This window comes from Streptomyces sp. NPDC059166, assembly GCF_042755185.1.
Taxonomy (GTDB): domain Bacteria; phylum Actinomycetota; class Actinomycetes; order Streptomycetales; family Streptomycetaceae; genus Streptomyces.
This window is the reverse complement of record NZ_JBHZCI010000017.1, coordinates 1-54,787: the sequence shown is the minus strand read 5'-3', so window position 1 is coordinate 54,787 and position 54,787 is coordinate 1. Positions and strand designations below refer to the sequence as shown.

54 protein-coding genes and 2 pseudogenes (1 of these 56 cut by a window edge) are annotated in these 54,787 nt (G+C 70.0%); 33 read left to right on the top strand and 23 right to left on the bottom strand.

Annotation, left to right across the window (positions count from 1 at the left end; translation table 11 throughout):
* Together ACFXOA_RS15235 and ACFXOA_RS15230 are read left to right on the top strand one after the other, a co-directional pair.
* Positions 1-1,390 carry the 3' portion of a cation acetate symporter gene (locus tag ACFXOA_RS15235; RefSeq protein ID WP_385027306.1) on the top strand. 101 nt of this gene lie to the left of the window's left edge, so 1,390 of the gene's 1,491 nt are visible here — the last part of the coding sequence; the start codon falls outside the window, past its left edge; the stop codon is at positions 1,388-1,390.
* The gene (locus ACFXOA_RS15230; protein WP_385027303.1) at positions 1,387-2,598 is read left to right on the top strand and encodes a sensor histidine kinase; all 1,212 of its coding nucleotides are present in this window, start codon (positions 1,387-1,389) and stop codon (positions 2,596-2,598) included. Before ACFXOA_RS15235 ends, ACFXOA_RS15230 begins: the two co-directional genes overlap by 4 nt.
* Positions 2,599-2,650: 52 nt before the next feature.
* Here ACFXOA_RS15230 and ACFXOA_RS15225 read toward each other — a convergent pair whose 3' ends face one another.
* Positions 2,651-3,166 (bottom strand): hypothetical protein, encoded by a 516-nt coding sequence (locus ACFXOA_RS15225; protein WP_385027300.1) that lies wholly within the window; start codon positions 3,164-3,166, stop codon positions 2,651-2,653.
* 111 nt (positions 3,167-3,277) lie between these two features.
* Between ACFXOA_RS15225 and ACFXOA_RS15220 the strand changes: the two genes are divergently transcribed.
* Positions 3,278-3,475 carry a zf-HC2 domain-containing protein gene (locus tag ACFXOA_RS15220; RefSeq protein WP_385027297.1) on the top strand — a complete coding sequence of 66 codons (198 nt, stop codon included), beginning with the start codon at positions 3,278-3,280 and terminating at the stop codon, positions 3,473-3,475.
* On the opposite strand, the gene ACFXOA_RS15215 is transcribed toward ACFXOA_RS15220, so the two are convergent.
* A complete protein-coding gene (locus ACFXOA_RS15215) occupies positions 3,409-3,978 on the bottom strand; it encodes a sigma-70 family RNA polymerase sigma factor (RefSeq protein ID WP_385027294.1) in 570 nt (189 codons plus the stop codon). The two genes, ACFXOA_RS15220 and ACFXOA_RS15215, sit on opposite strands and share 67 nt — an antisense overlap.
* Before the next feature lie 257 nt (positions 3,979-4,235).
* Here ACFXOA_RS15215 and ACFXOA_RS15210 point away from each other — a divergent pair, with 257 nt between their 5' ends.
* Positions 4,236-5,444, top strand: coding sequence for a CapA family protein (locus tag ACFXOA_RS15210; RefSeq protein ID WP_385027291.1), 1,209 nt, complete (start codon positions 4,236-4,238; stop codon positions 5,442-5,444).
* Between the two features lie 39 nt (positions 5,445-5,483).
* Here the strand turns inward: ACFXOA_RS15210 and ACFXOA_RS15205 are convergent, their stop codons facing one another.
* Complete coding sequence (locus ACFXOA_RS15205) at positions 5,484-5,945, bottom strand: universal stress protein (RefSeq protein WP_385027288.1); 462 nt, start codon at positions 5,943-5,945, stop codon at positions 5,484-5,486.
* 150 nt (positions 5,946-6,095) lie between these two features.
* Between ACFXOA_RS15205 and ACFXOA_RS15200 the strand changes: the two genes are divergently transcribed.
* Positions 6,096-6,941, top strand: a complete 846-nt coding sequence (locus tag ACFXOA_RS15200; RefSeq protein ID WP_385027286.1) for a polysaccharide deacetylase family protein — start codon at positions 6,096-6,098, stop codon at positions 6,939-6,941.
* A gap of 17 nt (positions 6,942-6,958) precedes the next feature.
* On the opposite strand, the gene ACFXOA_RS15195 is transcribed toward ACFXOA_RS15200, so the two are convergent.
* Positions 6,959-7,621 (bottom strand): class F sortase, encoded by a 663-nt coding sequence (locus ACFXOA_RS15195; protein WP_385027283.1) that lies wholly within the window; start codon positions 7,619-7,621, stop codon positions 6,959-6,961.
* 343 nt (positions 7,622-7,964) lie between these two features.
* Here ACFXOA_RS15195 and ACFXOA_RS15190 point away from each other — a divergent pair, with 343 nt between their 5' ends.
* Positions 7,965-8,624 (top strand): hypothetical protein, encoded by a 660-nt coding sequence (locus ACFXOA_RS15190; protein ID WP_385027508.1) that lies wholly within the window; start codon positions 7,965-7,967, stop codon positions 8,622-8,624.
* 97 nt (positions 8,625-8,721) lie between these two features.
* Here ACFXOA_RS15190 and ACFXOA_RS15185 read toward each other — a convergent pair whose 3' ends face one another.
* Together ACFXOA_RS15185 and ACFXOA_RS15180 are read right to left on the bottom strand one after the other, a co-directional pair.
* Positions 8,722-9,258, bottom strand: a complete 537-nt coding sequence (locus ACFXOA_RS15185; RefSeq protein WP_385027280.1) for a hypothetical protein — start codon at positions 9,256-9,258, stop codon at positions 8,722-8,724.
* Between the two features lie 222 nt (positions 9,259-9,480).
* Complete coding sequence (locus tag ACFXOA_RS15180) at positions 9,481-10,248, bottom strand: hypothetical protein (protein ID WP_385027278.1); 768 nt, start codon at positions 10,246-10,248, stop codon at positions 9,481-9,483.
* A gap of 1,142 nt (positions 10,249-11,390) precedes the next feature.
* Here ACFXOA_RS15180 and ACFXOA_RS15175 point away from each other — a divergent pair.
* Both ACFXOA_RS15175 and ACFXOA_RS15170 read left to right on the top strand, forming a co-directional pair.
* The gene (locus ACFXOA_RS15175; RefSeq protein WP_385027275.1) at positions 11,391-12,209 is read left to right on the top strand and encodes an SAM-dependent methyltransferase; all 819 of its coding nucleotides are present in this window, start codon (positions 11,391-11,393) and stop codon (positions 12,207-12,209) included.
* On the top strand, positions 12,206-14,380 hold the full coding sequence (locus ACFXOA_RS15170; protein ID WP_385027272.1) for a putative bifunctional diguanylate cyclase/phosphodiesterase: 2,175 nt from the start codon (positions 12,206-12,208) through the stop codon (positions 14,378-14,380). Before ACFXOA_RS15175 ends, ACFXOA_RS15170 begins: the two co-directional genes overlap by 4 nt.
* 10 nt (positions 14,381-14,390) lie before the next feature.
* On the opposite strand, the gene ACFXOA_RS15165 is transcribed toward ACFXOA_RS15170, so the two are convergent.
* Positions 14,391-15,323: a LysR family transcriptional regulator gene (locus ACFXOA_RS15165; protein WP_385027269.1), complete on the bottom strand. Its 933-nt coding sequence runs from the start codon at positions 15,321-15,323 to the stop codon at positions 14,391-14,393.
* Positions 15,324-15,419: 96 nt separating this feature from the next.
* Here ACFXOA_RS15165 and ACFXOA_RS15160 point away from each other — a divergent pair, with 96 nt between their 5' ends.
* The 3 genes from ACFXOA_RS15160 to ACFXOA_RS15150 are packed head-to-tail and all read left to right on the top strand — an operon-like array spanning position 15,420 to position 18,821.
* Positions 15,420-16,127 (top strand): succinate dehydrogenase, encoded by a 708-nt coding sequence (locus tag ACFXOA_RS15160; RefSeq protein ID WP_385027266.1) that lies wholly within the window; start codon positions 15,420-15,422, stop codon positions 16,125-16,127.
* A gap of 1 nt (position 16,128) precedes the next feature.
* Positions 16,129-18,078 carry a fumarate reductase/succinate dehydrogenase flavoprotein subunit gene (locus ACFXOA_RS15155; protein ID WP_385027263.1) on the top strand — a complete coding sequence of 650 codons (1,950 nt, stop codon included), beginning with the start codon at positions 16,129-16,131 and terminating at the stop codon, positions 18,076-18,078.
* The gene (locus ACFXOA_RS15150) at positions 18,075-18,821 is read left to right on the top strand and encodes a succinate dehydrogenase/fumarate reductase iron-sulfur subunit (RefSeq protein ID WP_385027260.1); all 747 of its coding nucleotides are present in this window, start codon (positions 18,075-18,077) and stop codon (positions 18,819-18,821) included. The genes ACFXOA_RS15155 and ACFXOA_RS15150 overlap by 4 nt, the downstream gene beginning before the upstream one ends.
* A gap of 114 nt (positions 18,822-18,935) precedes the next feature.
* On the opposite strand, the gene ACFXOA_RS15145 is transcribed toward ACFXOA_RS15150, so the two are convergent.
* The 3 genes from ACFXOA_RS15145 to ACFXOA_RS15135 all read right to left on the bottom strand — a co-directional run bounded on the left by ACFXOA_RS15145 (position 18,936) and on the right by ACFXOA_RS15135 (position 22,061).
* Positions 18,936-21,374: an ABC transporter gene (locus ACFXOA_RS15145; protein WP_385027257.1), complete on the bottom strand. Its 2,439-nt coding sequence runs from the start codon at positions 21,372-21,374 to the stop codon at positions 18,936-18,938.
* 94 nt (positions 21,375-21,468) lie between these two features.
* Positions 21,469-21,660, bottom strand: a complete 192-nt coding sequence (locus ACFXOA_RS15140) for a DUF6381 family protein (RefSeq protein WP_385027254.1) — start codon at positions 21,658-21,660, stop codon at positions 21,469-21,471.
* 185 nt (positions 21,661-21,845) lie between these two features.
* Positions 21,846-22,061: a dodecin gene (locus tag ACFXOA_RS15135; protein ID WP_362553039.1), complete on the bottom strand. Its 216-nt coding sequence runs from the start codon at positions 22,059-22,061 to the stop codon at positions 21,846-21,848.
* Between the two features lie 202 nt (positions 22,062-22,263).
* On the opposite strand from ACFXOA_RS15135, the gene ACFXOA_RS15130 reads away from it, so the two are divergent.
* From ACFXOA_RS15130 to ACFXOA_RS15120, 3 genes are all read left to right on the top strand, one after another.
* A complete protein-coding gene (locus ACFXOA_RS15130; RefSeq protein WP_385027250.1) occupies positions 22,264-23,517 on the top strand; it encodes an extracellular solute-binding protein in 1,254 nt (417 codons plus the stop codon).
* A 185-nt stretch (positions 23,518-23,702) separates the two neighbouring features.
* Positions 23,703-24,512, top strand: a complete 810-nt coding sequence (locus ACFXOA_RS15125) for a GNAT family N-acetyltransferase (RefSeq protein ID WP_385027247.1) — start codon at positions 23,703-23,705, stop codon at positions 24,510-24,512.
* Positions 24,509-25,348: a lysophospholipid acyltransferase family protein gene (locus tag ACFXOA_RS15120; protein WP_385027244.1), complete on the top strand. Its 840-nt coding sequence runs from the start codon at positions 24,509-24,511 to the stop codon at positions 25,346-25,348. Before ACFXOA_RS15125 ends, ACFXOA_RS15120 begins: the two co-directional genes overlap by 4 nt.
* Here the strand turns inward: ACFXOA_RS15120 and egtD are convergent.
* The 5 genes and pseudogenes from egtD to ACFXOA_RS15095 form a co-directional block, all read right to left on the bottom strand.
* A complete protein-coding gene (egtD, locus tag ACFXOA_RS15115) occupies positions 25,291-26,253 on the bottom strand; it encodes an L-histidine N(alpha)-methyltransferase (RefSeq protein ID WP_385027242.1) in 963 nt (320 codons plus the stop codon). The genes ACFXOA_RS15120 and egtD overlap by 58 nt on opposite strands.
* Positions 26,250-27,005 (bottom strand): ergothioneine biosynthesis protein EgtC, encoded by a 756-nt coding sequence (gene egtC, locus ACFXOA_RS15110; protein WP_385027239.1) that lies wholly within the window; start codon positions 27,003-27,005, stop codon positions 26,250-26,252. Before egtC ends, egtD begins: the two co-directional genes overlap by 4 nt.
* Positions 27,005-28,351: an ergothioneine biosynthesis protein EgtB gene (gene egtB / locus ACFXOA_RS15105; RefSeq protein WP_385027236.1), complete on the bottom strand. Its 1,347-nt coding sequence runs from the start codon at positions 28,349-28,351 to the stop codon at positions 27,005-27,007. Before egtB ends, egtC begins: the two co-directional genes overlap by 1 nt.
* On the bottom strand, positions 28,348-29,646 hold the full coding sequence (egtA, locus tag ACFXOA_RS15100) for an ergothioneine biosynthesis glutamate--cysteine ligase EgtA (protein ID WP_385027233.1): 1,299 nt from the start codon (positions 29,644-29,646) through the stop codon (positions 28,348-28,350). Before egtA ends, egtB begins: the two co-directional genes overlap by 4 nt.
* Positions 29,647-29,939: 293 nt before the next feature.
* Positions 29,940-30,373 (bottom strand): annotated as a pseudogene (locus ACFXOA_RS15095) (type II toxin-antitoxin system PemK/MazF family toxin).
* A 664-nt stretch (positions 30,374-31,037) separates the two neighbouring features.
* Between ACFXOA_RS15095 and ACFXOA_RS15090 the strand changes: the two are divergent.
* From ACFXOA_RS15090 to ACFXOA_RS15050, 9 genes are all read left to right on the top strand, one after another.
* Positions 31,038-31,250, top strand: coding sequence for a hypothetical protein (locus ACFXOA_RS15090; protein WP_385027230.1), 213 nt, complete (start codon positions 31,038-31,040; stop codon positions 31,248-31,250).
* 47 nt (positions 31,251-31,297) lie between these two features.
* The gene (locus ACFXOA_RS15085) at positions 31,298-33,595 is read left to right on the top strand and encodes a phage/plasmid primase, P4 family (RefSeq protein WP_385027227.1); all 2,298 of its coding nucleotides are present in this window, start codon (positions 31,298-31,300) and stop codon (positions 33,593-33,595) included.
* Positions 33,592-33,960 (top strand): hypothetical protein, encoded by a 369-nt coding sequence (locus ACFXOA_RS15080; protein ID WP_385027224.1) that lies wholly within the window; start codon positions 33,592-33,594, stop codon positions 33,958-33,960. The genes ACFXOA_RS15085 and ACFXOA_RS15080 overlap by 4 nt, the downstream gene beginning before the upstream one ends.
* Positions 33,960-34,511 carry a hypothetical protein gene (locus tag ACFXOA_RS15075; RefSeq protein ID WP_385027221.1) on the top strand — a complete coding sequence of 184 codons (552 nt, stop codon included), beginning with the start codon at positions 33,960-33,962 and terminating at the stop codon, positions 34,509-34,511. The genes ACFXOA_RS15080 and ACFXOA_RS15075 overlap by 1 nt, the downstream gene beginning before the upstream one ends.
* Before the next feature lie 128 nt (positions 34,512-34,639).
* Positions 34,640-35,167: a hypothetical protein gene (locus ACFXOA_RS15070; RefSeq protein WP_385027218.1), complete on the top strand. Its 528-nt coding sequence runs from the start codon at positions 34,640-34,642 to the stop codon at positions 35,165-35,167.
* 186 nt (positions 35,168-35,353) lie between these two features.
* Positions 35,354-35,722 carry a hypothetical protein gene (locus tag ACFXOA_RS15065; RefSeq protein ID WP_385027215.1) on the top strand — a complete coding sequence of 123 codons (369 nt, stop codon included), beginning with the start codon at positions 35,354-35,356 and terminating at the stop codon, positions 35,720-35,722.
* A 142-nt stretch (positions 35,723-35,864) separates the two neighbouring features.
* Positions 35,865-36,353 carry a hypothetical protein gene (locus ACFXOA_RS15060; protein WP_385027212.1) on the top strand — a complete coding sequence of 163 codons (489 nt, stop codon included), beginning with the start codon at positions 35,865-35,867 and terminating at the stop codon, positions 36,351-36,353.
* 70 nt (positions 36,354-36,423) lie between these two features.
* On the top strand, positions 36,424-36,990 hold the full coding sequence (locus ACFXOA_RS15055; RefSeq protein WP_385027209.1) for a hypothetical protein: 567 nt from the start codon (positions 36,424-36,426) through the stop codon (positions 36,988-36,990).
* A 63-nt stretch (positions 36,991-37,053) separates the two neighbouring features.
* Positions 37,054-38,265: a tyrosine-type recombinase/integrase gene (locus tag ACFXOA_RS15050; RefSeq protein ID WP_385027206.1), complete on the top strand. Its 1,212-nt coding sequence runs from the start codon at positions 37,054-37,056 to the stop codon at positions 38,263-38,265.
* Between the two features lie 250 nt (positions 38,266-38,515).
* Here the strand turns inward: ACFXOA_RS15050 and ACFXOA_RS15045 are convergent, their stop codons facing one another.
* The 5 genes from ACFXOA_RS15045 to ACFXOA_RS15025 all read right to left on the bottom strand — a co-directional run bounded on the left by ACFXOA_RS15045 (position 38,516) and on the right by ACFXOA_RS15025 (position 41,110).
* Positions 38,516-38,869 (bottom strand): hypothetical protein, encoded by a 354-nt coding sequence (locus ACFXOA_RS15045; protein ID WP_385027203.1) that lies wholly within the window; start codon positions 38,867-38,869, stop codon positions 38,516-38,518.
* Between the two features lie 8 nt (positions 38,870-38,877).
* A complete protein-coding gene (locus ACFXOA_RS15040; protein ID WP_385027200.1) occupies positions 38,878-39,093 on the bottom strand; it encodes a hypothetical protein in 216 nt (71 codons plus the stop codon).
* 43 nt (positions 39,094-39,136) lie between these two features.
* Positions 39,137-39,553 carry a hypothetical protein gene (locus ACFXOA_RS15035; RefSeq protein WP_385027197.1) on the bottom strand — a complete coding sequence of 139 codons (417 nt, stop codon included), beginning with the start codon at positions 39,551-39,553 and terminating at the stop codon, positions 39,137-39,139.
* Between the two features lie 369 nt (positions 39,554-39,922).
* Positions 39,923-40,606: a sigma factor-like helix-turn-helix DNA-binding protein gene (locus ACFXOA_RS15030; RefSeq protein WP_385027195.1), complete on the bottom strand. Its 684-nt coding sequence runs from the start codon at positions 40,604-40,606 to the stop codon at positions 39,923-39,925.
* A gap of 195 nt (positions 40,607-40,801) precedes the next feature.
* Positions 40,802-41,110, bottom strand: coding sequence for a hypothetical protein (locus tag ACFXOA_RS15025; protein ID WP_385027192.1), 309 nt, complete (start codon positions 41,108-41,110; stop codon positions 40,802-40,804).
* 81 nt (positions 41,111-41,191) lie between these two features.
* Here ACFXOA_RS15025 and ACFXOA_RS15020 point away from each other — a divergent pair, with 81 nt between their 5' ends.
* Complete coding sequence (locus ACFXOA_RS15020; protein WP_385027505.1) at positions 41,192-41,437, top strand: GntR family transcriptional regulator; 246 nt, start codon at positions 41,192-41,194, stop codon at positions 41,435-41,437.
* A gap of 92 nt (positions 41,438-41,529) precedes the next feature.
* Here ACFXOA_RS15020 and ACFXOA_RS15015 read toward each other — a convergent pair.
* Positions 41,530-41,739 (bottom strand): annotated as a pseudogene (locus ACFXOA_RS15015) (type II toxin-antitoxin system PemK/MazF family toxin); the annotation flags it as partial.
* Between the two features lie 192 nt (positions 41,740-41,931).
* Here ACFXOA_RS15015 and ACFXOA_RS15010 point away from each other — a divergent pair.
* Complete coding sequence (locus ACFXOA_RS15010) at positions 41,932-42,951, top strand: LacI family DNA-binding transcriptional regulator (protein ID WP_385027189.1); 1,020 nt, start codon at positions 41,932-41,934, stop codon at positions 42,949-42,951.
* Positions 42,952-43,011: 60 nt separating this feature from the next.
* Positions 43,012-43,434 carry a hypothetical protein gene (locus ACFXOA_RS15005; protein WP_385027186.1) on the top strand — a complete coding sequence of 141 codons (423 nt, stop codon included), beginning with the start codon at positions 43,012-43,014 and terminating at the stop codon, positions 43,432-43,434.
* Positions 43,435-43,521: 87 nt separating this feature from the next.
* On the opposite strand, the gene trxA is transcribed toward ACFXOA_RS15005, so the two are convergent.
* Positions 43,522-43,914, bottom strand: coding sequence for a thioredoxin (gene trxA, locus ACFXOA_RS15000; RefSeq protein ID WP_385027183.1), 393 nt, complete (start codon positions 43,912-43,914; stop codon positions 43,522-43,524).
* A gap of 115 nt (positions 43,915-44,029) precedes the next feature.
* Here trxA and ACFXOA_RS14995 point away from each other — a divergent pair, with 115 nt between their 5' ends.
* The 7 genes from ACFXOA_RS14995 (at position 44,030) to ACFXOA_RS14965 (ending at position 53,475) form a co-directional block, all read left to right on the top strand.
* Entirely contained in the window at positions 44,030-45,472 is a 1,443-nt protein-coding gene (locus tag ACFXOA_RS14995) for a dihydrolipoyl dehydrogenase family protein (protein ID WP_385027180.1), read from the top strand.
* A 380-nt stretch (positions 45,473-45,852) separates the two neighbouring features.
* Complete coding sequence (locus tag ACFXOA_RS14990) at positions 45,853-46,731, top strand: hypothetical protein (protein ID WP_385027177.1); 879 nt, start codon at positions 45,853-45,855, stop codon at positions 46,729-46,731.
* Between the two features lie 924 nt (positions 46,732-47,655).
* The gene (locus ACFXOA_RS14985) at positions 47,656-48,957 is read left to right on the top strand and encodes a glycoside hydrolase family 125 protein (protein ID WP_385027174.1); all 1,302 of its coding nucleotides are present in this window, start codon (positions 47,656-47,658) and stop codon (positions 48,955-48,957) included.
* A complete protein-coding gene (locus tag ACFXOA_RS14980) occupies positions 48,954-49,946 on the top strand; it encodes a carbohydrate ABC transporter permease (RefSeq protein WP_385027171.1) in 993 nt (330 codons plus the stop codon). Before ACFXOA_RS14985 ends, ACFXOA_RS14980 begins: the two co-directional genes overlap by 4 nt.
* Positions 49,943-50,869 carry a carbohydrate ABC transporter permease gene (locus ACFXOA_RS14975; protein WP_385027169.1) on the top strand — a complete coding sequence of 309 codons (927 nt, stop codon included), beginning with the start codon at positions 49,943-49,945 and terminating at the stop codon, positions 50,867-50,869. Before ACFXOA_RS14980 ends, ACFXOA_RS14975 begins: the two co-directional genes overlap by 4 nt.
* Before the next feature lie 61 nt (positions 50,870-50,930).
* Positions 50,931-52,220 carry an ABC transporter substrate-binding protein gene (locus tag ACFXOA_RS14970; protein ID WP_385027166.1) on the top strand — a complete coding sequence of 430 codons (1,290 nt, stop codon included), beginning with the start codon at positions 50,931-50,933 and terminating at the stop codon, positions 52,218-52,220.
* Positions 52,221-52,338: 118 nt separating this feature from the next.
* Entirely contained in the window at positions 52,339-53,475 is a 1,137-nt protein-coding gene (locus tag ACFXOA_RS14965; protein WP_385027163.1) for a glycoside hydrolase family 76 protein, read from the top strand.
* Here the strand turns inward: ACFXOA_RS14965 and ACFXOA_RS14960 are convergent.
* Positions 53,453-54,601, bottom strand: a complete 1,149-nt coding sequence (locus tag ACFXOA_RS14960) for a GntR family transcriptional regulator (protein ID WP_385027160.1) — start codon at positions 54,599-54,601, stop codon at positions 53,453-53,455. The genes ACFXOA_RS14965 and ACFXOA_RS14960 overlap by 23 nt on opposite strands.
* Positions 54,602-54,787: the final 186 nt, after the last annotated feature.

Genomic DNA, 54,787 nt, shown 5'->3' with positions numbered 1-54,787 from the left:
CTCCGACTTCTACGTCGCCTCGCGCACCGTGCGCCCGAGGCTCAATGCCGCGGCGATCAGCGGCGAGTACCTCTCCGCGGCCTCGTTCCTCGGCATCGCCGGACTGGTGCTCGTGCACGGGCCCGACATGCTCTGGTACCCGGTCGGCTACACCGCCGGGTACCTCGTACTGCTGGTGTTCGTCGCCGCCCCGCTGCGCCGCTCGGGGGCGTACACCCTGCCCGACTTCGCCGAAGGGCGTCTCGAATCGCGTCAGGTCCGCCGCCTGGTCAGCGTGTTCGTCGTCGGCGCGGGCTGGGTGTACCTGGTACCGCAGCTCCAGGGCGCGGGCCTCACCCTGAAGATCCTCACGGGTGCGCCCGGCTGGCTCGGGGACGTACTCGTGGCCTCCGTCGTGGTGGTCGCCGTCGCCGCGGGCGGCATGCGGTCGGTCACCTTCGTCCAGGTCTTCCAGTACTGGCTCAAGCTCACCGCGCTGCTCGTCCCCGCGATCTTCCTCGTGCTGGCGTGGCAGGGCGACGGCGCCCCCCGCGTCAGCTTCGCCGGCGAGGTCTCCGTCTTCCGCGCCGAGCATCCGCTCTACGCCACGTACGGCCTGATCGTGGCGACCTTCCTGGGAACCATGGGGCTGCCCCATGTGGTCGTCCGCTTCTACACCAGCCCCAACGGCCGCGACGCCCGCCGCACCACCGTGGCCGTCCTCGCCCTGGTGGGCCTCTTCTACCTGCTGCCCCCCGTCTACGGGGCACTGGGCCGCCTCTACGCACCCGAGCTCATGCACGGCGGCGACGCGGACGCCGCCGTACTGCTGCTGCCCGCCCGGGTGATCGGAGGCATCGGAGGCGACCTGCTCGGCGCACTCCTCGCCGGCGGTGCCTTCGCCGCGTTCCTCTCGACGTCCTCCGGGCTCACCATGGCCGTGGCGGGCGTGATCACCCAGGACGTCCTGCCCTCGCGGGGCGTGCGGCACTTCAGGCTGGCCACCCTGCTGGCCATCGCCGTGCCGCTGGCCGGCTCACTCGTCGTCAGCCGGGTGCCGGTGGCCGACGCGGTCGGGATGGCGTTCGCCGTCTCCGCCTCGTCGTTCTGTCCGCTGCTCGTCCTCGGTATCTGGTGGCGGCGGCTCACCCCGCCGGGAGCGATCGCCGGGCTCCTGCTCGGCGGTGGATCCGCCCTGCTGTCCGTGGCCGTCACGGTGAGCGGCGCCGTACGGCCCCCGGGCTGGCCGCATGCCCTGCTGGCCTGGCCCGCCGTGTGGTCCGTCCCCGTAGGATTCCTGGCGATGATCATCGTGTCCCTTGCCACGCCCGGACGGATCCCACCCGGAACCAACGCGGCGATGACCCGGTTCCATCTGCCCGAAGCGCTCACCGCGGGCCGCGGGCGATGACCGGCGCCGGGATCGCCGCCGTCGCCGTGCTCTGTCTGCTGCTCTCCGGCACGGGCTTCCTGCTCGGGCGTACCGTGCGCCCCAAGCGCACCAGTGATGTGGGCACGCCGGTCGAGCACGCCACCTTCGCCACCCTGCACACCGCCTCCCTCGCCGCCCCGCCGCTGCGGGCGGGCCTCACGGAGGAGAGCGCGCGCAGGTCGGCGCGCGGGCTGCGCTCCCTGCTGGGCACCGACGCGCTGTGCCTCACCGACCGGGACCGGGTCCTGGTGTGGGACGGCGAGGGGGAGCACCACGGCAGGGACGTGATGCACCACGTCGCGGGCGTGCTCTCCGGTGGGAGGGACGCGGCCTTCGACAGCGGCTGCGACGACCTCGACTGCCCGTTGCGCTGGGCGGTCGCCGTGCCGCTGACGGTCGATCACCGGGTCCTGGGAACACTCGTCGCCTACGCCCCCCGGGAGTCGGCGGTGCTGGCGAGGGCGGCGGGGGAGGTGGCCCGCTGGGTCTGCGTGCAGCTCGAACTCGCCGAACTCGACCGCTCCCGCACCCAGCTGATCGAGGCCGAGATCAAGGCGCTGAGAGCCCAGATCTCCCCCCACTTCATCTTCAACTCACTCGCCGCGATCGCCTCGTTCGTCAGGACGGACCCGGAGCGCGCGCGTGAACTCCTCCTCGAATTCGCCGACTTCACCCGCTACTCGTTCCGCAGGCACGGGGAGTTCACCACCCTCGCGGACGAACTCCACTCCATCGACCAGTACCTGGCGCTGGCGCGGGCCCGCTTCGGCGAACGGCTCTCGGTCACCCTGCAGGTCGCTCCCGAGGTGCTCCCGGTCTCGCTGCCCTTCCTCTGTCTGCAGCCGCTGGTCGAGAACGCGGTGAAGCACGGCCTGGAGGGCGCGGCCGTCCCCGTCGCCCGCGCGGGCGACGCACCCCTGCGCATCACCATCAGTGCCCTCGACGCGGGCGCCGAGGCGGAAGTCGTCATAGAGGACGACGGTTCCGGCATGGAGCCGGAACGCCTCCGGAGGATCCTGCGGGGGGAGGGGGGCGCCTCCGTGGGCATCGGGCTGCTGAACGTCGACGAACGCCTTCGCCAGGTGTACGGCGACGACTACGGTCTGGTCATCGAGACCGGTGTCGGAGCGGGTATGAGAATCACCGTCCGGCTCCCCAAGTACCGTGCCGGCGTGCACGGTTCGTGACCCACCGTGCCGCAGGGCGCGGACGCGGCCGGGGCCGGGGCGCGTGCGCGGCCTAGTACAGGTGGACGGCCAGGTGGCCGAGCGGCAGCCCGAGCTGCCACGCCGGCGTCCACACCTGCGCCTCGCCCTCACCGGTGTCCTCCTCGTCGGGCGGTGGCCACCCCTGCGGGCCGACCGCGTCCAGGTCCGCGGCGAGCATCTCGGTCTCCTCAAGCCACCGCCAGGCCGCCCGGGCGAGGACCAGGTCGGGATCGACGGCCCCGGGGGCCGCCGTGGGGCGCTCCAGAGCCTCCAGTCGCGCGCAGACCCACCGCCTCCAGGCGGCGCCGTAGGCGGTGAGCAGCCGGAGTTCGTCCACCCGGGCAGCCGGAAGGTCGTCGGCCACCGCGCCGTCGGAGAGGAAGATCGTGAGGGCGAGGGCGTCGCGACCCGCCCTGTACTCCAGGGTCGCCGGCTCCATCAGGTCGCCGGTGGCCAGCATCTCGTCGGCGATGAACTCGGAGTACATCCACGCCATCGGGACCAGCAGCTCGTCCCCGCCGGTTCCCTCGTGATGTTCGGGACGCATCCCGTCTCGCCTCTTTCGTCGACTCGGTTCGGGCCCTCACGCAGCATTGAACCGGGGAGACCCGCCCCGCGTGGGCAGAAGAGCAGGATCCGTCAGGAGATTCGAGGTGAGATGGCGGCCGACCAGGGCGACGACCCGCACGTACGCCCCCTGCTGGGCGCCTATGTCCTCGATGCCCTCGACGAGGAGGAGAGCGGTCCCGTGGCCCGGCACATCCAGCGCTGTCCCGTGTGCGCCGAGGCCTATGTCGAGGTCGCGGAGGCGGCGTCCCTGCTCGGGCTGCTCCAGGTGGACGACCTGCTCGAGTAGCCCGTCAGGGTGCGGTTCAGCACCCGCAGAGCGTAGTAGGAACGGGACTTGACGGTGCCGGCCGGTATGCCCAGCACCCGCGCGGTCTCACCCACGCTGAGCCCGCGGAAGTAGATCTGCACCAGCACAGCCCGGTGCTCCGGGCTGAGCGTGCGTACGGCGGCACGCACGTCGAGCGCGTGCACCGCCGCGTCAGCGGTGTCGCCCGGGGCGGGCGTGCTCTCGAGCACCGCGTCCCCGACCTCCGTCGGCCGGGCCTGGCGGGACCGGCGGGCGTCGATGGCCAGCCGCCGTGCGACGGTGAAGAGCCACGGGCGCATCGAGTCGTACGCCGCGTCGAACGCCTCGGGGTGCTGCCAGGCCCGGACCAGGGTCTCCTGCGCGAGGTCCTCCGCCCTCTGCCGGTCGCCGAAGGTCAGGCCCAGCAGGAAGTGGAGGAGTGCCGGCCCGTGGTCGCGCTGCAGTTCCGCGAGGACCCGCTCGTCGGTCGTCGCCGTCGTCATCGTGCACATCCTTTCCCTGAGAGGCCCCTGACGCCTCGCTCCCGCCTGGCGTATACGAACGCATCGGAGCACGGGGGAACAGGCGGTGCGCAGAGATGTGCGCCGAGCGGTCGCTCGGAGCGACGAGTGGTGCGGCGAACGGTCGCCGGGAGGCATTGCGGCCGATTCAGGTACTTGGAGTCCTTTGTCCTTGACTAGCCGATACGAATATAGGTGTAGTCGGATGGCCGAAATCATCCGAACCGGGAGTCGTACAGATGGCGAAGCGCATCCGACAGGGCACGGCGATCATGGTCGCGGGCCTGCTGGCCACCGCCGCGACGGCCTGCGCGGGCCAGCAGACCTCGACCCCCGGATTCGCCGGCCGGCACCTCCCCGCCGAGCGCGGTGCGCACGGGGCGGGCGCCGGGGCGGAGGGCGGCGCGCGGACCTTCACGCTGCTCGCGTCGGGCGGCATCCTCCCCGACACCTCGGCGATCGACAGGGCTGCCCTCGACGGCGGGGGCGCCGGCTACGACTTCCGGCCGATGCTCGAGGGCGCCGCCCCTGCCGTCTCCGAGGCCGACCTGGCGATCTGCCACCTGGACACGGTGATCGGACAACAGGGCGGCCCGTACACGGGACCGCCGTCCTACCGCACGCCGCCCGAGCTGGCGGCCGCCCTGCGTGACACCGGCTACGACTCCTGCTCCACCGCCTCCGACCACACCCTCGACGACGGCGCCCAGGGTGTACGGCGCACCCTGGACGCCCTGGACCGCGCGGGCGTCGCCCACTCGGGATCCGCGCGGTCCGCCGGGGAGGCGTCCCGCCCCGGCCTGCTCAAGGCCGGCAAGGGGGCGAATGCGGCGAAGGTCGCCCACCTCGCCTACACCTACGGCACCGGAGGCCCGATGCCCGCAGGGCAGCGCTGGGCCGCCGACGTGATCGACCGGGACCGGATCGTGGCGGACGCCAGGGCGGCCCGGAAGGCGGGCGCCGACGTGGTCGTCGTCTCCCTGCACTGGGGCAGCGAATGGCAGGACGCCCCCGACGCCGCCCAGACCGGCCTCGGCCGCGAACTCACCGCGTCACGAACCGGCGAACGCCCCGACATCGACCTGATCCTCGGCACGCACACCCACGTCCCGCAGGCGTACGAGAAGGTCAACGGGACCTGGGTCGTGTACGGCCTGGGTGACCAGGTCGCCGGAGCCGCCGGTCAGGACGAGCGGGCCCGGGCGAGCACGATGGGCCGGTTCACCTTCGAGGCACCGGCACGCCCGGGGGAGCGATGGGCCGTCGGCAAGGCCGAGTTCATCCCGCTGTGGTTCGACGCGCAGGCGGGGCGCGTCGTACGCCCGGACGCGAACACCGCCGCCGGTGGCGAGGCGGCGGCCGGGCGGACGCGAGAGATCCGCGACCGGATCCACCGTGCCGTACTGAGCCGGGGAGCGGGCCAGGACGGCCTCACGGCCGGACGCTGAGATCCGCCCGCCGCGGGCGGGACCTGAATCCGCCGGTCGTCACGGGACCACGGTGACCGGCCAGCGCCCCGCCTTCACGAGCCGGACGGCCACCGATCCGACGAAGCGGTGTCCAGCGGACTCCGACGCGCCCACCACCACCGCGTCCGCCTTCAGTTCGTCGGCGGCCGTGACGAGCCCGTTGTACGGATCGCCGTGGAACGTGTGGAACTCCCACCTCACGTTCCATATGTCCTTGAGCCGCTCGGTCGCCGTCCTGATCTCGTTCACCAGCCCCTCGGCGACCTCTCCGGTCGTCTCGGTGACCGGGGCTCCAAGGGCGGCACCGGCGGCCATCACCGGCTGTACGTAGACGAGGGCGAGCAAGGCGTTCTGCCGCCGGGCCAGACCGGCCGCATAGGCCGCGGCACGCATCGAGGACTCGGATCCGTCGATGCCCGCGACGATCACCTTGGGTCCGTCGGTGCCGCGCTCGAATCGATGGTGCCGCTGCTCTGTCACGGCCCGAGGGTATCTCCTCCCAGGTCAAGGGCCCTGGGCGCCTCCGGCGAGCGACGGATCTCCGCCGGACACTCCATCCATCGGGTGCAAAACGGCGCATCCCCGGTGTCGGCGGCCGTGGGGGAGGCGACTCCGTGCGAGCAGTTGGTCATGAAACATGATCAGATCTCGGTCGAACGCCGTGCGCTGCTGCGACTCGGCCTCGCCCTGGGAGCCGCCGGCGCCGTCCACCTGGTCGCGGCGGATCCGGCCGGGACGCCGGCCCGCCCGGGGGGCGAGCCCCCGGTCCCGGCAGCCGGCGCTCCGGCGAGAGTTCAGGCCGGCCCGGGCTCCTACCGGCTCCGCCCCATGACCGCGGACACTCCACCCCGATTCCGTCCCGCCCCACCGCCCGTCCGCACCCGGCCGTTCGAGGAGCTTCCCGAACTGGGGCGCGATGCCATGGTGCTGACGTTCGACGACGGCCCCGACCCCCGGTACACACCCCTGATCCTTGACACGCTGCGCGCCCATGACGTGCGGGCGATGTTCTTCGTCTGCGGCGAGATGGCGGCCGACAACCCCGGTCTCCTCAAGGAGATGGCGGACGACGGCCATGTGGTCGGCAATCACTCCTGGTCGCACCCGCTGATCCCGAAGCTCTCCCGGGCCGCTATCCGTGACGAACTGGGCAGCACCAGCGAGGTGATCGAGAAGACGCTCGGAGCCCCACCGCTGTGGTACCGGGCGCCCTACGGCGCGTGGAACCGCAACTCCTTCGAGATCGGAGCCGCGCTGGGGATGGAACCCATGGCCTGGACCGTCGACACGCTGGACTGGACGGAGCCCGGGACCGCCGCCATCGTCCGCCGGGTCGAGAAGGGGGCCGCGCCCGGGGTGGTGGTGCTGTCCCACGACGCGGGCGGCGACCGGTCCCAGAGCGTGGCAGCCCTGCGGCGCTACCTGCCGGTGCTACTCGAAAGGGGATTCAGACCGACGGTCCCGTACCGCAGCTGAGCGTGTCTCCCGTCCGGCTACCGGGTCTCGACCAGCCGGGCGAAGACCACCACGTTGCCGTCGTAGCCCTCGGCCTTGGTGTAGCCCCCTCCGCAGGTGATGACCCTGAGCTCGGCGTATCCGGTGTCGCCGTACACCCGGGCACCGGGGAAGTCGTTCTTGGCGAAGACCTCGACACCGTAGATCTCGAACACCGCGACCCGGTCGTCATAGCGCGAGACCTCGATCTGCTGCCCCTTGCTGAGCGAGCCCAGGCCGTAGAAGACCGCCGGGCCGGCCAGGTTGTCGACGTGGCCGACCATCACCGAGGTCCCTCGCTGGCCCGGGGCGATGCCGTTCTGGTACCAGCCGGCGAGGTTGGAGTCCTGGGCCGGCGGAGCCTCGATCCATCCGGCCGGGTCCAGGTTCACGTCCACGACGGGGGCGTCGACCTCGATCGACGGGATCTGGATGCGCGAGACCGGTGCGTAGGCGAGCGGCTGCACCGGCTCGCCGTCGACCGGAGCGGACACGGCCGAGTCGCGCGGGCCGGCCACGGAAGCCGCGGCGGCGGGCTGCGGAGGCCCCGGGGAAGTCTCCACACCGTTGCGCATGAGCGCGAGCCCGGTGAGCATCACCAGGGCGATGGCGCCCCACGGTGTACGTCTGCTCCGCTCGGCGCCCCACTGGTCCCGGCCCATGGTTCTCCCTTCGTCGCGACATCGTCACGCTAGGCGCGGGCCGGTGCGGCGGCGATCAGGGAGGAGCGAACGGGTGGCGCGGAATCGGCGCGGTCGACGTCCGTCGCCCCACGGAGTAATGAGCGGATAAAAGTTCTGACGGTCCGTGACCTGCGTGTCCGTCAGGTCGTGTGATGCGTGCGCGGCGTGTCGTGGTGCCGCGTGGAGCAGTTCCGGAGTGCGGCATCGGGAACCAATGGTGATGGTTCGTCATGGGACGCGTTCTCGTCGACGATCCCGGAGAGCAGACTCCGGGGCGCTTCCCGCTGGAGGTTCGAAGATGCGTGCTTCACGCGCTCTCGCGGTGACCGCGACCGCATTCGCGGCAGTCGGGCTCGCCGCACCGCTGGCCGCCGCAGGAGGCGGCCCCGGCAGCAACCCGAGCAACTTCCCCACCAACGTCACCGTCGACCCGTCCTCGGTCTTCCAGGGCGCCACCATGCAGATCAGCGCGGAGGGCTGCGGCCGGTCCGGCGGGCGGGTCTGGTCGAACGCCTTCCCGACCGTGAACCTGTCGCCGGGCCGGGTGGGTTACGCCACCGCTCGTATCCGGGACAACGCGACGCCCGGGCGGTACAGCCTGTCCGTGCGGTGCAACGACAGCGACAACAACTTCGGCGGGGACCGGGGTCAGGGCGGCAACGGTGGTGACCGGGGTCAGGGCGGCGACGGCGGCGACCGTGGTCAGGGCGGCCAGGGCGGCCAGGGCGGCCAGGGCGGCAACGGCGGCCAGGGTGGCAACGGCGGCAACGGCGGCAACGGCGGCCAGGGTGGAAACGGTGGCGACCCGGTCGCGACCGCCCGCTTCACCGTGCTCCCGTCCCGTGGTGCCCAGGGTGGCCTCGGCGGCTCCATGGGCCCCAGCTCCGTCGAGATGCAGGTCGGTGGCGGTCTCGTCGCGGCGGCGGCCGTCGGCGGCGCCGTCTTCGTGGTCCGTCGCCGGATGAACAATGCGGCGATCTGACGCGTCCGCCCTCCTGCCCGGCCCGATACGCCCGTCGCCCCGAGTCCTGGATTCAGGACCCGGGGCGACTGCCGTGCGTGCGTAAGGGACGCGAGGCTCAGTGCTGACGGCTTGGACGCCGCTTGCGAAGGAAATAGAAGGCACCGGCCGAGGCGAGAGCCACCATCGCGGATCCGGCCGCGATCTCCGCCGGGTCCAGGGTGTCGACGCTGCCGCCGAGGCCACCCAGCACGCCGCTGGGCGAGGCGGTGGAACTCGTCGTCGGGGCGGTCGTGGGCGAACTGGTGGCACCGCTCGTGATGGTCAGGTTCGCCGACCGGGTGGTGGTGCCGCAGCGGAAGGTCACCTCGTACACCGCGCCTCGTCGCGCGTCCCTGTCGACCGTGGCGGTCGCCGACCGCCCGCTGGGGATGGTCGTCGTGTCGAACACGCCCGAGAACGCGGTCGCATCGGTGGTGCACCCCATGGCGCCCAGGGTGACCTGGCCGCCCGGCGCCACCGTCGACGGAGTGATCGTCGGGGTGAACGAGGTGGACGTACCGCCGTTGAGGGAGTCGGCCGAAGCGGCCGGTGCCGTCAGGATGACGGCGGCGGCGCCCAGCAGGGCGACGGGTGCGACACGTATCGCGCGCATGTTGAATCCTCCGGGTCCCGAGGCGCAGCCGCGGAACCGGTATCCGCGAGGCAGGGGAGATGCACCTCGATGCCCGAAACGGTAGAAGTGGCAGATTTCGCCCGCGATCGGGGTCAGGCGAATGGGGCAGCCTTGTCCCCCGGCCGGCGGACCGGCGGCGGGCCGCCCGGAGGGCCGGCCAGGGGGTGCGGCCGGGCGGGCGGCCACCGCCGAAGCGGCCTCCTAACCTCCCGTCGCTTGGGGGAACAGGTCCAGGAAGGGTGCCGTGGTGGCCGAGATGCCCCGGCCGAAGGGGGCGTCGAAGTCCCAGATCAAGAACAGGAGGAAGGCGATCAGCACGCTGAAGAGGCCCGCCAGGAGCAGTTCGCGGAAGGTTCTGCGGATCTGCAGCGTGAAGATCATCCCGACGGTGACCAGGGCGCCGGTGATCAGGCCGAACCAGACGACGCCGGGCATCGTGGCGCCCGCGTTCTGCCCCCGGGACCCGCGGGCGTCGTCCACGGCCGCGACCTGGTCCACCAGGGGCTGGTAGGCCTGCCCCTCGTGATCCGTCCGGGGCACGTAGTCCGTGACGTCGGAGCGCACCTTGTCCAGCAGCTCGGTGCCCTTCTCGGTGAGCGCGCCGTGATCTGTCATGTACCTCCATTCGTCGTCCACGACATGGGCGACGTAGGCCTCCACATCGGTCCGGATGCGGTCACGGACCTCGGCCGGATACACCGAGGCCCGCGCGCTGACCTCGTGCAGCGCCTGGGCCTCCAGGCGTACCGACTCCTGGGCGGCGCTACGGCCCTCCCAGACGCCCGCGATCGCCAGGCCCAGCACGATCGCGTAGACCACGCCGATCATCATCGTCATGTACTCGATGACGTCGGGGGTCTCGGACGGGTCGTCGTCCTCGGGGATGCGGCGGTTGCTGATGACCGCGGTGGTCAGGACGACGGCGCAGGCGGACGCCATCGCAATGGTGAGAACAAGCCATTCCGACATGGGTTCCCTTCTTCGGTCAGCGGGAGGAACGCGGGCGCAGCACGGCCACGGCGAACACGGCGGGCGCGGTGATCAGAAGGGTCAGGGTGACGACCGACGGCCCGTTCCGGGGGGTCTTGCGGGGAGGTTTCCGGTAGGCGGGCAGGGCGACCGGCTCCGGAGCCGGTGGCGTGGGACGGACGCTGGGCGGGGGTGGTGCGGGTTCCGGTTCCGGCGGCGCAGGCGCAGGCGCCGGCGGTGGAGGTGGGGGAGGCGGCGGTGGTGGGGGAGGTGGAGGCGGTGGTGGTGGAGGCGGCGGTGGGGGAGGTGGGGGAGGTGGGGGAGGCGCGGGTTCTGGTTCGGGCTCGGCGACGACAGCCCCGCACCGTCCTTCGCCCGCCACCGCGATGGACGACCCGCCGTCCCCCCGCCCGATGGACGCGACAGCGCAGTCGTCGCCGGCCGCGGGCAGCGGGGCCGCGAGCAGCAGCAGGAGGGTGGCGGCCGTCAGCCGCCATACGCGTGATCCGTACACGCCGGGGAGCATGTTCCCCGCAGTCCACGCACACGCGGGCGGACGAGCCGATTCGCCTGATGGTGGGGATCTTCGGCCATTCGTGTTTGCACAGCCGTGAGAGGCTCCGCTCCTCACCCTCCACCAGTTCGACAAGGACACCGCCTGGCCTCCGAGTTCGAGTCGCGGCGGTGACCGCGCGGAGTTCTGACGGCCGCCCGCGTGCCGGCTCACCGTTTCGGGAGGTCCTCGGTGCGACCGGTGAAGTCGGCCCGCACGGGGGAGTGTCCGGAGAAGAGGTGGTGGTCGCCCCGGTGCGGCGGAAGGGCGTCGGAGTCATGGTGAGGGGATTCGTGCTTTCGGCCCTCCGGGCGGTATCCGCCGGAAGTTCGTCGGCGCTCGGTTCCGGCCTTTCGGGGGAGAAGGCAGAGCGGGGCCAACGGGCGGGGATCCCGGGCCACATGATTCCGTTCCGTCGCCGCATACATACGTTCAGCGACGGGCCGGGCGGTCGCGCCTCCGCTGTGTGACCAATAACGGATCTCTAATTTCCGTTTCCACTCGCTCTCTTGGCGGCCGATCAGTAGCCTCTGGTCCACACTGACCATGAACATGGCCGGACCGCCGTGGCGACTTGTTGGAGACATCGATGGAGCGTCCCGCCTGGGCACCGCAGGGGATTGACATCTCGGTGCCGAGCGTGTCTCGCATGTACGACTTCTATCTGGGCGGTTCGCACAATTTCGAGGTGGACAGGGAAGCGGCGCGCAAGGCCATGGAGTTCATGCCTGGCCTGCCCAAGGCCATGCAGGCGAATCGCGCCTTCATGCGGCGGGCCGTCCGGTACGCCACGGATTCGGGTGTGAAGCAGTTCCTGGACATAGGCTCCGGGATACCGACCTTCGGCAATGTCCACGAGGTCGCCCAGGCCGCCGATCCGGAGGCCCGCATCGCCTACGTCGACCACGACTCGGTCGCGGTCGCACACAGCCAGGCGGTGCTCGAGGGCAACGACCGGACGGTGATCGCGGCCGCGGACCTGCGCAAGCCCCGGGAGATCCTGGAGCACCCAGAGGTCAACGGTCTCCTCGATCTGGACGAGCCGGTCGCGCTGCTGCTGGTGGCGGTCCTGCACTTCGTGGAGGACGCCGACGAGCCGTACGCCGCGGTCGCCGAACTCCGTGACGCGCTCGCTCCGGGCAGCCTGCTGATCCTCACCCACGCCGCGTACGAGGGGATCCCGCTCAGCCAGGAGGACGCGGGCGGTGCGGTCGGTGTCTACCGGGACATCCGCAACCCCCTGATCATGCGTTCACGCGCCGAGATCGGCCGGTTCTTCGAGGGATTCGAGCTCGTCGAGCCCGGCCTCGTCGCCATGCCCCAGTGGCGCCCTGAGTCACCCGAGGCGCTCGCGCAGGAGGACCCGTTCGCCTACTCGGGCTTTGCCGGGGTTGGACGCAAGGCGTGAGCATTCCCGTCCAGCCGTCCGGCTCGCCGGACGCGGAACCCGACGGCCCGGAGGGCCGGCTCCGGAGATTCGCCACCATCTGGAGCCGGGCGATCTTTCCGTCGACAGCCACCTCCATGACCCGCCCGGAGTTCGAGGAACACCTGCTGCCGCTCGCCCGGGAGCTCAGCACGATGCTTCATGAGCGGGTTTTCGACGCCGGCCCCGCGCAACGGGTCGGAGCCGCACTGGTCGACGCCCACTGCACGGACCCGGACGCCCTGAGCTCCACGCTCGGCGTCGTCGACTCCTACCTCGTCCTGTACTGCGGGGGGAACGGCCCCGTGGAGCTGTCGACCGAGGACAGCCGGGCGAGGTGCGCGCGGATCCAGCACGCCCTCGCCGGAGGGTTCAGCCAGGCGCTGCGCGAACGCACCCTCATGGAACAGGAGGCGATCGCCCGCTCGGCGCTCACCGCCCGTACGCACGCGGAGCAGGCGCTGCACGCCACCGAGGCGCGCTTCCGGGCCGTGTTCAAGGACGCCGCGATCGGGATCGGGATCGCCGACCTCGACGGCAACATCCTGGAGATCAACGACACCCTCACCCGGATGTTCGGTGGTCTGGAGAACCACGTCCGCAGCCACAAGGTGAACGAGTGGGTGCACCCCGAGGACTCGCCGTACGTGTGGAAGTACTACGACGAACTCGTCCGCGGGGAACGCGAGCACTACAGCGTGGAGAAGCCGTACTACCGCAACGACGGCACGGTCCTGTGGACCAATCTCACCGTGTCGCTGCTGCGCGACGCCGAGGGGCGGCCCGAGTACCAGCTGGCCCTCATGGAGGACACCACCGAGCGCCGGCTGCTCAACCTCCGGCTGCGTTACGAGGCCACCCACGACGCGCTGACGGGCCTGCCCAACCGGACGCTGTTCTTCGAGCGGCTGGAGAAGGCCCTGGCCCCCAGGGAGGGCATGCGCTTCGGGCTCTGCTACCTCGACCTCGACGGATTCAAGGCCATCAACGACAGTCTGGGCCACGCTGCGGGGGACCGGCTCCTCGTCGAGGTCTCCGACCGGCTGCAGGGCTGTGCGACGGCGCCGGGCGAGATGGTCGCGCGGCTCGGCGGCGACGAGTTCGTCGCCCTCACGACCGGGCCGCACACCCAGGACGAGGTGCACGAGCTGGCAGGCCGCATCCTCTCCGCCCTGGCCACGCCCGTCCGTCTCGACGGGCGGGAGCTGACGGTGCGCGGATCCATCGGTGTCGTGGAGGGGCCGTCGGGCGAACGCACGGCGGCCGAGGTGCTGCGCAGCGCCGACATCACGATGTACCGGGCCAAGGCCGCCGGCGGGAACCGCTTCGCCCTCGCCGACGCCGAGGCCGACGCACGTGCCATCACCCGCCATGGGCTGACCACGGCTCTGCCCGCCGCGCTGGACCGGGGGGAGTTCTTCATCGAGTACCAGCCCCTCGTGCACCTCGGTGACGGGAGCGTCCACGGGGCCGAGGCACTGGTGCGCTGGTGCCATCCGCAGCACGGAGTCCTGGGCCCGGACCGGTTCATCCCGCTCGCCGAGCACACCGGACTCATCGTGCCCCTCGGCCGGTGGGTGCTGGAGGAGTCCGTCCGTCAGGCGAACTTCTGGCAGGAGCGGCACACCGACGGCGGCCCGCTGCGGATCAACGTCAACCTGTCGCCCACCCAGCTGCATCACCCGAGCCTGGTCGCCGAGACGGTCGACGTACTGGAGCGCTCGGGTCTCGAACCCGGAGCGCTCTGCCTCGAGGTGACGGAGTCCGCGCTCATCGGCGCCGACGACGATCTGCTCAAGCCGCTCAGGCAGCTGGCGGAGATGGGCGTCGACATCGCCCTGGACGACTTCGGGACCGGCTACTCGAACCTGGCCAATCTGCGGCGGCTGCCGGTGAGCGTGCTCAAGCTGGACCGTTCCTTCACCCAGGGCATGCAGCACCACCCGGCCGATCCGGTCGATCTGAAGATCGTCGAGGGCATCGTCTCGCTCGCCCACAGCCTCGATCTCGCGGTCACGGTGGAAGGTGTGGAGACCGGGGCCCAGGCCGAGCAGCTGCGTGCCCTGGGCTGTGACACGGCCCAGGGCTGGTACTACGCACGGCCGGGCGCCCCGGACATGATCCACTCCCTGCTGCTGGCCGACGCCGTCTGACGGGACGTCCTCAGCCGCCGGAGGGGCCTTGCCCGCCGGCGGCCGGGGACGCCGCGAGCGGCCCCGCTCCCAGGAGCATCCGCTGCAACTCGCGGGCTGCACGCGGGGGTTCCACATCGCTGCGGTGCGCGAGTGCGATGGTCCGCTTGAGTCCCGGGGCGGCGAGCCGGGACGTCCGCAGGTCCTGGCCCGCCCGTACGGCGACCATCCGGGGCACCACGGCGATCCCCAGACCGGCGCGTACGAAGCCCAGGACGGCGTCCATCTCACCGCCCTCCACGGTGAACGACGGTTCGAAGCCCTCCGCGCGGCAGGCCGCGACGGTGAGCTCGCGGAGGTCGTATCCGTGCCGGAACATCACCAGCGGCTCGGTCTCGAGATCCGCCACCCGCACGCTCCCCCTCCGCCCGGGCGCGGGACGGGAGGCCGCGGACACGACGACGAGGTCCTCGTGCAGCAGCTCCACGGTGGTCAGGGCCGGTGAGCCGGCGGGCAGCGGCAGGACGAGCAGCGCCAGGTCGAGGGCGCCCCGGGCCAGCTGCCGCACCAAGTCGTGCGAACCGCCCTCCTCGATCAGCAGCCGGATCCCGGGATGCGCCCCGTGGAAGGCCTTCAGCACGTCCGGCAGCAGGCCCGTGCAGACACTCGGAGTCGCTCCGAGCCTGATCCGGCCCCTGCGCAGCTGCACCAGTTCCTGCACCTCGTGCCGGGCGGTGTCGGCGTCCGCGAGGATCCTGCGGGCGAGCGGCAGCAGCGCCTCGCCCGCGTCGGTCAGGGTGATGTTCCCGCGCGCCCGGCTGAACAGCTCGGCGCCCAGCTCGTGCTCCAGGGCCTTGATCTGCTGGGAGAGGGACGGCTGCGAGACGTGCACCTCCTCGGCGGCCCGGGTGAAGTGCCTGGCCTCCGCCACGGCGACGAAATAGGCGAGCTGCTGGAAGTGCATGAAGCCGATCCTAGCGGCGATGATAGGCATCTCCTATGGAGATGAACAGTTCCATGTCTTGGACTGATGGTCGCCCTCGGCTCTAGCGTCGTGTCCATGGCATTGGCAACGCGGACGGACCGACGGCCGTCCATGACGCGTACGCTCTGGGGCTCGTCCGTCGGCAAAAAGGTGATCATGGCCGTCAGCGGCCTGATCATGCTCGGGTATCTGGTGGTCCACATGCTGGGCAACCTGAAGATCTTCTTCGGACCGGACGAGTTCAACCACTACGCGCACTGGCTCCGGACCATCGGCGAGCCCTTCCTGCACTACGAGTGGGCGCTGTGGATCATCCGTCTGGTGCTCGTCGCGGCCGTCGTCCTGCACGCCGTGTGCGCGTACCAGCTGAGCCGCCGCGACCTCAGGGCCCGCCCGACGGCATACGTCCACAAGAAGGCCCGCTCCAGCTACGCCACACGGACCATGCGCTACGGCGGCGTCATCCTCGGGCTGTTCATCGTCTGGCACATCCTGGACCTCACCACCGGCACCGTGCATCCGGGCGGATTCCAGTCCGGGCATCCGTACCAGAACGTGCTCGACACCTTCTCGACCTGGTACGGCAACGTGATCTACATCGCCGCCGTGCTCGCCCTGGGACTGCACGTCCGGCACGGGTTCTGGAGTGCGGCGCAGACCCTCGGAGCGGGCAGCGCGACCCGGGAGCGCGTCCTGAAGACGCTCGCCGGCGTCCTCGCAGTGGTACTGACGGCGGGCTTCGTCTCCGTACCCGTCGCCGTGATGACCGGAGTGGTGAGCTGACATGACCGACTACACGAACTACCGCACCGGTGCCCCGCTGGCCGACACCAAGGCCCCCGAAGGCCCGGTCGCCGACCGCTGGGACACCCGCCGCTTCCAGGCGAAGCTCGTCAACCCGGCCAACCGCCGCAAGCACACCGTCATCGTCGTCGGCACCGGTCTCGCCGGCGGCTCGGCCGGCGCCACCCTGGCCGAACAGGGCTACCACGTGGTCCAGTTCTGCTTCCAGGACTCCCCGAGGCGCGCCCACTCCGTCGCCGCACAGGGCGGCATCAACGCGGCGAAGAACTACCGCAACGACGGGGACTCGGTCCACCGGCTCTTCTACGACACGGTGAAGGGCGGCGACTTCCGGGCCCGCGAGTCCAACGTCCACCGACTGGCCCAGATCTCCGTCGAGATCATCGACCAGTGCGTCGCCCAGGGCGTGCCCTTCGCCCGCGAGTACGGAGGACTGCTGGACAACCGCTCCTTCGGCGGTGTCCAGGTCTCCCGCACCTTCTACGCCCGCGGCCAGACGGGCCAGCAGCTCCTGCTCGGCGCCTACCAGGCGCTCTCCCGCCAGATCGCGGCGGGCAACGTGGAGCTCCACTCCCGCACGGAGATGCTGGACCTGATCGTCGTCGACGGCAAGGCCCGTGGCATCGTGGCCCGCGACCTCGTCACGGGAAGGATCGACACCTACTTCGCCGACGCGGTCGTCCTGGCCAGCGGCGGCTACGGCAACGTCTTCTACCTGTCGACCAACGCCATGAACTCCAACGCCACCGCGATCTGGCGGGCCCACCGCCGCGGTGCCTGGTTCGCCAACCCCTGCTTCACCCAGATCCACCCCACCTGCATCCCGCGCACCGGCGACCACCAGTCGAAGCTGACGCTGATGAGCGAGTCGCTGCGCAACGACGGGCGGATCTGGGTCCCGAAGGCCAAGGGCGACGACCGTCCCGCCGACCGGATCCCCGAGGACGAGAGGGACTACTACCTCGAGCGGATCTATCCGGCCTTCGGCAACCTCGTCCCCCGCGACATCGCCTCCCGGGCCGCGAAGAACGTCTGCGACGAGGGCCGGGGCGTCGGCCCCGGCGGCCAGGGCGTCTACCTCGACTTCGCCGAGGCCATCGAGCGCATGGGCCGCGGAAAGGTGGAGGAGAAGTACGGCAACCTCTTCGACATGTACGCCCGGATCACCGCGGAGAACCCGTACGAGACCCCCATGCGGATCTACCCCGCGGTGCACTACACCATGGGCGGCCTCTGGGTCGACTACGACCTCCAGACCACGATCCCCGGCCTCTTCGCCATCGGTGAGGCCAACTTCTCCGACCACGGCGCCAACCGGCTCGGTGCCTCCGCGCTGATGCAGGGGCTCGCCGACGGTTACTTCGTCCTGCCGTCGACCATCAACGACTACCTCGCCCGCAACCCGCACAGCGAGGCGGTCGACGCGGACCACCCGGCGGTGGCCGAGGCCGTCGCCGAGACCGAGGACCGGCTCAACCTCCTCCTCTCCGTCGACGGGGACCGCACTCCGGACTCCTTCCACCGCGAGATCGGTGAACTCATGTGGGAGCACTGCGGGATGGCCCGCACCGAGGAGGGCCTGCGCAAGGCTCTCGACCGCATCCCGCGCATCCGTGAGGAGTTCTGGCGCCGCGTCAAGGTCCCTGGCACGGGCGAGGAGTTCAACCAGTCGCTGGAGAAGGCCAACCGGGTGATCGACTATCTCGAGCTCGCCGAGCTCATGTGCCTCGACGCCCTGCACCGCGCGGAATCCTGCGGCGGGCACTTCCGCGAGGAGTCGCAGACCCCGGACGGCGAGGCCGCCCGGCGGGACGAGGAGTTCTCCTACGCCGCCGCCTGGGAGTTCGGCGGGACCGGCGACGCCCCCGTCCTGCACAAGGAAGACCTCGTCTTCGAGTACGTCCACCCCACTCAGCGGAGCTACGCATGAAGCTCACCCTGCGCGTCTGGCGCCAGAAGAACGCCGAGGCGCCCGGCGCCATGGCCACCTACGAGATCGACGGGATCTCCCGGGACATGTCGTTCCTGGAGATGCTCGACACCCTCAACGAGGAGCTCATCCTCACCGGGGACGAGCCCGTCGCCTTCGACCACGACTGCCGCGAGGGCATCTGCGGCGCGTGCAGCCTCGTCATCAACGGCGACGCCCACGGCCCCGAACGCACCACCACCTGCCAGCTGCACATGCGGTCCTTCAGCGACGGCGACACCATCGACATCGAACCGTGGCGGGCCTCGGCCTTCCCGGTCGTCAAGGACCTCGTCGTCGACCGCTCCTCCTTCGACCGCATCATCCAGTCCGGCGGCTACATCTCGGCCCCCACCGGGACGGCCCCCGACGCGCACGCCACTCCGGTGCCCAAGCCGGACGCCGACTCGGCGTTCGAGCACGCCGAGTGCATCGGCTGCGGTGCGTGCGTCGCCGCCTGTCCCAACGGCTCGGCGATGCTGTTCACCTCCGCCAAGGTCAACCACCTCAATGTGCTGCCGCAGGGCGCCCCCGAGCGGGAGACCCGGGTCCTCGACATGGTCGCCACCATGGACGACGAGGGCTTCGGTGGCTGCACCCTCACCGGTGAGTGCGCCACGGCGTGTCCCAAGGGCATCCCGCTGCCGTCCATCACCGCGATGAACAAGGAGTGGCTGCGGGCCACCCGCAAGGTGCGCCGCTGACCCGGCCTGGTCGCCGTACGCCGTGGACCCGCCGGTTTCCGGGACCGGCGGGAACCACGGCGGACACGACGGACCGGTCGTGGTGGTCCCGGCCGGAGACCCGGGGCGGTGGGCTCAGCCAGCCGTCGTGCGGTCACCGAGGGCGGCGCGCAGGTACGGGGCCGTCACGCCGCCCTCCGCGCGGGCGAGCTCGGCGGGCGTGCCCGCGCCCACGATCCGGCCGCCCTCGTCGCCGCCTCCCGGGCCCAGGTCGATCACCCAGTCGGCCCCGGCGACCACCGACATGTCGTGCTCCACGACCACCACGCTGCCGCCGGCGTCCACCAGCTTGTGCAACTGCCGCATCAGCACCTCCACGTCGGCCGGATGCAGTCCCGTCGTCGGCTCGTCCAGCAGATACAGGGTGTGTCCCCGTCCGGCGCGCTGCAGCTCGGTGGCCAGCTTGATCCGCTGCGCCTCACCACCCGACAGCTCCGTCGCCGGCTGTCCCAGGCGCAGGTAGCCCAGCCCGACGTCGAGCAGGGCGCCGAGGCTGCGCTCCGCTGCCGGGGTGCCGGAGAAGAACCCCGACGCCGCCTCCACCGTCAGGTCCAGGACCTCCGCGATCGTGAGCCCGCGGAGCGTGACCTCCAGGGTCCGCGGGTTGTACCGGGCACCACGGCAGTCCGGGCAGGGCGCGTACGTGCTCGGCAGGAAGAGGAGCTCGACCGAGACGAACCCCTCGCCCTGACAGGTCTCGCACCGGCCACCGGCGACGTTGAACGAGAACCTGCCGGCCCGGTACCCGCGGGCACGTGCCGTCTCCGTCCGGGCGAAGAGCTTCCGCACGACGTCGAACAGCCCTGTGTACGTGGCCAGGTTGGAGCGGGGCGTACGCCCGATCGGCTTCTGGTCGACCTGCACCAGCCGGTCCACCGCCTCCAGACCCCCGGCCGACGCGCAGCCGCGCGCCCGCGGTGCGGCGGGAGTCTCGCCCGCCTCCGCCGTCCGCCGGTCGGCGAGCACGCCCGCCAGGACCTGGCCGACCAGGGTCGACTTCCCCGACCCCGAGACCCCGGTGACGGCCGTCAGTACGCCGAGAGGGAAGGCGGCGTCGACGTCCCGCACGTTGTGCAGATCCACTCCCCGCAGCGTGATCCAGCCCGATGCCGCACGCGGCCGGCGCACCGGCGGAGGATCCTCGTCGAAGAGGAAACGTCGGGTCGCCGACGCGGCCACCCCGGAGAGATCCGCGGGAGGGCCGCTGTACAGCACCCGGCCCCCGTGCTCGCCCGCCAGCGGACCCACGTCCACCAGCCAGTCCGCCCGGCGCACCACATCCATCTGGTGCTCCACCACGAACACCGTGTTGCCCGCCTCCTTGAGGCCGCCGAGCACCCCGAGCAGGGATTCGGTGTCCGCCGGGTGGAGCCCCGCCGACGGCTCGTCCAGGACGTAGACGACGCCGAACAGACCGGACCGCAGCTGCGTGGCGAGCCGCAGGCGCTGCAGCTCGCCGGAGGACAGGGTCGGCGCGGTCCGGTCGAGGCTGAGATAGCCCAGGCCCAGCTCGGTCACCGGCTCGATCCTGGCCAGGAGGTCGGCCGTGAGCACCCGGGCGGTGCCGCTCGCCCCGCCGGCCGCCAGCAGCACCTCGGTGAGGGCGGTCAGGGGGAGGGAGACGAGGTCGGCGATCGTACGGCCCGCGAAGGTGACCGCCAAGGCCTCCGCCCGCAACCGGCTGCCGTCGCACAACGGGCACGGCGCGCTGGTCAGGAACCGCTCGGCCCTGGCCCTGAGTGCCCGGCTCCGGGAATCCGCGAAGGTGTGCATCACATAGCGGTGCGCGCTCATGTACGTACCCTGGTAAGGGCGTTGGATCCGCCCCGCGTCGCGTACCGGATGGACCGTCACCACCGGCTGCTCGTCGGTGAAGAGGATCCACTCCCGCTCCCGGGGAGGCAGCTTCCGCCAGGGCCGCTCGATGTCGTACCCCAGGGCGTCCAGGACGTCGCGCAGGTTCTTTCCCTGCCAGGCCCCCGGCCACGCCGCGATCGCGCCGTCCCGGATCGACAACGAAGGGTCGGGCACGAGCAGTTCCTCGGTGGTGCGATGGATCAGACCCAGGCCGTGGCACTCGGGACAGGCTCCGGCCGCCGTGTTCGGCGAGAACGCGTCGGAGTCGAGCCGCTCGGCGCCCGGAGGGTAGGCGCCGGCGCGGGAGAAGAGCATCCTCAGGGAGTTGGAGAGCGTGGTCACGGTGCCCACGGACGAGCGTGAACCGGGTGCGGACCGCCGTTGTTCCAGCGAGACCGCGGGTGGGAGGCCGGTGATCTCGCCGACGTCCGGTGCGCCGACCTGATGGATCAGCCGCCGGGCGTAGGGGGCGACCGACTCGAAGTAACGCCGCTGGGCCTCCGCGTAGATCGTCCCGAAGGCCAGTGAGGACTTCCCCGAACCGGAGACGCCGGTGAAGACCGTGAGCGTGTCGCGCGGGATGTCGACGTCGGCGCCGCGCAGGTTGTGCTCGCGCGCGCCGCGCACCCTGACGTACGGATCATGGGGGGTGGACACGGTACGGCTCCGGTGGATCGCAGGGCGGACAGGCAGCTGCCGGTGATCCTCCCAGGACGGGCGAGGAGCACCGGCAGCGCGGGTGAGCCACGGGCTACACCATCGGGTCCATGCCGCGGTCGTCCATGGAGCTCTCCTTCTCGCCCTGCTCCCTCAGTCGCCGGGCCTTGTCCTGGAGCCTCTGCCGCTGCTCGGGATCGGTGGCACGCTCGGCGGCCTCGCTCAGTTCCTGCGCCTTGGCGCGGAGCTGCCCGGCACGGCCGCCTGACTCACCTGCAACGCTCATGATCACTCCTGTGTTCTGTGGGGAGCGGACCCCTTCAGCGAACCAGTGGCGCGGGCGGCCTGCATCTCCTGGACGCCTCCCGGGTGGGGGCGGGAACGACGACCGGACTCCACTGCCGCCGGACGTGACCGGCCGCGCCGGTTCCGACGCCGACGGGCGGCTCGTCCGCCGTCCGGCCGCGCCGTTCAGGACTTCTCGTCGAGCCGGAAGCCGACCTTGAGCCCCACCTGGTAGTGCGCGATCCGGCCGTTCTCGATGTGCCCGCGCACCTGGGTCATCTCGAACCAGTCGAGATTGTGCAACGTTTCGGAAGCTCTTGCGACGCCGTTCCGGATGGCCGCGTCGAGGCCTTCTTCGGATGTTCCTACGATCTCGGTCACCCGGTAGGTGTGATTCGACATGAATTGTCTCCTTCCCTCGCTCCACCGTGCCTCACCCGGAGCCGCCGCGCGAGGCGTCCGGTCCCCTGACGGGGGATCTGCCGGACCTTGACCTGCGGATTGGTCCATACCAAACTCCCGGCCATACGCCCGTGCGAGCGCAGCCCGCAGCCCCCCACCCGGGTCTGTCATTTCGTCGTGCCGTTTCGCAGAAGGTGACCCCGTGAAGATCCGCATACTGGCCGGAGCCGTCGCGCTCGTTTCCTCCGTGGCGCTGAGCGGCTGCGGTCTCCTCCCCGGGATGGGCACCGACAGCAGCACGGTGACCGTGTGGCTGATGAAGGGCAGCGCCTCCCAGGACTTCCTGGACCACTTCAAGGAGTCCTACGAGGCCGAGCACCCGTCGGTCGAGCTGGAGATCGTCCTCCAGGAATGGAGCGGCATCGGCCCCAAGGTCCTGAAGGCGCTGCAGGGTGATGACGCGCCGGACGTCATCGAGGTCGGCAACACCCAGGTCGCCCAGTACGCGGAGACCGGCAAGCTGCGCGACCTCACCCTCGAGTCGATGCGCGACCTGGGCGGCGAGGACTGGCTCCCCGGGCTCGCGGAGCCGGGCAAGGTCAACGGCGGGCAGTACGGAATCCCCTGGTACGCGGCGAACCGCGTCGTGATCTACAACAAGGACCTCTTCGCGCAGGCCGGGATCACCGAACCCCCCAGGACCCGCGAGGAATGGGTCGAGATCAGCGAGAAGCTCAACGACGCCGGACAACAGGGCATCTACCTCGCCGGACAGAACTGGTACGTACTCGCCGGGTTCATCTGGGACGAGGGCGGTGAACTCGCCGACGAGGGCGGTGGCGAATGGCAGGGCGCGCTCGACTCGCCCGCCGCGCTGCGGGGCATGGAGTTCTACAAGACGCTGCAGGCGTTCGGCGACGGGCCGAAGGACGCCGACGAGCAGTCGCCGCCGGAGACGGACGTGTTCGCCGAGGGGGATGTCGCCCAGATCATCTCCGTCCCCGGCAGCGCCGCACTCATCGAGCAGCGCAACCCCGATCTGAAGGGGAAGCTCGGCTACTTCCCCATTCCCGGCAAGACCGCCCAGAAGCCGGGAGCGGTCTTCACCGGAGGATCCGACCTGATCGTCCCGGAGCGCGCGGACCACCGGGGTGAGGGCGTGGACGTCGTCAAGGCCCTGGCGGGACCCGAGTGGCAGACCGAGCTCGCGAAGGCCATGAGCTACGTGCCCAACAAGCCGGCCCTGGCGAACGTGGTCGGGGGCCAGGAGGGAACAGCCGCCATGGCCGAGGGAGCCACCCAGGGCCGCGCCACACCCAACTCGCCGTACTGGCCCGCCGTCGAGGCGGACAACCCGATCAAGCCCTACATGACCGCGGTGCTCGAGGGCGGCGACCCGGCGGAGGAGGCCAGGAAGGCGTCCGACCGCATCACCTCCAAGCTGATCACCGGCTGAGCCGCCGGCGGCCCCGGGCGGGGACGGAGATCCCCGCCCGGGGCCGGGGATTCAGCCTTCGCACATCCCTTCGCTCCGCAGTGGTCATGTCGAATCCAGCCGGTCACGGAAGAAGTAGGGGAAGAGGCCGTCGCACCCTCGCGACGGCCCGCAGCCGCCCCGCCGAACCGTCCCCGGAGACCGCCATGACCGTGCTGCCGCTCACCACCCCGCACCCCGCCTCCCCGGCCGTACCCGCGCCCCGCCCCGGCGGGACCCCGCCCGCGTACGAAGTCTCCCTGGCCACCTGCCAGGACGACGTGCGGGCCGCGCAGCGCCTGCGCCACCTCGTCTTCGCCGGCGAGCTCGGAGCCCGGCTCGACAGCACGGAACCCGGACTCGACAGCGACGCCTTCGACCCCTTCTGCGACCACCTGCTGGTGCGCGAGACGGGCACCGGGGAAGTGGTCGCCACCTACCGGCTGCTGCCGCCCGGCGGGGCCAGGCTCGCGGGCGGGCTCTACGCGGAGGGCGAGTTCGACCTCGGCCGCCTCGCCCCCATCCGCGACGACCTCGTCGAGGTGGGCAGGTCCTGCGTCCACCCCGCACACCGGGACGGTGCGGTGATCGCCCTCATCTGGGCGGGACTCGCCCGCTACATGGAGCGGACCGGCCACAACTGGCTGGCCGGGTGCTGTTCCGTCCCCCTCGCGGACGGCGGGGCACTGGCCGCCAGGAGCTGGGACACCGTACGGGCACGCCACCTGGCACCCGAGGAGTACTGGGTCACCCCCCACCGCCTCTGGGACGGCTCCGCCCACACCGGCACCCCGGCCGCGGGCCGGGCCGGGCTCCCCCCGCTGCTGCGCGGCTATCTGCGCCTCGGCGCCTGGGTGTGCGGAGCCCCCGCCCACGACCCGGACTTCGGCGTGGCCGACCTCTACGTCCTGCTCTCGATGCGCCGCACCGACCCGCGCTACCTGCGCCACTTCCTCTCACTGGCCCCGCTGCGATGAACGCCTGGTTCCCGACGTCCCCCTGCACCCCGCGCGAGTGCGCCCGCCACGAAGGCTCCGTGCGTGGCCCGCTGCCCGCCGTGGCGCTCCTGGCGGCCGGATGCGCCCTCACCGTCCTCGGGGTGCTGTGCGTCCCGCCGGTGCTCCTCCTGGCGCCCTCGGTGCGCGACCGGGTGATCCGCCGATGGGCGCACGCCGTCGTCAGGTCGTTCGGCGTCCGCGTACGGGTCACCGGGGACCCGGGGGAGCGGTCGCGCCCGCGGGCCGGGGAGCTCGTGGTCGCCAACCACGTGTCCTGGCTGGACGTTCCCCTCGTCGCGTCCGTGCTTCCCGCCCGTATGGTCGCGAAGAGCGAGATACGGCGCTGGCCCCTGCTCGGTCCCGCAGCCGCTCTGGGCGGCACGCTCTTCATCGAGCGTCACCGGCTCCTGGCCCTGCCGCACGCGGTGGCGGGGCTCACCGGAGCTCTCGCGGCTGGTTCACGCGTGGCGGTCTTCCCGCAGGGCAGCACCTGGTGCGGGCGGCGCGGCGGCGGCCGGTTCCGCCCCGCCGCGTTCCAGGCGGCGATCGACGCGGGCGCGCCGGTCCGCCCGGTCCGGATCGGATACCGGACGGACCGGGCGGACACCGCGGGAGCGGCGGCCTTCGTCGGGGACGACACCCTCGTGGCCTCACTGTGGCGCGTCGTCACCGCCGCCGGGCTCACCGCGGAGATCCGGCTCCTGCCGCCGGTGCCGGCCGGGAGTCATCCGAACCGGCGGGAGCTGGCCCGGGCGGCTCAGTCCGCCGTCGACAGGGACAGCGCGAACCTCCCGGCCGTGTCCGTCCACCACTGATCCAGCCGCAGACCCGCCGAGGCCAGCTCACCGCGGACCCTCTCCTCCCGGAACTTCGCCGAGATCTCCGTGCGCAGTTCCTCCCCCTGCTCGAACTGCACCACGAGGTCCAGCTCCCGGACCTTGACCGTCAGCGCCCGGCGGGCGCGCAGCCGCATCTCGATCCACTCGTTGTCCGCGTCCCACCTGGCCACATGGGCGAAGTCGTCCGGCACGAAGTCCGCCCCCAGTTCGCGGTTGACGACCGCCAGGACGTTCTTGTTGAACTCGGCGGTCACCCCCGCCGCGTCGTCGTACGCCGCGACGAGCGTCGCCTCGTCCTTGACCAGATCGGTGCCGAGCAGCAGCCCGTCGCCGGGGGAGAGGCGCGCCCGGACCGAACGGAGGAACTCCGCACGCTCCGGCGGGAGAAGGTTGCCCAGTGTGCCCCCGAGGAAGACCACCAGGCGGGGTCCCGGGCTCTCGGGCAGTTCCAGGGCGCGGGTGAAGTCGGCGACGAGCGCGTGCACGGAGAGCCCGGGACGCTCGGCCAGCAGTGCCTCGGCCGCTCCCGCCAGGGCGCTCTCGCTCACGTCGACCGGCACATAGGTGTCCAGGTCCGGCAGGGCGTCCAGCAGATGCCTCGTCTTCTCCGAGGACCCCGACCCCAGCTCGATCAGCGTTCTGGCCCCGGACGCCGCGGCGATCTCCCCGGCCCGCGCGACAAGGATCTCCCTCTCGGCCCGCGTCGGGTAGTACTCGTCCAGGCGGGTGATCTCCTCGAAGAGGTCGCTGCCGCGCGCGTCGTAGAACCACTTGGGGGGCAGGGTCTTCGGACTTCCGGACAGACCGCTCAGCACGTCGGCGCGGAGCGCCGCGTCGGTCGCGTCCGCGGGCAGGGTGCGGGTCAGCAGATAAGGACTCACGCGGTGTGCTCCTTGAGCGGGGTCAGCAGGACATCGGTGTGCGTCGCGGTCAGAAGGCTGCGGTCGGGGACCTCACGCCAGAGCGGATCGCCGTCGTACGGCTCCGAGGCCACCACCGTGCGCAGGCCGGGCTCGTGGAGGTACCAGAGGGAGTCGCCCCAGGTGGTCCCCACGATGGTGGTCCCGTCGGTCAGCAGCAGGTTCAACCGCGAACCGGGCGCGGCGGCGGCGACCTCGAGCACGGTGTCGGCCACCGCCTGAGCCAACTCGTCGCCCTGCTCGGTCCGCTGGAGCAGCAGTTCCCAGACCAGCGCGGAATCGCTGCGTGCGGCGAGCGAGAGCAGCCGCTCGGCGGGCAGCGTCGCGGCCGTCCGGGCCAGGGAGCCGGGCCAGCCCCGCACCGCGCCGTTGTGGCTGAAGAGGAGCCGGCCCGAGGAGAACGGCGCCGCGGCGGCCTCGCCGTCCGCCCCGGCGAACGTCGCGTCACGGACCGCGGCGAGCAGCGCGGTGCTCCTCACCACGCGGGCCAGATCGGCGAAGGTCTCGTCCCCCCAGACGGGCCCGGAGCGGCGGTAGCGGCCGGGCACGGGGTCGCCCTCCGCGTACCAGCCGACCCCGAACCCGTCGGCGTTCACAGTGCCGTTGCGCTGGTGCCGCGGCTCCCAGGACTGCCGTACGAGACCGTGCGCAGGCGTGGTGAGCACCTCGCCCAGAGCCACTGATGGCCCCAGGTAGGCGATGTGACGGCACATCAGGCGTGATCCCGAGCGGTGCGGAAGCCGGAGAAGATCTGACGCCTCACCGGCAGGTCCCAGTTGCGGAAGGTACCCCTGCAGGCCACCGCGTCCACCGCGAACGAACCCCCGCGCAGCACCTTGTGCCCGGGGCCGAAGAACACCTCGGAGTACTCGCGGTACGGGAATGCCACGAACCCGGGGTAGGGCAGGAAGTCGCTCGACGTCCACTCCCAGACATCACCGATCAACTGCCCGGCGCCCACGGGGGACCTGCCCGCCGGATACGCACCGGCGGCCGCGGGGCGCAGGTGTCGCTGGCCCAGGTTGGCCCGTTCGGGCGTCGGGTCCTCGTCGCCCCAGGGGTAGCGGCGTGAACGCCCGGAGGCGGGGTCGTGACGGGCCGCCTTCTCCCACTCGGCCTCGGTCGGCAGCCGTCGGCCGGCCCAGCGGGCGTAGGCGTCCGCTTCGTACCAGCTGACGTGGAGCACCGGCTCGTCGTCGGCCACGGGCTCGGTCACACCGAAGCGGCGCCGCAGCCACTGACCCGCGTCCCGGTGCCAGAACAGGGGCGCCTCCAGGCCGTGTTCGCGGATCATTTCCCAGCCCTCGGGAGCCCACCAGCGCGGGTCGCCGTATCCGCCGTCCTCGATGAACCGCTTGTAGGCCCCGCAGGTGACCGGGGCGGTGTCGATGTGGAACGCCGCCACCTCCCGCCGGTGCGCCGGGCGCTCGTTGTCCAGGGCCCATGGCTCGGTGGAGGTGCCCATGGTGAAGGGCCCCCCGGGTACCAGCACTTCGGCCGGCAGGCTCACGGGGTCGACGGCGACGGGTGGCTCCGGGGCGTCGAGAACCGCCGGCCCCTTCCGCAGCTGATGAGTGATCAGCATGGTCTCGTCATGCTGCTGTTCGTGCTGGGCGATCATCCCGAAGGCGAAACCGGCGTGCTCCAGCGGGCGGCCTCCCGCGTCCAGCGAGGCGCCGCCGAGGATGTCGAGTGCGCGCCCCCGTACCTCGGCGGCGTAGGTGCGGGCCTCCGCCGGCGCCAGCAGCGGCAGGGACGGGCGGCTCGCCCTGGAGTGCTCGAAGGCGTCGTACAGTCCGTCGATCTCGGGACGCAGGGCATCGAGGCCGCCGACCGCCCGCAGCAGCCACAGCTCCTCCTGGTTGCCGATGTGCGCGAGGTCCCACACCAGTGGAGACATCAGGGGGGAGTGCTGTGCGGTGAGGTCGTGGTCGTCGACGCTGTCGGTCAGCAGGGCGGTGCGCTCCCGCGCCGCGAGGAGCGCGCTCAGCGCGCGCACGCGGAGCGCTTCCGGCTCGGGCGCGGCGCCGTCGTACGTTGCGGAGGAGGTGTGAGTCATCGGACCGAGCCCTTTCCGTGCGGGAGCTGTTCCGGGTCGGGAAGATCGTCTGCCGGACATCGGCCACGGGCCACGTAGCGTTCGTCGAACGCGGCCACCGTGCCGATGACATGGTCGTCGGCACCCATCCTGGGGAGCGCGTCGAGCGCGGTGGCGAAGCAGAGGGCCGCCACCGAGGCGAGCTCCGGGTCGCTCAGCCCGTCACGGGCGGCGGCCGTCCACAGGGGATTGCGTGGCGCGGCCGCCCGGCCCGCCGTCTCGGCCAGCGGCTTCACCGCGCGGTACACGGTCTCCGCGGCCTCCGGGTCGTCGAACAGCGCGGTCGTGACGGCGAGCGGCACGAGCCAGCCGTCGGCGCCCGACTGCGCGTCGATCATGCGGAGCTCCAGGTGGCCGCGCGGACGCAGCGGAGGGAACAGCGTGGTCAGGTGGTAGTCGAGATCGGCCCTGACCGGTGGCCTCGGACCACCGCCGCGGATCCAGTCGCGGAACGTCAGCCCCTCCGGGACGGCCCAGGGGCCGTCGTCGCAGCGGACGCACATCACGGGAGTGTCGAGCACATGGCCGGCCCAGGCATCCCGGGGTGCCGGTCCGGTCCGGGGCGCGAGCGACCTGGCCGGATCCAGATCCGCCCACAAAGCCTGCCGGCTCGACTTCCAGCCGGTGCGCCGGCCCTCGCGGAACGGCGAGTTGGCGAACACAGCCACCAGCACCGCGCCCAGCAGGTGGCCGAGCTGCCAGCGGCGCGCGTAACCCAGCGGCCCGGGCTCCTCCTCGCCCGCGTCCAGACAGACCTGTACGGAGGCCGAGGTGCACATCATGGCCCGGCCCGCCTGCCCCGAGCGGTCGAGCGCCGCCTCCATCGCGTCGTAGCGCGGCTCCCGCAGCAGCCGGCGCGGGCGCTGCCACGGGTCGACGCCCAGACCCGCCAGCGCGAGGCCCTCCCGGTCGACGGTGCGCCGTACGGAGGCGAGATCCGCCGCCGTGGCGGTCAAGCACTCCATCAGGGACCCCGCCGGCTGCGAGCTGAGCTCGAGCTGGCCTCCCGGTTCGAAGGTCAGGGCGGCGTCGAGCGATGTCGCGCGCACCGCGTCGGCGGCCGCGCGTAGCCGGTCGTGCGAGACAGCGGCCTCGGGGTGTTCACGGTCGTGAATGAGCCATTCCAGCTCCACGCCGACCGTACGAGGCGGTCCCGTCTTGAAACATATGCCGCGGATCAGATCCTCCGCCTCCTCCTCGCCGAGGGGCGCGGCACCGACAGGCGGGCCGTTCTGGCCGAGAGCGTCAGGGGGCATGCTGGGCCTCCTTCAGGGATGCTTAGTTCCCACCCAAACCCTTACCGGGAGTTCGCACAAGGGTGCCCCTGTGCGACGGAAAACCGGTTGCGTCCATGCCGCCATGACATCCAGCATGCCCCGTATGCACCACAAGGGGACGTGTCCGTGAGCGCGCGACCGCGCTTTCGCGTCCGTGACCGCACGACTGCCCGGAATCGCGCTTGAGACGGGGGCGATCGTCCGGGCGGGCGGCCACCGCACCACGCTGGGCTTCCGCCGGCCGAACGGTCTTCCCCCCAGGCCTTCTCCGGTCAGCGCCAGCCGTAGCGCTCCCGCAGGCGCCCCACCACCAGATCGAACCTGTCGCGGTCCAGCGCGCAAGCCTCGCGCCGCATCCCGTCCTCGTGGACCCTCAGCACCCGGTCCAGGTCCACCCAGGACGGGCGTCCCGAACTGTCCCACGGCCCGGCACCCAGGGCGACCCACTCGTGGTCCCGGTCGTGCTGCTTGCTGGACAGCTGTACGGCCAGGAGGGTGCCCTCCTCCTCCCGGGCCACGACCAGGACCGGACGGTCCTTGCCGCGGCCGTCGTTCTCCTCGAACGCAAGGCGGGTTTCCCCGTGGCTCGGTGCGCCCCCTTTGACCTGCCCGTTCGCCCATGTCGAGATGGGAATCAGGAGACGGGGTTCGCCGGGGTTTCACCAACCGACCCCGCCCTACCAGGGCGTTCGCGGCAGGGCCGCAGGCGGGGAACTGCCGGGGAGCCGGAGCGCGATTCGCCCCCTGAGCTAATGTGGACTCCACACGCCCCAAGGAGGCGCAGCTCGATCCCCCGGATGCTCATGGTCTGGGCGGCCCGCCTGCGATTCCAAGGGGTTCTTTCATGTCGTATAGCAGCTCTGTATACCGCCTCCACCCAGCCATCCTCACGCTGACCTGCGCAGATGTCTGTATACGCCACCTCCGAGCCAGCGGCGCACCCGAGTCGCACCCGACCCGCACCCGGGTTGAACCCGACCGAAACCCGACCCGAATTCATGCTTCTACCTGCGTGAACCCGGAGAACCCGACCTACGACCGAAGTAATTGGTCCGGGAGAAAAGGTGGAAGAGGGCCTGTAAGGCGTTCCAGGAGCGTAGTAGACGCACCATAGGCCGCTAACCCGGGTGCGCCGGGTTCACGCAGGTAGGAGGCCTGATTGCGATCGGGTCTGAGTCGGGTGCGAATTGGGTCTGCGTGTCGAGACCGGCCCCTTTTCACCGTTCCTCCATATCGCATCTCGACATTCCCGCATCTCCATTGTCGTGTCGAGAATGCGAATTATCCCATTCGAACGCCTGTGCGAGCGAAAGTCGGCCGGGTAAGGGATACTTAGGGGGACGGCGCATCCGACACGGAAAGGCACACTCATGGCCATTGGGAGGCCCTCAAAGGGCATCGATGCCATGCCGGAAGTTCGCACGAATGTAGACAGCGAAATTGCGGCGGAGTTCAGGGCGTATGCCCGGCAGCGCAACGTCTCGGTTCGCACGGTTCTGCGCGAGGCCCTTTACGAGGTGGCCCGTGAGCGCTTCGGCGTGGACGTGGGACCGGCACCAACAGCCGCATCTGTCCAGAAATGACAACAGCCCCGGTCGCCACAACCGGGGCCGCAGAGAAAGGAATCGCGTTGTCGGATTCCATGATACCTGAAGGCGCGCCCAAGCGCCGGAAGGCAAAGAAGGCTGCCATCGAGAGCAAGCTGACTGGTAAATATCGCTACGTCAGCACCTCCAACAAGCTGATGTATGAGGTGCGCAAGTTCGAGCCGGGCAAGAACGGGCGCAAGAAGGACTTCGTGCCGGGCATTCCGATGGGTGGAGTGTTCCAGCCGGGCAAGCCCGAAGGTGTGGACGACCTCATATACAACGCGCACGATGTCGCTAAGGCTGTCCGTACGGGCAACGCCTCCACGGTTCTCTACGACGTCGAGGGCGAGAAGGACGCCGACCGGCTCAAGGGGCTGGGATATGTCGCCTTCACCACGCAGGGCGGCGCTGAGAACTGGCAGGAATCCAGTCAGCAGTATGTGGCGGGCTTCAAGGGCACCGTCATCATCGTGCCAGACGAGGACCAGGCCGGATATCGACTCGCCGCGCGCAAGCTCAAGGCGTACGAGGAGATGGGCATTCGGGCGATGATCTGCGCCGTGCCCGAGGGCAAGGACATCTCGGATCACGTCGGCGTCCACCGGCGCACCGTGGACAAGCTCGACCACCTCACTCGCGAAGACGTCGAGGCGCGCATAGCGAATCCCTATCTGGAGCGCGTAAAGCGGGCTCTGGCGCTCGCCGGGCATCCGGTTGAGAACGGCATGGCCCAGTGCCCCACGCACGACGACAACAGCCCATCGCTGTCTGTCGGCCAGGGCGACGACCAGTCCGTGACGATGTTCTGCCACGGCGACCGCGCGGGGTGCACCTACGAAGGCGTATTGGAGTTCCTGAAGATCCCACAGGGCGAGATCAAGAAGCTCAAGGAGCAGGAGGAGGCCGAGAAGGCACGCATCGCCAACTCGTGCCCCGAGCCGACCGATCCGATGGCTGTGGCGCGGTACATCAGGGGCGAGTTCATGCTCGCCGGGGTTCCCAACATCCTGTACTGGCGCGGGGATTGGTATCGCTGGGACGGCTCGCTCTGGCGCGAGTTCGCCAAGTCGGACTTCCGCGCGATGCTGTACATGCGCATGGAGAACGAGACGTTCATCAAGTACGACTCGGAGGGCAAGCCGCGCCGCGTTCGCTGGGCTCCTACGGCCAGCCGGATCAACAACCTGATGGACGCATGCGAGGCGATCTACAAGCGCGCCGACGGCCGCGAGCCGATGACGCGGGAAGACGGCAGCCGGGCGAAGGTGGTCCCCTTCCAGAATGGCGTTTACGACATCGTGGGACTGGGGTTCACGGAGCCGAATCCGGACCTGTTCAATCTCTACGCTCTGGATTTCGACTACAAGCCGTCGGCGGAATGCCCGGTGTGGATGGAGAAGCTGAAGGAGTGGTTCAACGGGGATGACGAGTCCATTCGGCTGCTGCGCGAGTGGATGGCATATCTGATCGTTGGCGAGACGCGCCTTCAGAAGATCATGTCGATCATCGGTCCTCGCCGTTCCGGCAAGGGAACCATCGGCCGCGTCATGGAACGTCTCATGACCGAGCACGCCACGGCTGGACCCTCGCTGCACGACCTGGCAGAGCTGTTCGGCCGCCAAGAGCTGATCGGCAAGTCCCTTGCTCTTGTGGCGGATTCGCGCTTCGAGGCCAACAGGGCCGACCGGTCCAAGGTGATCGACTTCCTGTTGCGCGTCTCGGGTGAGGACCCGGTCCAGATTCCGCGCAAGAACCGCGAGGCGTGGAAGGGCAAAATGGGGATTCGGTTCACAATCCTGTCCAACGACCTGATTCGGCTTGGCGACTCCTCCAACGCCATGACGAGCCGGTTCATGGTGCTCAACACGCCCAACTCGTATGAGGGCAAGGAAGACCCCAAGCTCTCGGACAAGCTATACGCCGAGCTGTCCGGCATCTTCAACTGGGCGATCGAGGCGTGGGACGAGCTCGACGAGCGAGGTGCATTCCTCATGCCGGCCGCGAGCGGTGAATTCGTGGAGGCGATGTTTGCTGCTGACTCGCCCGAGAAGGCGTTCCTCATCGATGCGTGCGAATTCGGACTTGCAGCCGAACACCACTGCGCCAAGGACGACTTCTGGTCTCAGTGGGTCCAGTACTGCGAGAAGTCCAAGAACAGCGCGGGCACGTACAACGACATGCTGCGCCGGTTCACGCCGGTCATCAAGGAGTACAGCCCCACCTTCAAGGCCGGACGCAAGGGGCGCGGCACCGAGCGCTATCACGCGTTCTTCGGCGTCAGCCTCAAGGTGCAGCCCGGCGAAAACGGCAAGTTCAACCTCAAGCAGGAGTCCAAGTGAGCCAGACGTTCTACTGGTGGTGCATCCGGAATCGCGAATTCGTGGAGTCGCGCGTTTCCTGCGCCGACGACTTCATGGGCGACATGCTGAACGACAGCAAGTTCCCCCGGTGTCGCGATTACGCCTCGATGTTCCGACACCTGAACCGCAAGGACGCGTGTGCGGGTGCACTCGAAGCCTTCATCGGCATGTACCGGCTGTACGCCGACGAACACCTCAAGGACGCCGCCAAGGACGGCCCTTGCACCGCCCCGCAGTACGACTGCCAGGATTCCGGGCCCGTGGTCGGCGACGAACAGCAGCCCTGCGACATGTGCCGCGCGGCCGTGGCCGAGGAAGTCAACCTCTATCAGGAGTCCAACTGATGGATATCAGCAACCAGATCCCATATTCCAAGGCTCTCGGTATGGACATCGCCGAGCTTGTCCGCGCGGCTCGCAAGGCTGGATATCGAGGCGGACGGAATCTGTCCGATGACCCCGGCTGGAAGCCCCTCTTCATGGACATGTACGACCGGGGTTACATCCTGCCGGACCCTTCCGGAGTCAACATCCGCCCCGTGTCGGCTCGGAACGTGCCCGTCCCCTCCGGGAGCGATGACGTGTGGGCGCTCGCGGAGGATCTCGCCGCCGAAGACGCCATCGCATGCAACGGCCTCGCTCTCGTCTACGCACAGCCAGGGATGGGCAAAGACGACCTCTATCTCGCCGTCCGAGCGTTCGACAGCTACAACGCCTGGGCTCGATATCACAAGCACCTCAAGACGTTTGCCTCCATGAGGATCGCGGCTATTTCCGACGTGATGCAGATAGAGCGGAATCTCTTCGAGGAGTTCCCCGACGGCAACGAGGTCTTCCAGCCCGAGACCGGCCGTTCGGCCCTCGTCGGCCGATCCATCCGCCGCCCTGAGGCGTAAACCGTCCTAGCTGGCCGCGTAACGAGCGAACGCGGCACCCCGAGGCAACCGGCCTCACCCCGCTTCCCGGAAGGCGTAGGCGGCGTTCTACGCCTTCCGGATCGAACACATGTACGAGAGGAATGCACATGAAAGAGATACGAACGGTGGAGATCGAAGGGCACAACTGGCTTGTGCTGGCTGACGTGTTGGCGTCTGTGGACAGGGCGGAGGCCGGTCGGAACCCCATGTTCGTGGCACGTATCCCGAGCGATGAGCGCCAGATGGTCAAGGTGGACGGTCGGTGGACCTGGCTCGTGACGGAGTTCGGCGCGGACTGGGCCGCTGGGCAGGACTGGCGCAAGCACGGCGACCCGGCGGCCTACGGGCGGGACCGGGCCAGCGAGCGAGCCCATGAGCAGTTCGGCCCCGAACTCCACAACGACAGGCCCGAGCCCGCTCATCTGCGTCTCGCGGCCGAGTACCGGAGCAAGATCCAGACCGGGCGGCTCCCCGTTGGAGAGAAGCTGCCGAACGTGGACAGGGCGATCCGCCTGCACAGCGTCGCCAGGGATGCCGTAGGACGCGCGTACAGGCTCCTGCGGGACGAGGGGCTGATCGTGTACCGGCCCGGCAAGGGTGGCGGCTACTGGGTCAAGGGAGCCGACCGTGACTGAGCCTCAGAAGCCAACTCGCAAGCGGCGTAGGCACGTTGGGGAGGGTGGCTCTACCGAAGCCACCCCTACGCCCCAGGAGCCCAGGCAGCCGCGCCGACGCCGGACCCTGCCGCCGGGCACGAAGGTCCCGCCGCTGTGGCAGATGGGCGGCTCTCGCCCCACGACCGAAGACGAGGAGACCGACTGATGCCCACCTGGACGCTGCCGATCCCGCGACTCACCGAAGAGGACTGGAGTCGGTTCCTGGACAAGGTGGACCCGCCCAACGAGGACGGGTGCCTGCTGTGGAACGCGAGCGCACCGACGGGGTATGGCCAGTTCTTCATCAACAAGCGGCCGTACCAGGCGCACCGCGTGTCGTACACCGTGCTCGTTGGAACGATCCCGCAGGGGCTAGAGCTCGATCACAGCTTCGCCAAGGGCTGTCGCTCCAAGTTGTGTGTGTTTCCTGGCCACTTGGAGCCCACGACGCACGCTGAGAACGTCCGCCGGGGGCACGCCGTCCGCCGCTATCTGGCCTCGATCTGGGTCCGGACTGAGCTGGACGAGGGCTGAACGCGCCTCCACTGCAAAGAAATTTCATGTGTCTCATGTGGTCAGACATGTCCGGATCGTCCCGAAGGGTAGCGGAATGTCGACATTTGAGGGTTAAGTTCTCCTCGTCAACAGAACGCAACGCCGAGCCAGGGAGCCCCAGATGACCACCAACGCCAAGTCCTTCGAAGAGCGCGCCGCCTCCGAGCCGACCGAGCTGCACAAGAACTTCGCGGAGTGGCTGTTCGTCCAGACCGGGGTCAAGCCCGACCTCAAGACGGTGCAGCTCGTGTGCTCGATGCGGATGGACTTCCAGCGGTCCGAGGAGAACCAGAAGCACCTGGCGGACCGCAAGAAGGCCGCAGCCGACAAGGCCGCCAAGGCGAAGGCCGCGAAGATCGCCAAGGCCAAGGAGACGCTCGCCAAGCTCCAGGCCGAGATCGCGGCTGAGGAAGCAACGTCCACGCCGGCAGAGAAGCCCGCACCGGCCAAGAAGGCGACCGCGCCCAAGCCCGAGGACAAGCCCACCGTGACCCGTAGCCGGGCGCGTAAGGCCACGGCGACCGCCTCTGAGGCCCCGGCTCAGCCGAAGGCGCGTGCGGCCCGTACGCGGAAGACGGCGGCTCCCAAGGCTGCCGCTCCGACCGCCTGACCTCCATCAATGCGGAAGGGCGAGGAGTGGAGTCCTCGCCCTTCCAAGAACCCCGAAGGGATCCGCCACCATGAACTCTACCCGCGTCCCCCTCTGCCCGCCCCACACCGCCTCGAAGGACCCGTTCCAGACCACGTGCACCGTGTGCGGTGTCCGTCTCCTCGACGGCATCTCCATCGAACAGCTCGTGGGCCGCGTTGAGTCGATCGTCCAGGAGCCCGTCCAGCCCACCGGCCGCATCCGGGGCACATGGACCGAGGTGCTCGAAGAGGGCGACGGTCAGCTGTGGGCCTACTGGGTCCGTCCCGCCCGCAACTTCGCTGGGTACGAGTGCATCGACTGCACCAACCCCGACCCGACCGGCGAACAGCTCTCGGGCCTCCTGCTGGCCGAGCTCGCCGGGCTCCCGCCGGAGGACGCGGCTACTACCCGCGCCCCTGAGATCGGCACGGCCTGGACCCGGCGGAAGCCCACCCGCTGGGACCGGTTCAAGCGCTGGTCCAGGGTGAACGCCGAGCGCGAGTTCGTGACCATCGCCGCGCCCCTCGTCGGCATCTGGTCGGCCGCCCTGTTCACGGTCCTGGGCTGGGACGGCGTCAAGGCCGTCTGCTCCGCCGTGGTGTCCGTCTTCAGCTAGTCCAACTCGGTCCGGCCCGGTCTCTGCGGAGGCCGGGCCTGGGCCACGTTCCAAGGAGATTCCATGGCAGGCATTCGCGAGGTCGCGCGCAAGGGCGGGACCGCGTACGAGGTGCGTTGGACCGATGGCGGGCGAGACTGCCAGATGACGTGCAAGACCTTCCCGCAAGCCGAGAAGGAGAAGCACCGCATCGAAGATGAGCTGTCCCAGGGGCGCTCAACGCTGTGGCGCGTGGAGAAGCGCACCGTTACGGAGGTTGTGGAAGCGTGCATCTCGGCCGACGCCGACCGGCTGAAGCCGCGCACAACCGAGGGGCAGCGGTCCATCCTCAAGAACCACATCACGCCCGCCTTTGGACAGCGCCGAATTGGCACTCTGCGGGCGCGGGATATCGAGAAGTGGATTGCCAAGCTCGCCAAGAACGTGGCTCCGGGCACAGTTCGAACTATCTACAATGTGCTGAACAAGGCCGCCAAATATGCAATTCGGCATGAATGGCTTGTGGTGAATCCGTGCACGGGCGTGGCGCTGCCCAAGGACAACTCGGAGATTGTGGAGAAGCGGCATTTCCTGACGCCGATTCAGGTGGAGTCTCTGGCCGGTCTGTTGTCGCAGAAGGAAGAATGGTTCGGCCTGTTGATCCGCATGGCCGCGTACACCGGTCTCCGGGCGGGTGAGCTGGCAGCGCTCCGCGTGCGGGACATCGACATGTTGCACGGAGAGGTCCAGGTCCGCCGCACGGTGCGCCGTGGCAAAGGTGGCGAGTGGAAGTTCACCGCGCCCAAGTCCGTCAAGTCCGTCCGCAACGTGCCGCTGGTGGGGTTCCTCCGGGCGGAGCTGACGGAGTGGCTCGCGGCCCACCCGGCGGGGGACAACCCCGACGCGCCCCTGTGGCCGGGCTCGCGCAACACGGGCAAGGGCGGAGAGGTGGACTGGACGCGCACCTTCGACATCAACAACTTCTGCAAGCGCTACTTCCGCCCGGCTGTGCGGTCTGGTGTTGCCGGCCTGCCGACTGCACTCCGCTGGCACGACCTTCGCCACACGTACGCCTCGATCATGGCCGCTGTTGGTGGCGAGGTCAGCGTCTACGACATCTCGAAGTGGCTCGGACACTCGTCCATCTCGGTCACGGAGAAGGTGTACATCCACCTGTTCCGGCAGGACAACACAGGGAAGATGAGCGCGATCGACGCCTTCTTGTCGGGGGCGGGTCAGCGGCTCGGCTCCGGAGGCTCCGTTACGGCGCTCCGTGGGGCCGTAGGCGGCTCGTAGGGGACGAGTGAGTCCCTTTGCCCAACCGGCCGGAGAACGCTCGTTACGCGGGCGCTCTGTGATTCGGCCCGGAACGCACGAACGCCCCAGGACCGGGAGCATGTCCGGCTGTCCTGGGGCGTTCGTGTTGGACGGTCTCGCAGGTTGGGTGTTGGTCCAACCTTGCGTCGGGTCTGATCAACCGACAACGAGACGTCCAGGAGGGTGGGGCGCGGCGAACCCGTCAGAAGGCCGCGCCCCGGTCTGGGGGTTAGGCGTCCTCGGCGCGCGCCGCCTTCTCGGCCATGACCTCGGCCGCTTCGGAGTCCGGCGTCAGGTCCACGCCGGGGAACAGCAGGGAGATGTCCGAGAGCGGGGGTGCGTCCTCTGTGGCGATGGGGACGAGGCGGGAGGCGTCTACTATCTCGCCGATGTACTCCCGACGCAGATTGTCGATCTCGTCGGGAGAGAGCTTGGCGAGCTGCGCATCCAGTGCCGCAGCCTCTTCGGTGGTGGCCGCAGCTCGGACGAGATCGAGAACGTCGATATCCACGACGGTCCCGTCGCTTTCCCGGACGGCCAACGTCCCCTTGGCCTTGATGAGTTCGATGAGTTCGTCGCTCATGTCGCTCCTCACGCGTTCAGGTCGGCCTGGACACCGGCGAGCGCCGCGCGCCAGACGGAGTCGCCGGGACGGGTGAGGTCGCCACGGCCGAAGTTGGACGGGTTGGCGAGCTTGCCGTTCTTGACGCGGAGCAGGTTCAGCAGCTCCATGCCGGTGCGCGGGTTGGTGAGGGCGGACTCCACGAGCGTCTCCAGCTCGGTCGTCTCCAGGGATACAGCGGCCATGTTGTCCTCCAATGGACTTGGCGGGATGAGGAGTTGGGGAGAGTCAGGAACCGTCGGCGGCACGCCCGATGCCCGCGCGGAGACGGGCGGCGGCGGCCTGAGCCGTGGCGGGGGCTGTGGTGGGGCGCGGGGGACGGGCGCGGGTGGCTCCCAGGGCGGCAGCGTTCTGCTGAGCGGGGGAGCCCTCGGGACGGGCGGGGCGCAGCCTGTGTCCACCGGACAGGCGCGAGCGGAGGGCCTCAGCAGCGGTCATGGGCTCGTCGTCCGTGTCCTCGGTGTCGTCCTCGTCCGTGGCGCCGAACAGGTCGGCCATGTCCTCAGCGAGTTCCGCGATCTGCTCGGCGAGCGGCTTGTCCAGGTCGAGCATTCGCACATAGCGCGCGGCGGTGCTGGGGGCCATTCCGGCGGCCACCAGAGCAGCGACAGCCTTGTCGCGCTTGATCTTGTTGATGCGGGGCATTGCAGGGTCCTTCCCGTGTGGGTGTGGGTGCGCAATTGCGCGGTCTGGTCGTCGTTGTTATCCAGTCCCCCACACGGGGCTTCCAGCACATGCAGCCATACCAGCTGAAGACGTGCGACTCGATTCGTGCATTTGCGTTTACCAATCGGCTTGCGCAACGTATATCCAATTGTTTAGCCAGAGCGTCCAGGGTGCCAAGCGACAGGGACCTGAGCGGTCTATCTCTGCTCCGCCTAAGCGGTACTCGCCAGACAGCGAGTGAATTGTGGAGCTGTATTTCTGTGGAATTCCTCGGTTCTGCGAGCTGGCTGCTGCGCAGATCCGGGATAAGGCTACCTCTCGGGGCTGTGCTACGCCGGTAGTACCGGCCTAGTCGTCGTTGTCTACGAGGAATTGCAGAGATGGGTTGGGCGGGGTGCGCCTCTTCTTCGGGCGGGGTGCGGGCTCCTCGATGTCCTCCGCGATGTGGACTGCCTCTTTGTGGACCTCGTGAGGCTGGAAGGCGTCGTCGTTGCGGAACTCGTCGGCCGGGGTGGAGGCGTAGGTGATGGGCTCGGACTCCTTGAGCGGGCGTCGCGGACGGGTGTAACCCTCGCTGCTGACAACCTCGCCCGGGATCGTCTTGTTGGCGGGCTGCGTGTCGCGGCCGAAGAAGTGATCCATGATCTTCTGCGCCTCGTTGGCGTCGGTCTCGCGAGTGCTGATGGTGGCCTCAACCTTGAACGCCGTTGCCGCGTTGAGTCCGAGGAGATCGGCCTCGCGCTTCATCAGCGCCACCATCCCGTTGATGGCGTCCTTGTCGGCCTTGAGGTACATCGGCCACAGCGCACGGATGCCCATCTCGATTCGCGCCAATTGCCGATTGCGCAGATCCTCCAGCCGTGGCGCTGATATCTCCTCGCGGTACAGCTTGAGTCGGTTCTGCACTGTGCCCAGAGACACGCCCATCTTGTCTGCGATCTGGCGATATCCCATTCCGCCGAGAACCAGTTCGTGCGCCTCCTGCGCCTGCTCCATATAAAGTGCAGACGGCTTCTTCGCTCTGCTTGCCATTGTGTCGCCTCCTCTCGTTGCTGAAAGCCTACGGCTCGGAGAGGAATTCGGATCTGCAATTGTGAGGCCCACAGCATGGGCGTCACGGGATAAGACCGAATAGCCCGGAAGGTTCACCGGAATCACAGGGTGGCCGCGTAAGGCGTCGCGGGGAGCGTGTGAGTGAAACCGGCTCGGGGCGGGCTACGGGCTCGCCTATGACCCCAAAGAATTGGGCGGCGGGCTGTCGGGGGCGGGAACGGGCCGGACGCGGCGGAGACAGCGGCCGACAACCCGGCTCAGAGCCCAGCCCTGTGGACAGGAGTCGACCGGGGTGCAGTCGTCGCAGTGCTGTGTGTGGTTGAACAGCAGGGCCAGGGCGGAGTCGTAGGAGATGCGGGCTGGGGCGCAGTCTGGACAGGCGTAGACCGGGAACGATGGACCCGAGGAGCGCTCGATGGCGTACAGCAGGACCGGGGTCTCAGTGAGCGTCTGGCAGTCGAGGCACATGCGGCGCGGATGCATGTAGGGCACTATAGACATGTGCAGGCACCTGTGGGGGCCTCCGAGTGTCTTCGCAGGTCAGCAGGTGGTTATGTGGCGACCATGAGCGAGGAGGAGATCCGGAACCTGGAGCGGCGCGGCCCGGAGCTGGTGTACATGGCCGTGGCTGACGACATCGCCCGGCGGATCAGCACAGGCGAGCTTGGGCCGGGGGACCGGTTGCCCGGCGAACTGGACATGGTGGCTCGGTACAACATCGCCAGAATGACCGCGTCCAGAGCCGTGCGTGAACTGCGAGAGCGCGGATTGGTCCAGACGGTCCGTGGCAAGGGGACATTCGTCCTCTAATTGGCCGCTGTGGACCCTGTGAATTCAGCCCATCGCCGGGGGTCTGCCGGGGATTCCCCGAGCGCCGCGCCTCAATTGTGGGCGCTACCTGCGCGAACGTCGGCGCGCCTTCCCATCTCCTCGAAGGGCACCCAGGTCCAGACGATCTCCCCCGGGTCGGGATCCCCGTCCCGGTCGGGTGCGTAGGAGGTGCGGACCGGACCCGCGTCGGCGGGCTCGGCCTCCGTGGTCGCGGCCGGGCCGCGGCGCCCGGGAAAGTCCGTCGCGCCGTCGCCGCTGCTGTCGATGTGCTGGAACGTCATCCCGACACCGTAGAACCCTCACACTCCGGTCAGGGGAGCGGGGGAGGACCGGGCCGGCACCGATCGCGCCCCCCACCCCGCGCGACGGCGCCGCCCGCAGCCGTCCTGCCGGAACGTCAGCCGGTCACCGCCCGGCCGCCCTTGCCCCGGCTCCCCGGCCCGGACACCGGGTCTGGAAGACTGCCGGACGCCATGAGCCAGTTACCCGAGCAGCCCTCCCGCACCCCTGTCCCGACCAGCGCCGACGTGGCGCGACGGGCAGGGGTCTCCCGGGCCACCGTGTCCTACGTACTGAACAACAACACCACCGTGCGGATCAGCGAACCCACCCGCCGCCGCGTCCGCGAGGCAGCCGAGGGTCTCGGATACGTGCCTCACGCGGCGGCGAGGAGTCTGAGGGCCGGGCACACCAGGACGGTGCTGCTGCCCGCCGCCCAGCCGCCCCTCCACGAGAGCCTGATCGGCACGCTCGAATCCGGTCTGCGCCAACTCGACTACACCGTCGTCCGCCACAACAGCGCCGGATTCGACGCCGACGAGGCCGCCAGAGCATGGGCGGAGCTTCGCCCCGTGGCCGTCCTTGCCCCGGCCGGCGTCTCCCTCACGCCGTACGGCATGAGCGTCCTCACCCGCTCCGGCGCCAGGGCCGTCATCACGCTCGGTCCGCGGTCGGTCGAGGGCGCGCACGCGCTCGTCCTGGACGAGGGGGAGACGGGCCGCTGCGCCGTCAGGCACCTGCTCGCCCGCGGACGCCGCCGGATCGGGGTGGTCATGCCCCGGGAGCCCGGCCTCGGCCCGTTCGCCGAGGCACGCCTCGCCGGAGCCGTGAGCGCCGTGGAGGAGTCGGACGTGGAGGCCGGTGTCGTGCCGCTGCCCCTCGGGTACGAGGAATCCGCCGCCGAGGAGCTCGCCGCCCGCTGGCGGAGCCTCCGGCTGGACGGTGTCTTCGGGTACGACGACCAGTACGCGGCGCTGCTGATGAGAGCGCTCCAGGACGCAGGTGTCGGCGTCCCGGCCGAGACCTCGGTGATCGGCGCGGGCGACCTGGTCCTCGGCAGGCTCCTGCGGCCAAGGCTGAGCACCGTCGGCACGGCCCTGGCCGCGCCCCAGCCGCCGGCCGAACTGGTCGACCGGCTGATCCAGAACCCGCACCACGAGAGGGAGCGCCACGATCTCCTGCGAGCAGCCGTGGTCGCCCGCGAATCCAGCTGAAACGCGGTCCCGGCGGCCCCACGACGTGCGCGACCCGCGGCGGCTGTCTAGCGTCGTCACATGAGCCATCCGCAGAGCTACGAGATCCTGCTGTTGCCGGAGCCGGACGAGTCCGCGGTCGGGGCCCCCGCCCCGGGCACCGCGATCCGGTCAGCGGTCGTGGCGGCGACCGGGGAGACCGGGGCCTCGGGATACCCGCGTTACGCGGGTGGCGGCATCGAGGCGGACATCGATCCCGCCACGCGCACGGTGGAGGCACTGCTGGTGGACGGTGCGGAACTGGACTACGGCCTCACCGTCAGGATCGCCGAGCGCATCGGACGTATGCAGGGGACACCCGCCGGGGAGCCGGAGGAGGCCGCCGTACGGCCACCCGGCCCGGCCTCCGGGGGACGCGGAGCGAACGGCGGGGATGCGGCCTCGGATGACGCGCCACGGTCGGGGTCCACCGCCGTCGCCCCTGAACGGCCCCGGGAGGGCTGACGGCGACACGGGAGCCCGACGACGGCCCGCCCCGGCTCCTGAGAGCCCGGTCGGGCCGTCATCACGCCTCGCGCCGGTCCGCTCGGACTACTGCTGCTCCGGCTGCGCCTGCGCCTGCTGCGCCTGCTGCTCGGCCACCGACTTGCGCACCTCGTCCATGTCCAGATTGCGTGCCTGACCGATCACGTCCTCCAGAGCCGCCTCGGGAAGCGCGCCGGGCTGCGAGAAGACCGCCACGTTGTCGCGGACGATCATCAGCGTCGGGATGGACCGGATGTCGAACGCGGCAGCCAGCTCCTGCTGGGCCTCGGTGTCGACCTTGGCGAAGACCAGGTCGGGGTGGCGCTCGGACGCCGAGTCGTAGACCGGTGCGAACTGCCGGCACGGACCGCACCAGGAAGCCCAGAAGTCGATCAGCAGGAATTCGTTGTCGCTCACGACCTGATCGAAGTTGTCCTTGGTGAGCTCTACGGTGCTCATACTCTGTTACCTCTTCCTGGGACAGTTCGGGACTGTCCGGCACAACGGTGACGTCACTTGCGCTATTCCGCCTGCCCATGTGGCCGCCACGCACACCCCCGACCACACTGTTCCCATGACAGACGCAGAGGGTGAGCCGAACAGCTGGTACGACGTGGTGGTCATCGGAGCGGGACCGGTCGGGGAGAACGTGGCCGACCGTGCCAGGGCCGCCGGGCTGAGCACCGCGGTGATCGAGTCCGAGCTGATCGGCGGGGAGTGCTCGTACTGGGCGTGCATGCCGAGCAAGGCGCTCCTGCGCCCGGTCGTCGCCCGGGCCGACGCACGGCGGGTGCCCGGACTGAGCGGGGCGGTGCAGGGACCGCTCGACGCGGACGCCGTCCTGGCCCACCGGGACGAGCAGACCTCCCACTGGAAGGACGACGGACAGGTCGGCTGGCTGGAGAGCATCGGCGCGGACATCTACCGCGGGATGGGGCGGCTCACAGGAGTCCGGCAGGTGTCGGTGACCGCCGGGGACGGATCGGTGCGCCACCTCGGCGCCCGCCATGCCGTGGCCGTGTGCACCGGGAGCCGCGCCGTCGTCCCCGGCCTCACCGGCATCGACGACGTGCGGCCCTGGACGAGCAGGGAGGCCACCAGCGCGAAGGAGGTGCCGGGACGGCTCGTCGTCGTCGGCGGCGGCGTGGTCGGCGTGGAGATGGCCACCGTCTGGCAGGGGCTCGGAGCCCAGGTGACCATGCTGATCCGAGGCGGCGGTCTGCTCCCCAAGATGGAGCCGTTCGCCGGCGAGCTCGTCGCGGAGGCACTGACCGAGGCGGGCGCACGCATCCTCACGGGAGTCTCCGTCACCGCTGTGCACAGGGCCGGACAGGACGGTCCGGTCACCGTCGAACTGGACAGCGGGGAGAGCCTGGAGAGCGACGAGATCCTGTTCGCCACCGGCCGAGCCCCGCGCACCGACGACCTCGGGCTCGACACCGTCGGCCTCGAGCCCGGATCCTGGCTCTCCGTCGACGACAGCTGCCGGGTCCAAGGCACCGACTGGCTGTACGCGGTCGGTGACGTCAACCACCGGGCGCTGCTCACCCATCAGGGCAAGTACCAGGCCCGCATCGCCGGAGCCGCCATCACCGCCCGTGCGCAGGAGACCCCACTGGAGACGGACCCCTGGGGCGCCCACTCCGCCACCGCCGACCACGCGGCGGTCCCGCAGGTGGTGTTCACGGACCCGGAGGCCGCCTCGGTGGGTCTCACCCTCGCCGAGGCGGAGGCGGCGGGCCGCCGGGTGCGCGCAGTCGACCACGACCTGGCGGCGGTCGCCGGGTCGGGGCTGTACGCGCAGGGCTACAAGGGCCGGGCCAGGATGATCGTCGACCTGGACCGGGAGATCCTGCTCGGTGTCACCTTCGTCGGACCGGGCATCGGCGAACTGCTGCACTCGGCCACCGTCGCCGTCGCGGGAGAGGTGCCGATCGACCGCCTCTGGCACGCGGTCCCCGCCTACCCGACGATCAGCGAGGTGTGGCTGCGGCTGCTGGAGGCCTACCGCGGTTGAGGGCGGACGGCCCGGGCGGGCGGGCGCGGAACGGCGGGCAGACTCTTCCGGCGCGCATGCGGCGGTCTCGGGAGTCCTCCGGCCCGTGTCCGCCGTCATCCGTCGCGCGCCCGCCCGGGGTCACGGGACAGCCCGCGGGCCGCACAACACCCTGCTGAGACCCTCTGGGCCGAGCGACGCACGTGTACTGGACGGAGTGCTTCCCCGGCCGGCCATCGAACCCGCACGGCACGGATGTACGCGAGTACGGGACAGATGCGACTGACTCACTGTCACAGTCGGTTCCGATGAGGTGAGATGCCGTCATCGATGCACGGTACACGTCAAGTGTTACCCTCCTCTCCTGATTCGCGACGGAGAGGCGCCAAGTGAAGAGGTCATTGAGTTTCACGTCCGTCCTGGCGCTCTTGACCGGAATCGCCATCGCCGCTGCTCCGTCCGCCTCCGCCGCCACCGACAGGAGCGGGGCGGAGCGGCTGAACATCCCGAACAGCAGCGCGTGCAGGGCGGGTCGCACCGTCATGCAGGGCATGGTCGCGGGGGCGGGGGGCCAGCTCTACATCGTCTTCACCAAGGCGGGCGGGGAGGAGCCGGTCCTGTCCAGGTGGTTGCGCGACGGCTCGACCTGGGACGGCGCCAGTTGGACCTGCGCCGGTGCGCCGACCTCCATACCCGCACTCGGCCACGGCAACGACCTCGCCTACCATCCGGACTACGGTGGCCAGGGCGCAGCCTTGATCGCCACACAGGGCAGCCAATCTGCTTACCCGAGCGCCGATGTGACGGTCATTCATCTGGACTCGTCGGGATCTGTCGGCGCGAGCGAGGTCGTCCGTCTGCCCATCGGCAATATCAGCGGTCTCTGCTACAGCGCGACGGCGGCCGGCGGAGCCGGCAAATATGCCGCCCGCCGTGCGGGCAGTCTGTGGACGCATCCCGGTGCAGGTTCGTTGACGAGCGGATGGACGTTGGTGAAGAGCAACCTCACCAGTCACGACAATCGCTCCGACCAAGGCATCGACTGCTCCGAGAACTACATCTGGAACAGCAGGTCGATCAACACCTCGACGCCCGACACCGGGTGGAACTGGGTGTACCAGTACAACTGGTCCGGAGGCGATGTGGAGGGCGACATCGGAATTCCGGGGAACGGCCTCGCCGACGAGATCGAAGACGTCACCCACATCGGGAGCGAGTTCTTCATCGGCGTCAACCGGAACGGTGGCAGCGCCGACTCCGTCAAGGTGTTCATCGAGTGAAGCCGTCGCCTCCGCGCGGCTGAGATCCACCGTATGCCCCTCGCGTGCTGCTTCCGGTCCGGACCCCGAGTGCCTCGGTCCGCTGGTCGGCGCCGTCCGGCACGTCGTGTGCCCCGAGGCATCCCCGAGCGATTCATCGCGCCTCCGCTCCGGCAGTGCGGCGCCTCATGCCCGCCGAACCCGATGCGCTCGGAGCGCTGCGTCCGGCCGGCTGGCCGGCCCGCCGGCCGCGGGGCTGCTGACCGGCGCCCCGCGGGAGTCGGCGACGCGCGGGCGGTGAACTCGGCGGCAACAGCCGCGCTCCGGCGCGCACACTGTCGGCCGGCAGCGGCCGACACGCTCACGGGCCCCGTGTACCGACGTCGGTGGACGCTCCGTTCGAGCGTGGCGGACCGTCTCGCCGACCGAGAGACCGGCCATCCGCAGCGGATGCCATGAGCCGTTGCTCAAGGCGCCCGGGAACGGTAGCCGTTCGGGGTGGCTTCCCGGCAGATCCCCTGCACGCAGCGGGTGTTTCGGTGCGCGATGCCGAGGCCCGGGTCCGTGCTCCGGCGCCGGTGGCCACCGACGCTCCGGAGTCGGGGAGCGGCCGGCCTGTCACCTTTCGCCGCCCCCGGATACCAGATCTGGTTCGCCGGCGCCCCTGAAGTCCATCGCGCGCCCGCCTTCCGCCGGTTCCGTGATGCGCAGCCGCGACGGCCGGCCGCAGCCCTGATCCCGCACGGGCCGGTCGCCAAGGTCGGCCCGTGCATGTCACCCGCTCCGGAAGTGCGCGTCTGCCTGCGCAGACAGCTGGAGGGCCGCCTGTCACCGCGCGCGGACCGCCCCGTTCCGGCCCCTGCGGCAGACCATTGCGTACGGCAACACCTGAGGCTATATTCACCACAACTAGAAACATTGAATATATGTAATAGAGGTGCTGTGGTGGTCGAGCTTGCAGAGTCCGAGTCCGTCCAGGAGCGCGTGGGCGCCGTCCTCGGTCCCGAGGCCGCCCACCTGGTGGCACGGTTCGTGGACGAGACGTTGCACCGGGCCGCCGTTCCGCAACCGGACGGCACGGTCTTCCTGTTCACCGGCGACATCCCGGCGATGTGGCTGCGTGATTCCGCGGCCCAGGTGATGCCCCTGCTGCGCTTCGGTGCCGAGCTGCCCGCCGCCGAGGAGTTCGCGGTCGGGGTGCTGCGCCGCCAGCTGGCCTGCATCGTCGCCGACCCGTACGCGAACGCGTTCAACGCCGGTCCGGACGGTGCGGGGCATCAGAGCGACGAGACGGCGATGAGCCCGATGGTCTGGGAGCGCAAGTACGAGACCGACTCCCTCTGCTTCCCGCTGCTGCTCGCCCACCGGATATGGCGCGCATACGGCCGCACGGACATCCTCGACGGACTTTTCTGGAACGCCGTGGAGCGGATCGTGGAGACCTGGGAGACCGAGCGGGACCACGAGGGCGCCTCCGCCTACCGTTTCCAGCGGCACGACTGCCCGTCCACCGACACGCTCACCCGCGACGGGCTCGGCCCGCGGACCGCCCCGGACACCGGCCTGATCTGGAGCGGCTTCCGGCCCAGCGACGACGCCTGCACGTACGGGTACAACGTTCCCGGCAACATGTTCGCCTCGGTCGTCCTGGGCCGCCTGCCGGAACTCGCGGCCGCGGCCCCGGCGCCCGGCGCCGCATCAGGCCTGCTGCAGCGGGCCGAGGCACTCCGGGCAGGGATCGAGGCCGGTCTCGAGACCCACGCACTCATCGACGACCCGGAGACCGGGCCGCGCTGGGCCTACGAGGTCGACGGCCTCGGCGGCTCGCTGTCGATGGACGACGCCAACCTTCCGAGCCTGCTCTCGTTGCCGCTGCTCGGATACTGCGAGGCCGACGACCCGCGCTACGAGGCCACCCGGCGCTTCGTGCTCAGCGACCGCAACCCCACCCACCATCGCGGCACGGCCGCGTCCGGCGTGGGCAGCCCGCACACCCCGGACCGCCACGTGTGGCCCATCGCCCTCGCGGTGGCCGGGCGCACCGACCCCGACCCGGCCAGGGCACGGGCGGCGCTGGACGTCCTGCTGGCCACCCGGGGCGGCACGGACCGCATCCACGAGTCCTTCCACGCGGACAGGCCGGAGATCTGGACCCGCTCCTGGTTCTCCTGGGCCGAGGCCACCGTCTGCGAGCTGATCCTCGACTGCTGCGGCGTTCCCGACCCGGAAGGGATACGACACCCGTGACCACCCTCGGACTCGAGGCCGGCGAGGCCGGTCCCGACCACTCGCCACGCTCCTCGGACCCCGCCCCGCGTGCACGGCTGACGGGCCTGTGCGGCGTCGGCCGTCCGTCGCGCCCCGGAGCGTCGCGCCGTGCCGAGGGCCGGGCGGCGGCGACCTTCCTGACCGTGCCCGTCCTCGCCTTCATCGTCTTCACCGCGCTGCCGATCGCGCTGATGATGTACTACAGCTTCACCGAGTACGACGTGCTGACGGCACCGAAGTGGGTCGGCCTCGCCAACTACACGAAGCTCTTCGACGACCCGTTCTTCTACACGGCGCTGAAGAACACCGCGATCTACACACTGATGTACGTGCCGCTCGGCATCGTCGTCTCGCTGGCCACCGCGCTGCTGCTGAACCGCAAGGTGCGGGCCTCCAGGTACTTCCGGGTGCTCTTCTACGTCCCCGTGATCTCCTCCACCGTGGCCACCGCGAGCATCTGGTACTGGATGCTCAACCCGCAGCACGGCCTGGTGAACATCATGCTCGGCTGGTTCGGGATCGACGGACCCGCGTGGCTGTACAGCTCGACGTGGGCGATGCCGGCCATCGTGCTGATGTCGGTGTGGGCAGGGTTCGGCACCAACATGGTGATCTACCTCGCGGGCCTGCAGAACATCCCTCCGGAGCTGGCCGAGGCCGCGCGAACAGACGGCGCGAACGGCTGGCAGGTCTTCCGGCACGTCACGCTGCCGTCGCTGTCCAGGACCACGCTGCTGGTCACCACGCTGCAGATCATCAGCGCCTTCCAGGTCTTCGACCAGGCGTACGTGCTCACGAAGGGCGGCCCGGGCAACTCCACGGTGACGCTCGTCTACTACATCTACGACCGCGGTTTCGCGGCGCTGCAGATGGGCTACGCATCCGCGATCTCCGTCGTGCTGTTCGTCGTCATCCTGGTCGTCTCCCTCCTCAACGCCCGCATAGTCAACCGGACCGGTGACCGATGAGCGCCTCCACCTCCGCCCCTTCCGGCACCCTCGCAGCCCGACCGCGGCCCGGGCGGACCCCGTTGCGCCGACGCCTCGGCGCGGTGTGCTGGTGGATCGCGGCGGTGCTGGTCGCCGCCTCGGCGGTGCTGCCGTTGCTGTGGACCCTGTCCACCTCGCTCAAGCCCGCCGGGGAGATCATCACCGACGGCGTCCGGTTCATCCCGAGGCACTTCACCTGGGGCAACTACTCCAACGTGTTCCACACCGTGCCGATGGTGCGGTACGCCCTCAACTCCCTGCTGATCGGGGCCGCGGGGGTGGCGTCCAACCTGTTCCTCGGCTCGCTCGCCGGGTACACCCTGGCCCGGCTGCAGCTGCGCGGCAAGCGCATCATCACCTCCGCCTACGTGGCCTCGATGATGATCCCGCCGACGGCGACCATGGTCCCGCTCTTCGTGATTCTGCGTCACTTCCCCCTGTTCGGCGGAAACAACCTGCTCGGCAGCGGTGGCAGCGGCGTACTGAACACCTACTGGGCGGTCATCCTGCCCGGGGCGGTCGGCGCCTTCGCCGTGTTCTTCATGAAGCAGACCTTCGACTCACTGCCCCCCGACCTGGCGGACGCGGCGCGGATCGACGGAGCCTCGGAGTTCCGGATCTACTTCCGCATCTACCTGCCGCTGGCCCGGGCCGCGCTCGCGGTGCTGGGGATCCTGACCTTCCAGGCGGGCTGGAACTCCTTCATGTGGCCGCTCATCGTGCTCAGCAAACCCTCGAAGATGACCGTGCAGGTGGGCCTGTCCGGCTTCGTGACGAACTACAGCAGCCACTACGGCCCGCTCATGGCAGGCACGATCGTCGCCAGCCTGCCGGTCCTGGCGATCTTCCTGTTCGCGCAGCGCTGGGTGGTCGAGGGGCTGGCCACCAGCGGCGGCAAGTGACGCGCCCGCACGCACCGCGGCCCGTTCTCCTCCCGCCTCCCCCGAAGGGATCCATCCGACCATGAACACGCCCACGCCCCCGGCCGGCCCCTCCCGGCGCGGTCTGCTCCGCGCTGCCGGCACCGCCGCTCTCGGGGCGGCCGCGATACCCCTGCTGAACGCCTGCGGATCCGGTGGGGACCCGGGGTCGTCCTCCGGGGTGACGAACCTGACCATGTGGGGCTCCTTCTCGGGCGACCAGGTCGCCCAGGTCAACCAGCAGCTGGCAGCGTTCAACAGGTCACAGAAGGACATCCACGTCACCTATCAGGCGCAGGACACCGTCGAGACGAAGCTGCTGGTCGCGATCGCCTCGGCCGCCGACGTGCCCGACATCGTGCTCTGGGACCGCTACCAGACCGCGCTCTACGCCCCCAAGAACGCCCTGTCCCCGATCGACGACCTCGTGGCGCGCGACAAGGTGGACCTGTCCGCCTTCTTCCAGGAGCCGCTCGGTGAGATGAGGTCCGACGGGAAGCTCTACGGTCTGCCCCTCCTGGTCGACAACCGCTCACTGCTCTACAACAAGGCCCTGTTCGACGAGGCAGGGCTCCGCCCGCCGACGACCTGGAACGAACTGGTCGACACCGCAGCTGAGTTGACCCGCCGGTCCGGTGGCAGGCTCAGCCGTTCCGGCTTCTCCCTCGATGACGTCGGTCAGTTCAACATGTACATGTTGCAAGCCGGCGGCCGGATGCTCTCGCGGGACCGGAAGACCCTCGCCTTCGACAGCGCGCCCGGCATGGCCGTCCTCGACCACTGGGAGGAGCTGGTCAAGCGGAAGAAGGTCTACGAGGCCGGCTTCGCCCAGGGCATCGACGGGTTCGGCACCGGGGCCGTCGCCATGAAGTACGGCGGCCCGTGGGACATGCCCGGCTACGACGCGATCGACGACTTCGAGTACGGCGTCGCCACCCCGGTCAGCGGCCCCGGCGGACACCGCGGCGCGATCACCGGAGGCTTCGGCCTGGTGATCCCCGCAGCCGCCAGGAACCGGGACGCTGCCTGGGAATTCCTCAAGTGGTGGTGCACGGTCCCGGAGAACGGAACCGCGTTCGCCAAGATCGCCAGTTGGCTGCCGGGCAACGCGAAGTCGGTCAGGGACCCGTACTTCGGCACCGGCCACTGGCCCGCCTTCGTCCGCACGATGGACTTCGCGACCGTGCGCCCGAACACCCCGGGCTACTCCGACGTCGAGGGCAAGGCGCTCGACCCGGAACTCCAGAACTTCCTCCTCGGCAAGACCGGTGCGCGGGCGGCCCTGTCCAAGGCGGCCAGGCAGGGCGACCAGATCCTGCGGCAGAACCTGTGAACCGGCGCCACCGCGCACAGCCTCCGAACGTCCCCGTACAGCTCAGTACCACAGCGCTCCGATCACCCGTCCCCGCAGCCGCGGTGCCGGCGGCGCGCCCGCACCAGAAAGTGACACGATGACCAGTCCCACCCTGCACAGCACCGACCCCGACGCCGTATCCGCACGCTGGTACGAGCGCGCCGATCGCATCCAGGACAGCCTCGACCGCTACTTCGGCACCGAGGCCCCGCAGTTGTTCGACAACTGGCGTCCCCTCCAGGCCGGTGACAACGAGACCTTCAACTACTGGTGGCTCGCCCATGTGATCGATGCCCGTCTCGACGCCTATCTGCGCAGCCAGGAGCCCGGCAGGCTCGACCAGGCCCGGACGGTGCACGCCAACATCCTCGAACGCAACGGCGGATCGCTGTTCAACGACTACTTCGACGACATGCTCTGGTACGCCATCGCCACCCTGCGGCTGGCCGAGGCGGAGACCGGAGAAGAAGCCCGACTGACCTACCTGGCGCAGGCGGAGGCGCTGTGGCGGCACGTCCACGAACTGGGGTGGAACGAGCAGTGCGGCGGGGGCATCGCCTGGCGCAAGTCGCAGCTCTACTACAAGAACACCCCGTCCAACGGCACCTTCGTGATCCTCAGCGCCCGCCTCCACCGGCACACGGGCCGCCCTGAGTACCTGCTGCGCGCCCGTGAGACCTTCGACTGGCTCACCCGCACCCTGCTGCGGCCGGACGGGTTCGTCGAGGACGGCCTCAACCGGCAGGAGGACGGAAAGCTCGACACCCAGTGGGAGTTCACCTACAACCAGGGCCTGTACATCGGCGCCTGTGTGGAACTCGCGGCCACGATCGACTCCGCCGACGCCGCGAACGCGGGAGAGGCCGAGGCGCTGCTCGACCGGGCACTGGCGACGGACCGAGCGGCCTACGCCCGCCTCGCCGTGGACGGCGTACCGCTCGACGACGGCGACGGCGGCGACGAGGGCCTCTTCAAGGGAATCCTGATGCGTTACGCCGGTCTGCTGGCGCAGGCTCTGGACGCGGCTCACCGCCCGTCCGACGCACAGGAGGTCCGCGAGCGGCTCCTCACTGCGACGGGTGTCCTGTGGGACCGCGCGCTGTGCGGCGAAGAGCTGCTCGCGGGGCCCGACTGGCGCAAGCAGGACCCCGGGCACTTCCCCTATTCGGCGCAGGTGAGCGCCATCATGGCCACCGAGCAGGCGGCACTGCTCACTCGCGCGGCACAGCGGTAGAGGCCCCGAGTACCAGCTCGGTCGGCAGGACGTGCTTGGTCACGGACCCCGGCCGGCCGAGCTGGTCGAACAGCTCGTCGATCACCCTGGCGCCCATCAGGGCCTGCGGCTGGGCGACATGGGTGAACCGGAAGAGCGAGTCGTCCAGCGGGGCGAAGGGCTGGTCGAAGCAGACCACCGAGACGTCCCCCGGTACGGACAGGCCGAGCTCGCGGCAGGCCCTCATCAGAAGCACCGCGATGTGGTGCTCCGAGACGAGGTACGCCGTCACCTGAGGCCTGGCGCGGACGAACTCGACCAGCCGCTCGAGATCCTCGGCCGCGCTCACCCGGGAGCCGGGCGTCACCGAGTACACCTCGGAGAACTCGTCCTGGTCGTGGTGCAGTACCCCGGCGGCGGCGTGGGCGCTCACATAGCCGTTGCGCCGGTCCTCCACGGTGGATACAGGGCTGGCCGACGAGATAAGCCCGATGCGGCGGTGCCCGAGTGCGAACAGGTGCTCGGTCGCCTTGCGTGCCCCGCCGGCGTTGTCCGAGCACACGGTGGAGACCGGGACGCCGTCGAAGGATCGGTCGATGATCACCACGGGGAAGCGGCGGGCGAGCAGGCCCATCAGCGCGGGCGGGATGGACTGCGAGGAGCTCGGCTGGAAGGCGAGGCCGAGGGTTCCGGCGGCCAGGAGTTCGGCGATCTGCGCGCCTTCGGCGGCCGAGTCGCCGTCCGAGGTCTTGAGCACCAGGTTGGCCCTGCCCGCGGTGGACGTCAGCATGGCGGACAGCAGCCGCGTACCGAAGGTGTCGTCGAAGCTGGTGATGACCGCGCCGAGCAGCGGCGGACCGGAGACTCGGAGGGGCCGCACGCCCTCGTGCTCGCCCTCGGTCGCGGCCGCCGCGCCACGTGGCTGCGGATCGGCGTCGACCACCACGGTGCCGTGCTTGGGCCGGCGTACGACGTAGCCCTCGTCCTGCAGCATGTCGAGCGCACGCTTGAGCGTGATGGAGCTGACCGAGAACTCCTCGCCCAACTGGGCCGGGCTCGGCAGGCGTTCACCCACGGCGATACCGCCACCCCGGATGCGGGCCTTCAGCGCCGTGTAGACCTGCTCGTACAGCAACTTCTCGGGCAACGACTACTCCTAGCCATAATGACGATATGTTTAATATATCATTTACCTGTCCCATTGCGACGGGTGGACGCCAACGGTATCGGGGCGGGGGGGGGCGCCCGGCGGGGGTTCGGGGGGCGGCGCCCCGCCCCCCCCTTCGACGCCGGCCACTGCCGCGGGGGGGCCGCCGGGCCCGGGAACCCCCAC

Coding starts and splice junctions, on each gene's coding strand:
- ACFXOA_RS15230 (WP_385027303.1), top strand. CDS start 1,387: ATGACCGGCGCCGGGATCGCCGCCGTCGCCGTGCTCTGTCTGCTGCTC.
- ACFXOA_RS15225 (WP_385027300.1), bottom strand. CDS start 3,166: ATGCGTCCCGAACATCACGAGGGAACCGGCGGGGACGAGCTGCTGGTC.
- ACFXOA_RS15220 (WP_385027297.1), top strand. CDS start 3,278: ATGGCGGCCGACCAGGGCGACGACCCGCACGTACGCCCCCTGCTGGGC.
- ACFXOA_RS15215 (WP_385027294.1), bottom strand. CDS start 3,978: ATGACGACGGCGACGACCGACGAGCGGGTCCTCGCGGAACTGCAGCGC.
- ACFXOA_RS15210 (WP_385027291.1), top strand. CDS start 4,236: ATGGCGAAGCGCATCCGACAGGGCACGGCGATCATGGTCGCGGGCCTG.
- ACFXOA_RS15200 (WP_385027286.1), top strand. CDS start 6,096: ATGAAACATGATCAGATCTCGGTCGAACGCCGTGCGCTGCTGCGACTC.
- ACFXOA_RS15195 (WP_385027283.1), bottom strand. CDS start 7,621: ATGGGCCGGGACCAGTGGGGCGCCGAGCGGAGCAGACGTACACCGTGG.
- ACFXOA_RS15185 (WP_385027280.1), bottom strand. CDS start 9,258: ATGCGCGCGATACGTGTCGCACCCGTCGCCCTGCTGGGCGCCGCCGCC.
- ACFXOA_RS15180 (WP_385027278.1), bottom strand. CDS start 10,248: ATGTCGGAATGGCTTGTTCTCACCATTGCGATGGCGTCCGCCTGCGCC.
- ACFXOA_RS15175 (WP_385027275.1), top strand. CDS start 11,391: ATGGAGCGTCCCGCCTGGGCACCGCAGGGGATTGACATCTCGGTGCCG.
- ACFXOA_RS15165 (WP_385027269.1), bottom strand. CDS start 15,323: ATGCACTTCCAGCAGCTCGCCTATTTCGTCGCCGTGGCGGAGGCCAGG.
- ACFXOA_RS15160 (WP_385027266.1), top strand. CDS start 15,420: ATGGCATTGGCAACGCGGACGGACCGACGGCCGTCCATGACGCGTACG.
- ACFXOA_RS15155 (WP_385027263.1), top strand. CDS start 16,129: ATGACCGACTACACGAACTACCGCACCGGTGCCCCGCTGGCCGACACC.
- ACFXOA_RS15150 (WP_385027260.1), top strand. CDS start 18,075: ATGAAGCTCACCCTGCGCGTCTGGCGCCAGAAGAACGCCGAGGCGCCC.
- ACFXOA_RS15140 (WP_385027254.1), bottom strand. CDS start 21,660: ATGAGCGTTGCAGGTGAGTCAGGCGGCCGTGCCGGGCAGCTCCGCGCC.
- ACFXOA_RS15135 (WP_362553039.1), bottom strand. CDS start 22,061: ATGTCGAATCACACCTACCGGGTGACCGAGATCGTAGGAACATCCGAA.
- ACFXOA_RS15125 (WP_385027247.1), top strand. CDS start 23,703: ATGACCGTGCTGCCGCTCACCACCCCGCACCCCGCCTCCCCGGCCGTA.
- ACFXOA_RS15120 (WP_385027244.1), top strand. CDS start 24,509: ATGAACGCCTGGTTCCCGACGTCCCCCTGCACCCCGCGCGAGTGCGCC.
- egtC (WP_385027239.1), bottom strand. CDS start 27,005: ATGTGCCGTCACATCGCCTACCTGGGGCCATCAGTGGCTCTGGGCGAG.
- egtB (WP_385027236.1), bottom strand. CDS start 28,351: ATGACTCACACCTCCTCCGCAACGTACGACGGCGCCGCGCCCGAGCCG.
- egtA (WP_385027233.1), bottom strand. CDS start 29,646: ATGCCCCCTGACGCTCTCGGCCAGAACGGCCCGCCTGTCGGTGCCGCG.
- ACFXOA_RS15090 (WP_385027230.1), top strand. CDS start 31,038: ATGGCCATTGGGAGGCCCTCAAAGGGCATCGATGCCATGCCGGAAGTT.
- ACFXOA_RS15075 (WP_385027221.1), top strand. CDS start 33,960: ATGGATATCAGCAACCAGATCCCATATTCCAAGGCTCTCGGTATGGAC.
- ACFXOA_RS15070 (WP_385027218.1), top strand. CDS start 34,640: ATGAAAGAGATACGAACGGTGGAGATCGAAGGGCACAACTGGCTTGTG.
- ACFXOA_RS15065 (WP_385027215.1), top strand. CDS start 35,354: ATGCCCACCTGGACGCTGCCGATCCCGCGACTCACCGAAGAGGACTGG.
- ACFXOA_RS15060 (WP_385027212.1), top strand. CDS start 35,865: ATGACCACCAACGCCAAGTCCTTCGAAGAGCGCGCCGCCTCCGAGCCG.
- ACFXOA_RS15055 (WP_385027209.1), top strand. CDS start 36,424: ATGAACTCTACCCGCGTCCCCCTCTGCCCGCCCCACACCGCCTCGAAG.
- ACFXOA_RS15050 (WP_385027206.1), top strand. CDS start 37,054: ATGGCAGGCATTCGCGAGGTCGCGCGCAAGGGCGGGACCGCGTACGAG.
- ACFXOA_RS15045 (WP_385027203.1), bottom strand. CDS start 38,869: ATGAGCGACGAACTCATCGAACTCATCAAGGCCAAGGGGACGTTGGCC.
- ACFXOA_RS15040 (WP_385027200.1), bottom strand. CDS start 39,093: ATGGCCGCTGTATCCCTGGAGACGACCGAGCTGGAGACGCTCGTGGAG.
- ACFXOA_RS15035 (WP_385027197.1), bottom strand. CDS start 39,553: ATGCCCCGCATCAACAAGATCAAGCGCGACAAGGCTGTCGCTGCTCTG.
- ACFXOA_RS15030 (WP_385027195.1), bottom strand. CDS start 40,606: ATGGCAAGCAGAGCGAAGAAGCCGTCTGCACTTTATATGGAGCAGGCG.
- ACFXOA_RS15025 (WP_385027192.1), bottom strand. CDS start 41,110: ATGCATCCGCGCCGCATGTGCCTCGACTGCCAGACGCTCACTGAGACC.
- ACFXOA_RS15020 (WP_385027505.1), top strand. CDS start 41,192: ATGAGCGAGGAGGAGATCCGGAACCTGGAGCGGCGCGGCCCGGAGCTG.
- ACFXOA_RS15010 (WP_385027189.1), top strand. CDS start 41,932: ATGAGCCAGTTACCCGAGCAGCCCTCCCGCACCCCTGTCCCGACCAGC.
- ACFXOA_RS15005 (WP_385027186.1), top strand. CDS start 43,012: ATGAGCCATCCGCAGAGCTACGAGATCCTGCTGTTGCCGGAGCCGGAC.
- trxA (WP_385027183.1), bottom strand. CDS start 43,914: ATGAGCACCGTAGAGCTCACCAAGGACAACTTCGATCAGGTCGTGAGC.
- ACFXOA_RS14995 (WP_385027180.1), top strand. CDS start 44,030: ATGACAGACGCAGAGGGTGAGCCGAACAGCTGGTACGACGTGGTGGTC.
- ACFXOA_RS14975 (WP_385027169.1), top strand. CDS start 49,943: ATGAGCGCCTCCACCTCCGCCCCTTCCGGCACCCTCGCAGCCCGACCG.
- ACFXOA_RS14970 (WP_385027166.1), top strand. CDS start 50,931: ATGAACACGCCCACGCCCCCGGCCGGCCCCTCCCGGCGCGGTCTGCTC.
- ACFXOA_RS14965 (WP_385027163.1), top strand. CDS start 52,339: ATGACCAGTCCCACCCTGCACAGCACCGACCCCGACGCCGTATCCGCA.